General features: G+C 62.4%; 37 protein-coding genes and 1 tRNA gene (1 of these 38 only partly in view). 16 read left to right on the plus strand and 22 right to left on the minus strand.

Annotation, left to right across the window (positions count from 1 at the left end; translation table 11 throughout):
* From RJ40_RS05540 to RJ40_RS05565, 6 genes are all read right to left on the minus strand, one after another.
* A protein-coding gene (locus tag RJ40_RS05540; RefSeq protein ID WP_265582356.1) for a class I adenylate-forming enzyme family protein crosses the window boundary here: on the minus strand, positions 1-1328 show its 5' portion. Its footprint begins 220 nt before the window's first position; the window shows 1328 of its 1548 coding nt (coding positions 1-1328); the start codon lies at positions 1326-1328; its stop codon lies off the left edge, out of view.
* The gene (locus RJ40_RS05545; protein ID WP_265582357.1) at positions 1325-1576 is read right to left on the minus strand and encodes an acyl carrier protein; all 252 of its coding nucleotides are present in this window, start codon (positions 1574-1576) and stop codon (positions 1325-1327) included. The genes RJ40_RS05540 and RJ40_RS05545 overlap by 4 nt, the downstream gene beginning before the upstream one ends.
* Complete coding sequence (gene acpS, locus RJ40_RS05550; RefSeq protein WP_265582358.1) at positions 1549-1941, minus strand: holo-ACP synthase; 393 nt, start codon at positions 1939-1941, stop codon at positions 1549-1551. The genes RJ40_RS05545 and acpS overlap by 28 nt, the downstream gene beginning before the upstream one ends.
* Before the next feature lie 205 nt (positions 1942-2146).
* Positions 2147-8425, minus strand: coding sequence for a NosD domain-containing protein (locus RJ40_RS05555; protein WP_265582359.1), 6279 nt, complete (start codon positions 8423-8425; stop codon positions 2147-2149).
* 288 nt (positions 8426-8713) lie between these two features.
* A complete protein-coding gene (locus RJ40_RS05560; protein WP_265582360.1) occupies positions 8714-12487 on the minus strand; it encodes a NosD domain-containing protein in 3774 nt (1257 codons plus the stop codon).
* Positions 12488-12774: 287 nt separating this feature from the next.
* Positions 12775-21198: a NosD domain-containing protein gene (locus RJ40_RS05565; RefSeq protein ID WP_265582361.1), complete on the minus strand. Its 8424-nt coding sequence runs from the start codon at positions 21196-21198 to the stop codon at positions 12775-12777.
* Positions 21199-21896: 698 nt separating this feature from the next.
* Here RJ40_RS05565 and ileS point away from each other — a divergent pair.
* A complete protein-coding gene (gene ileS, locus RJ40_RS05570) occupies positions 21897-25070 on the plus strand; it encodes an isoleucine--tRNA ligase (RefSeq protein WP_265582362.1) in 3174 nt (1057 codons plus the stop codon).
* Here ileS and RJ40_RS05575 read toward each other — a convergent pair.
* The gene (locus tag RJ40_RS05575; RefSeq protein WP_265582363.1) at positions 25053-25775 is read right to left on the minus strand and encodes a tRNA(His) guanylyltransferase Thg1 family protein; all 723 of its coding nucleotides are present in this window, start codon (positions 25773-25775) and stop codon (positions 25053-25055) included. The two genes, ileS and RJ40_RS05575, sit on opposite strands and share 18 nt — an antisense overlap.
* Before the next feature lie 23 nt (positions 25776-25798).
* Positions 25799-26068 carry a PRC-barrel domain-containing protein gene (locus tag RJ40_RS05580; RefSeq protein ID WP_265582364.1) on the minus strand — a complete coding sequence of 90 codons (270 nt, stop codon included), beginning with the start codon at positions 26066-26068 and terminating at the stop codon, positions 25799-25801.
* Between the two features lie 52 nt (positions 26069-26120).
* On the opposite strand from RJ40_RS05580, the gene RJ40_RS05585 reads away from it, so the two are divergent.
* The 3 genes from RJ40_RS05585 (at position 26121) to RJ40_RS05595 (ending at position 29795) form a co-directional block, all read left to right on the plus strand.
* Positions 26121-27266 carry a CBS domain-containing protein gene (locus RJ40_RS05585; RefSeq protein ID WP_265582365.1) on the plus strand — a complete coding sequence of 382 codons (1146 nt, stop codon included), beginning with the start codon at positions 26121-26123 and terminating at the stop codon, positions 27264-27266.
* Between the two features lie 1255 nt (positions 27267-28521).
* The gene (locus tag RJ40_RS05590; protein ID WP_265582366.1) at positions 28522-29205 is read left to right on the plus strand and encodes a hypothetical protein; all 684 of its coding nucleotides are present in this window, start codon (positions 28522-28524) and stop codon (positions 29203-29205) included.
* A gap of 77 nt (positions 29206-29282) precedes the next feature.
* The gene (locus RJ40_RS05595) at positions 29283-29795 is read left to right on the plus strand and encodes a YIP1 family protein (RefSeq protein WP_265582615.1); all 513 of its coding nucleotides are present in this window, start codon (positions 29283-29285) and stop codon (positions 29793-29795) included.
* A 711-nt stretch (positions 29796-30506) separates the two neighbouring features.
* Here RJ40_RS05595 and RJ40_RS05600 read toward each other — a convergent pair.
* Positions 30507-30923, minus strand: coding sequence for a hypothetical protein (locus RJ40_RS05600; RefSeq protein ID WP_265582367.1), 417 nt, complete (start codon positions 30921-30923; stop codon positions 30507-30509).
* A gap of 13 nt (positions 30924-30936) precedes the next feature.
* Positions 30937-31455 (minus strand): helix-turn-helix domain-containing protein, encoded by a 519-nt coding sequence (locus RJ40_RS05605; RefSeq protein WP_265582368.1) that lies wholly within the window; start codon positions 31453-31455, stop codon positions 30937-30939.
* A 720-nt stretch (positions 31456-32175) separates the two neighbouring features.
* On the opposite strand from RJ40_RS05605, the gene RJ40_RS05610 reads away from it, so the two are divergent.
* Genes RJ40_RS05610 through RJ40_RS05620 form a run of 3 tightly spaced genes read left to right on the plus strand, consistent with a single transcriptional unit; the run spans position 32176 to position 35650 of the window.
* Entirely contained in the window at positions 32176-32496 is a 321-nt protein-coding gene (locus tag RJ40_RS05610; protein WP_265582369.1) for a hypothetical protein, read from the plus strand.
* Positions 32493-32828, plus strand: a complete 336-nt coding sequence (locus tag RJ40_RS05615) for a hypothetical protein (protein ID WP_265582370.1) — start codon at positions 32493-32495, stop codon at positions 32826-32828. Before RJ40_RS05610 ends, RJ40_RS05615 begins: the two co-directional genes overlap by 4 nt.
* Positions 32825-35650 carry a hypothetical protein gene (locus tag RJ40_RS05620; protein ID WP_265582371.1) on the plus strand — a complete coding sequence of 942 codons (2826 nt, stop codon included), beginning with the start codon at positions 32825-32827 and terminating at the stop codon, positions 35648-35650. Before RJ40_RS05615 ends, RJ40_RS05620 begins: the two co-directional genes overlap by 4 nt.
* 114 nt (positions 35651-35764) lie before the next feature.
* On the opposite strand, the gene RJ40_RS05625 is transcribed toward RJ40_RS05620, so the two are convergent.
* Positions 35765-36049 carry an EVE domain-containing protein gene (locus tag RJ40_RS05625; protein ID WP_265582372.1) on the minus strand — a complete coding sequence of 95 codons (285 nt, stop codon included), beginning with the start codon at positions 36047-36049 and terminating at the stop codon, positions 35765-35767.
* A gap of 125 nt (positions 36050-36174) precedes the next feature.
* Between RJ40_RS05625 and RJ40_RS05630 the strand changes: the two genes are divergently transcribed.
* Together RJ40_RS05630 and RJ40_RS05635 are read left to right on the plus strand one after the other, a co-directional pair.
* On the plus strand, positions 36175-39480 hold the full coding sequence (locus RJ40_RS05630; RefSeq protein ID WP_265582373.1) for a hypothetical protein: 3306 nt from the start codon (positions 36175-36177) through the stop codon (positions 39478-39480).
* Between the two features lie 5 nt (positions 39481-39485).
* The gene (locus RJ40_RS05635) at positions 39486-40580 is read left to right on the plus strand and encodes a hypothetical protein (RefSeq protein ID WP_265582374.1); all 1095 of its coding nucleotides are present in this window, start codon (positions 39486-39488) and stop codon (positions 40578-40580) included.
* Positions 40581-40595: 15 nt separating this feature from the next.
* Here RJ40_RS05635 and RJ40_RS05640 read toward each other — a convergent pair whose 3' ends face one another.
* The 4 genes from RJ40_RS05640 to RJ40_RS05655 form a co-directional block, all read right to left on the minus strand.
* On the minus strand, positions 40596-40724 hold the full coding sequence (locus RJ40_RS05640; protein WP_265582375.1) for a hypothetical protein: 129 nt from the start codon (positions 40722-40724) through the stop codon (positions 40596-40598).
* Positions 40714-41910 (minus strand): ORC1-type DNA replication protein, encoded by a 1197-nt coding sequence (locus tag RJ40_RS05645; protein WP_265582376.1) that lies wholly within the window; start codon positions 41908-41910, stop codon positions 40714-40716. The genes RJ40_RS05640 and RJ40_RS05645 overlap by 11 nt, the downstream gene beginning before the upstream one ends.
* Positions 41911-41981: 71 nt before the next feature.
* Positions 41982-42128 carry a hypothetical protein gene (locus tag RJ40_RS05650; RefSeq protein ID WP_265582377.1) on the minus strand — a complete coding sequence of 49 codons (147 nt, stop codon included), beginning with the start codon at positions 42126-42128 and terminating at the stop codon, positions 41982-41984.
* Between the two features lie 207 nt (positions 42129-42335).
* Positions 42336-42581 (minus strand): hypothetical protein, encoded by a 246-nt coding sequence (locus tag RJ40_RS05655; RefSeq protein WP_265582378.1) that lies wholly within the window; start codon positions 42579-42581, stop codon positions 42336-42338.
* Between the two features lie 107 nt (positions 42582-42688).
* On the opposite strand from RJ40_RS05655, the gene RJ40_RS05660 reads away from it, so the two are divergent.
* The gene (locus RJ40_RS05660; protein WP_265582379.1) at positions 42689-43192 is read left to right on the plus strand and encodes a hypothetical protein; all 504 of its coding nucleotides are present in this window, start codon (positions 42689-42691) and stop codon (positions 43190-43192) included.
* A gap of 51 nt (positions 43193-43243) precedes the next feature.
* Here RJ40_RS05660 and RJ40_RS05665 read toward each other — a convergent pair whose 3' ends face one another.
* The 5 genes from RJ40_RS05665 to RJ40_RS05685 all read right to left on the minus strand — a co-directional run bounded on the left by RJ40_RS05665 (position 43244) and on the right by RJ40_RS05685 (position 48832).
* On the minus strand, positions 43244-43801 hold the full coding sequence (locus tag RJ40_RS05665; RefSeq protein WP_265582380.1) for a YIP1 family protein: 558 nt from the start codon (positions 43799-43801) through the stop codon (positions 43244-43246).
* Between the two features lie 581 nt (positions 43802-44382).
* Complete coding sequence (locus RJ40_RS05670) at positions 44383-44958, minus strand: YIP1 family protein (RefSeq protein WP_265582381.1); 576 nt, start codon at positions 44956-44958, stop codon at positions 44383-44385.
* A 158-nt stretch (positions 44959-45116) separates the two neighbouring features.
* A complete protein-coding gene (locus tag RJ40_RS05675; RefSeq protein WP_265582382.1) occupies positions 45117-46766 on the minus strand; it encodes a radical SAM protein in 1650 nt (549 codons plus the stop codon).
* Positions 46756-47376 (minus strand): 6-hydroxymethylpterin diphosphokinase MptE-like protein, encoded by a 621-nt coding sequence (locus RJ40_RS05680; protein WP_265582383.1) that lies wholly within the window; start codon positions 47374-47376, stop codon positions 46756-46758. Before RJ40_RS05680 ends, RJ40_RS05675 begins: the two co-directional genes overlap by 11 nt.
* Positions 47366-48832 carry a DHH family phosphoesterase gene (locus RJ40_RS05685; RefSeq protein ID WP_265582384.1) on the minus strand — a complete coding sequence of 489 codons (1467 nt, stop codon included), beginning with the start codon at positions 48830-48832 and terminating at the stop codon, positions 47366-47368. Before RJ40_RS05685 ends, RJ40_RS05680 begins: the two co-directional genes overlap by 11 nt.
* Before the next feature lie 88 nt (positions 48833-48920).
* Here RJ40_RS05685 and RJ40_RS05690 point away from each other — a divergent pair.
* Positions 48921-48994, plus strand: a tRNA-Lys gene (locus RJ40_RS05690).
* A 54-nt stretch (positions 48995-49048) separates the two neighbouring features.
* Here RJ40_RS05690 and RJ40_RS05695 read toward each other — a convergent pair.
* A complete protein-coding gene (locus tag RJ40_RS05695; protein ID WP_265582385.1) occupies positions 49049-49540 on the minus strand; it encodes a hypothetical protein in 492 nt (163 codons plus the stop codon).
* 59 nt (positions 49541-49599) lie between these two features.
* Between RJ40_RS05695 and RJ40_RS05700 the strand changes: the two genes are divergently transcribed.
* The gene (locus RJ40_RS05700) at positions 49600-50727 is read left to right on the plus strand and encodes an acyltransferase (protein WP_265582386.1); all 1128 of its coding nucleotides are present in this window, start codon (positions 49600-49602) and stop codon (positions 50725-50727) included.
* A gap of 71 nt (positions 50728-50798) precedes the next feature.
* Here the strand turns inward: RJ40_RS05700 and RJ40_RS05705 are convergent, their stop codons facing one another.
* Positions 50799-51686, minus strand: a complete 888-nt coding sequence (locus tag RJ40_RS05705; protein ID WP_265582387.1) for an ABC transporter ATP-binding protein — start codon at positions 51684-51686, stop codon at positions 50799-50801.
* A 137-nt stretch (positions 51687-51823) separates the two neighbouring features.
* Between RJ40_RS05705 and RJ40_RS05710 the strand changes: the two genes are divergently transcribed.
* The 4 genes from RJ40_RS05710 (at position 51824) to RJ40_RS05725 (ending at position 57614) form a co-directional block, all read left to right on the plus strand.
* The gene (locus RJ40_RS05710; protein ID WP_265582388.1) at positions 51824-53569 is read left to right on the plus strand and encodes an ABC transporter permease; all 1746 of its coding nucleotides are present in this window, start codon (positions 51824-51826) and stop codon (positions 53567-53569) included.
* Complete coding sequence (locus tag RJ40_RS05715; protein ID WP_265582389.1) at positions 53566-54639, plus strand: ABC transporter permease; 1074 nt, start codon at positions 53566-53568, stop codon at positions 54637-54639. Before RJ40_RS05710 ends, RJ40_RS05715 begins: the two co-directional genes overlap by 4 nt.
* A 131-nt stretch (positions 54640-54770) precedes the next feature.
* Positions 54771-56084, plus strand: coding sequence for a PEGA domain-containing protein (locus RJ40_RS05720; RefSeq protein WP_265582390.1), 1314 nt, complete (start codon positions 54771-54773; stop codon positions 56082-56084).
* Positions 56085-56441: 357 nt separating this feature from the next.
* Positions 56442-57614 carry a YIP1 family protein gene (locus tag RJ40_RS05725; protein ID WP_265582391.1) on the plus strand — a complete coding sequence of 391 codons (1173 nt, stop codon included), beginning with the start codon at positions 56442-56444 and terminating at the stop codon, positions 57612-57614.
* Positions 57615-57671: the final 57 nt, after the last annotated feature.

The following is a 57671-nucleotide window of genomic DNA, read 5'->3' on the forward strand; positions in this document are numbered from 1 at the left end:
TCGCGAAGCACGCCTGAAGGTTCTCCGACCGCCTGGACGACGGCGATCGCCGCCTCGCCCATCAGTTCGTCGGGCACCGCAATGACCGCGGTCTCGCTCACCGTCTCCAGAGTGTTGATGAGGTCTTCCACCTCCCTCGGGGTGATCCGGTGCCCCGCCGACTTGATGACCGTGTTGCCGCGGCCCTTGAAATAGACATACCCGTCCTCGTCGACGGTGGCGAGGTCGCCGGTGTACAGTCGGCCGTCTTTCAGTTTTGCCGCGGTCCCCACCGGATCCCTGAAGTAGCCCTGCATGGGAGTCCTGCTCAGCACCGTGATCTCGCCGATCTCGCCGGGGTCCACCGGCCTGCCGTCCGGGCGCAGGACTTCCAGGGTGACGCCGGGCATCCCCTTGCCCAGCGACCCGATCTTCTCGTGGATCAGGCGCGGGTCGAGGACCGAGATCCTGGCCGTCGCCTCGGTGGCGCCATAGTAGATGTAGAGATCTTTCTCAGGGAAGGCGCCGGTGATCGTTCTGACGTACTTCTCCTCCAGGTGCCCCCCGCCGCAGGTCATGTAGCGGAGGCTCGGGAGCGCGGCCTTGAGGAAGGGAGTGCGGTGGATGAGGATCTGGTAGGTGCTCGGCACGCCGTAGATCCCGGTGCACCCGTAATCATCGATCTCTAAGATGACGGTCCCGAGGAAGATCGCGGTGTGCAGGACCACGCTCCCGCCGACCCTGAGATGGGTGTGCATGACCGAGACGCCGTAGCAGTAGGTGAAGGGGAGGACCGCACACGCCCGGTCATCCTCGGTGAGGTGCATCACTTCGAGGATCGCCTCGCTGTTGGTCACCAGGTTCCAGTGGGAGATCATCACCCCCTTCTTCTCCCCGGTGCTCCCCGAGGTGAAGAGGATCTGGGCCGTCTCGTCGTCCGCAGTCTCGACCACCCATTCCTCGTCGGTCGCCGGGAGGGCGGCAAGGTCGGCCTCGGAGAAGAGCGGCCACCCGTCGCGGATCTTGGAGCGGTACTTCTCCTGGACACAGCAGCACCTGAATTTGCAGAGGTCGCCGATCTTTTCGAGCTGGTCTTTTGCGACCCTCGTCTCGACGAGCACCGCGATGTTCCCGCTCTTCATTGCGGCAAGGTAGCAGAGGGTGAAAAAAAGACTGTTCTCCGCGAGGACCAGGATCCGTTTCCCCCTCCCGTAAGTCCGCCCGAAGTGCCGGGCCAGGGCGTTCACCTTCCGGAAGAGTTCGCGGTGGGTGATCGTCTCTCTGGGCCCGGCGATAAAGAGGGTGTCGCGTTCCCGGCTGTTTTCCAGGAGATAGTCGACAAAGTTCATTCCTCTCCCTCCTCGAGATGGGAGAAGACGACCCCTTTCACCCTGCCGAAGTCCTCCATCTCGACGATCTCCTCCATCTCCAGGGTGATCCCGAAGGCCTCCTCCAGGGCCGCCACCAGTTCGAGATGCTTGAGCGAGTCCCAGAGTTCGTACGAGTTGTAACTGATATCGTCAGAGAGGTCTGATTCTCGAACACCGATCACGTCGCAGAAGATTTTTTCTATTCTCTGTTGAGGCCCCTTTTCCATCCGTCCCCCTCCGTCGCAAGCGCACAGGCGACCGCAATGTCCCCATCGTGCGAAAGACTGACGAGGACAGTGACCATACCGGCATCCCGACATATTAAAGTAACGGAGGGCACCCCTGACGGCCCGTTTGTGATCTCGATTTCGTTCATTGCAATGCCGTCATACCCGATGGAGGAGAGGGCTTTGGTCACCGCTTCTTTGCCGGCGAACCTGGCCGCGAGGTGGGGGGCCGGATGCTCCCTGGAGAAGCAGTAGGCGATCTCCTTCGCGGTGAAGACGCGTTCGAGGAAGTGGCGGTCGTGTTCGAGGGACTTCTCTTTGAAACGTGGGATCGAGACAACATCGGTGCCGATGCCGGGTATCATCAGGCCGGAAATATCACGCACGGGCATATAGATGTTGTGGACAGCGGGATGGTGGGGGAGCGGGACGGCAAACGGTCGGAGAGGCGCGAGAGGGAAGGTAGGCGAACAGAGAGTCATGACAACTGGATGAGCGTTTCATCAGAGTCAAATCTTTAGAAATAGCGTTTCAGTTCTCCTGTCACTACCAAAAAAAGGTGGTGAGTCTCTACCTCATCCTCCGGACCACCACCGCGACGAGGAGGAGGGCGAGCGCCCCGCCGACGACGAGCAGCATGGAGGGGAAGGGCGTCGGGGTATTGGGTGGGGTCGGGCCTGCCGCCGCCGGTGGCGTCGTCAGCGTCTCGACCGTATCCGCCGGTGCGGCAGGGGTCATCACCGGGGTCTCAACCGCTGAGGGTTCGCCGCCGATCGCGAAGAGCGAGAAGCCCGGACTCCTGGCCGAGAAGTGCCAGGAAGTCTCGTCCTCCCTGACGACCTCGGTGGAGAGGGGCTGCCACTCGCCGTCGTGGTAGCGGTACAGCACCACGTCGGCCGGATCGAGGCCGTGCTCATCGAGCCACGTCTTCGGGACGCTGAAGGAGAAGACGGCGCCCTCGATCGCATCGTCGGTCGTGCGGTAAAGCGTCACCTCGGCGTACTCGTAGACCGACCCGGCCGGGGCATCGACGTCGCCGGGCCGACTGGTCTTTCCGACGGTGATCATGACCTCCGGGATCTCTTCTCCGGCCGTCACCCTGACTTCGTAGATGGCCGAGTTCGGGAGCGTCAGCGAGGCGGTCCCGCCGGCCGGGATCTTCCCTGCCGACCCGGACGAGGCGGTCGAGCGCCCGCCGGCAGAGGTGGTCGAACGGCCTTCGTTGGATCGGGGAGTAGAGACAATAACAGTCTGTTCTGCAGTCGATGCACCGTAGGCGTTGGAGACCGTCAACCGCACCGTGTAGGTGCCTGCCTGCTCGTAACGGTGGGCGGGATTTAGATCGGTCGAGGTGGCGCCGTCGCCGAAGTCCCATGACCGGGCGCTGATATCGCCGGTCGACCTGTCGGTGAAGGCGACGTCCAGCGGGGCGTTGCCTTTGACCGGCGAGACGTTAAAGTCGGCGGCCGGGGGTGCGAGGACGGTGACGGTCCTGGTGGTGGCGTTGGTGGCCTCGCCGGTGCTCACCGTGAGGGTGAGCAGGTAGGTGCCGGGGGTATCGTAGGTGACGCTCCGGTTGATCTCGGCCGGTGTGGTGCCATTGATCGCCCGGCCGTCGCCGAGGTCGAGGCGCCACCTTTCAGGCGTACCGGCACTGCCGACGTTGACGCCGACGGTGAAGGGAGCGTTGCCTTCGGTGGCCGAGAGGTAGAGGACGGGTTCGGGACCGGGGCCTGGGCCAGGATCGGGCATGCCGACGACGATCTCAACCGTGCGGACGAGGCGGACGAGGTCGCTCCCTTCTCCCCATCCCGCGGTCAGGGTGGCGATGTACGTCCCGGCCTTCTCGTAGGTGTGAAACGGCCAGTAGCACGGGCTCGATTCGTTGCCCTCGCCGAAGGTCCAGACGATGCGGTCGGGTGCGGGGCCGGTGAACCCGGTGTCGAAGGAGACATTGAGGGGAGCGGAACCCTGCCTTGGCGCGGCATAGCCCCGGACATCGACCTCACCGACCTCGACGGTCACCCTTTCGGTCGTGCCGGCGGAGATCTCGACCACTGCCCGTCCGTAGGTCGTCGCCCCGACCACCTCGACGGTGTGGGTGCCGGCCGGGAGGAAGAAGGCGCCCGAGGGCGGGGTGTGGGCGGCGACGGCCGTCGCACGGGTGGCGAAGAAGTCGGCGGTCCGGGTGGTGTTCACCCCGTCGACATAGACGAATCCACCGAGAGCGGAGGCGCGGATCAGCGCCGTCCCGCGGTCCCCGTCGTACATCAGCGGGAGGTGGTCGGTGCCGAGGCCGTCGATAGTCAGGTTCTGGTCGCAGATGCCGTCGAAGTCGGCGTCTGTTCCCCATTCTGAGATATTCTGGTTGGGGTCACGCAGCCAGAGGTTGCCGCCCAGATACGGACCGCCCGCGATGTTCGTGCCAGGAGTGCGGGTGGTGTTGAGGACGGCGGTGGAACCATATGCATGAATGTTGGTGGGGTTGTCAAAGCGACAGTTGGCAATTACCCCATTTTCGCACAGCCCAATGTATGCGCCGCCGCCCCCAACAAGTCTTGCGGTATTGTTGGTGAAGGTAGTGGTGGTGATGGTGGCGTTATGGCAACTATGTACGTATGCGCCGCCGCCCCCAAGTCTTGCGGTGTTGTTGGTGAAGGTGGTGGTGGTAAGCGTGGCAGCATCGCACAACGAGAAGCATGCCCCACCGCCGTACCACATCGCCGTGTTGTTGGTGAAGGAGGTGGTGGTGACCGTGGCGTTATGGCAACTATGTACGTATGCGCCGCCGCTGTTCGCCAGTGCGCTGTTGCCGGTGAACACCGTCCCCTCCACCTGGAGGTCGTCGACATACTCGGCGTAGAGCGCACCGCCGGATGCATAGGACGGAGAGGATCCATGGATCCAGCTCACCTCGTTGCCGGCAAAGGTGCAGTCGGTGATGGTGAGGCGCACCAGGGGGTTTTCAGCGGTCGCACCTGCGGCATGGATCCCGGCCCCGTTGCCGCTCTCCAGCCGGTTCCCGGAGATGTTGAGGCCGCAAAACGTTGCGTTGTCCGCAGTGACGGTGAAGGCCGGGGCAGTGCGCGATGTGTTGGTGATGAGCGGCCGGACAGGCGAGCCCTCCCAGCGTCGAATGGTCACGTTCGGTTTGTCGATGATAAACCCGCCGTTGTAGGTGTGACCCTCCACGCCCCAGATATGGACGGTGTCGCCTTCACCGAGATCGGTGATCTCCAGGAGACTGGTGAAGTTCCCGCCGCCTACGAACCTGGAGACATACCAGTTCATCGGGTGGATAATCTCAGCGAGGTCGAAAGTGAGGGGATCGTTCTCGCCGGGGATGATGGTGACCGACTTCACGCTGGGGACGCAGCCCTCCTTCTGCACCGAAATAAGGTGGTCCCCGACCGGGAGGTAGAAGGTATTGTTCGCGGTGCGGCTGGTGTTCGTGCCGTCGACGAAGACGAAGGCGCCGTCGGCAGAGGGCGTGGCGTTGATCGGGACCGTCCCGCCGTACACCAGCGGCAGATGGTCGGTGCCGAGGCCCTGGATGGTCAGTGCCTGGTCGCAGATGCCGTCGAAGTCGGCGTCTGTTCCCCATTCTGAGATATTCTGGTTGGGGTCACGCAGCCAGAGGTTGCCGCCGAGGTACGGACCGCCCCCGATGTTCGTGCCAGGAGTGCGGGTGGTGTTGAGGACAGCGGTGGAACCATATGCATAGATGTTGGTGGGGTTGTCGAAGCGGCAGTTGGCGAGCATGACGCCCGTACATCCTCCAAAGCCCGCACCGCCGCCGCGCCATGCGATGTTATTGAGGAAGGTGTTGTTGGTGATAGTAGCGGCATCGCACGAAGAGAATCGTGCCCCGCCGCCGTCCGCCCATGCAGTGTTGCCGGAGAATTTGGTGTCGGTGAGCGTGGCGGCATCGCAGTTCTCGAAATATGCCCCGGCACCCTGGCCTGCGTGATTGGTGGTGAGCGTGGCGTTGATACACACCGCGTTCCTCGAATCACTGAAGTATATCCCGCCGCCCTCCTCCATTGCGGTGTTGTCGGTGAAGGCGGTGGAAGTGAGCGTGGCGTTCTCGCACATGTTGATGTATGCCCCGCCGCCGGGCCCTCTTGCACTGTTGCCGGTGAACGTCGTCCCCTTCACCAGGAGGTCGTCGACATATTCGGCAGAGACCGCACCGCCGCATGTCGTGTCCCCTTCAACCGCGTTCCCGGCAAAGGTGCAGTCAATGATGGTGAGGCCCGTCAGAGGGGTTCCCGGATCTCCGATGGCATTGATCCCGGCCCCGTTGCCGCTCTCCAGCCGGTTCCCGGAGATGTTGAGGTCGCGGAAGGTGGCGTTGTCCGCAGTGACGGTGAAGGTCGGGGCGGTGTGTGAGGTGTTGGTGATGAGCGGCTGGACGGGCGATCCCTCCCAGCGTTGTACGGTGACGTTCGGTGCGTCGATGACGATTCCGCCCTCATAGGCATAGTTCTCCACCCCCCAGAGGTGAATGATGTCGCCTGTGCCGATCCCGGGGATCGCGGAGATGTTCGTGTAGTTCCCTATGCCACCTGGCGGGGAGATGTACCAGTTCATCGGGTGCGTGATCTCGGTGAGGTCGAAGGTGAGGGGATCGTTCTCGCCAGGGACAATGGTGACCGACTTCTCGCCGGGGAGATAGCCATTCTTATGTACCGAAATAAGGTGGTCCCCGACCGGCAGGTAGAAGGTATTGTTCGCGGTGCGGGCGGTGTTCGTGCCGTCGACGAAGACGAAGGCGCCGTCGGCAGAGGGAGTGGCGTTGATCGGGATCGTCCCGCCGTACACCAGCGGGAGATGGTCGATACCGAAGATTCTGTTGCCGTCGGCTTCGCTGCCAAAGTGGCTGTTGTTGATGGTCAGTGCCTGGTCGCAGATGCCGTCGAAGTCGGCGTCCGCACACCACTCAGAGATGTTCTGTTCTGGATCCTGGAGCCAGAGGTTGCCGCCGAGGTACGGACCACCCTCGATGTTCGTGCCGGGAGTGCGGGTGGTGTTGAGGACGGCGGTGGATTTAGATGCATAGATGTTGGTGGGGTTGTCGAGGTGGCAGTTGGTGAGCATGACGGCCGTACACTCCTCAAAGCCTGCCCCGCCGCCCTGGCCTGCGGTGTTGTTGGCAAATATGGTGGTGGTGAGCATGACATCTGTACACTCCGAGAAGCATGCCCCGCCGCCTTCCTGGCTGGCGGTGTTGTTGGTGAAGAGGGAAGAGACGATGGCCGCGGCATCGCACCCCCCGAAGTATGCGCCGCCACCGAAGAGTGCGCTGTTGTCGGTGAAGGCGGTGGAGGTGATGGTGGCATTCTCGCACCCGCCGATGTTTGCGCCGCCTCCGTGTCGTGCGCTGTTGTCGGTGAAAGAGGCGCTGGTGATGGTGAGATTATCACATCCCCCAAAGATTGCACCGCCGCCGGACCACTTTGTTGCTGTGTTGCCGGTGAAGGTGGTGTTGGTGAGGATGGCATTCGCGCACCCACTGAAGCGTGCCCCACCGCCGTCCGACCACGCCTTGTTGTTGAGGAATGAGGTGTTGGTGAGAGTGAGGGCGTCGCAGTGCTCGAAGTCTGCCCCACCGTAACTCGCCAGTACCTCGTTGTCGATGAAGACGGTGTCGGTGAAGGTGGCGGCGTCGCAGTGCTCGAAGCGTGCCCCGCCGGCGGATCCCCATACGTAGTTATCGAAGAATGTGACGTTGGTAAACGCCGCGTTCCTCGACTCATTGAAGTATGCCCCGCCACCATAGGGGGCCATTGCGCGGTTGGAGATGAAGCCGGTGTCGGTGAACGTGGCGTTCTCACATCTCCATACATATGCCCCGCCGCCAGGCCCCCCTGCTACAAAGTTGCCGCGGAATGCCGTCCCCTCTACCTGGAGGTCGTCGACATACTCGGTGTAGAACGCACCGCCGCGTGTAGTGTTCCTTTCAACCGCGTTCCCGGCAAAGGTGCAGTCGGTGATAGTGAGGCACTTCAGAGGGGTTCCTGGATCTCCGGCGGCATGGATCCCGGCGCCGCGGCTATTATCATACTTCAACCGGTTCCCCGAGATGTCGAGGTCGAGGAAGGTGGCGTTGTCCGCGGTGACGGTGAAGGTCGGGGCGGTGTGCGAGGTGTTGGTGATGAGCGGCTGGACGGGCGATCCCTCCCAGCGTTGTACGGTGACATTCAGTGCGTCGATGGTGATCCCTCCCTCGTAGGTGTGGTTCTCCGCGCCCCAGACGTGGACGGTGTCGCCCTCGCCGAGATCGGTGATCGCCAGGAGACCGGTGATGTTCTCATACGAGTGGGGGTTGCCGGTGCCGGGTACCGGGGAGACGTACCAGTCTCTCGGGTGCGTGCCCGGAGGGGGGTCGGCGAGGGCAACCACCGGAGCGGCCGCCGGGGCGGGTGCGGCGGTGACGTTGATATCGACCGCGGTGGTGTTTGTGACAGACGCGCTCTCGTTGACGGCGGTGAGGCCGACGACGTGGGTACCGGGCTCAAGGAACGTGTGGGTGAAGTCCGACTCGTTCCCGGCCGCCGCGACGCCGTCGACCGTCCAGGTCCAGAGGTCGACCGCAAGACCCGCGGCCGCACCCGAGAACCTGACCGTGAGCGGTACCGGACCGGTGGGCGGGTCGGCGGCGAGCGCGAGGTTCAACGCCGGGGTGGTGGCGTTCGTGATGTTCGCAGGCGGTTCGGGTGGCGCAAGTGTTTCAAACAGCCCTGCACCCTCCTCGCCACCGGTGACCGGCAGGACGAGACAGACCAGGACCGCGAGCAGTACTCCGAAAAATACTATATTTCTTCGAATAGGGGGGACTTTTTCCATTTCAGACCTCCTCGGGAACCGAACGCCGACCTCATGGGATAGGGGGTGAGGCCGTTTCCGTCGGTGCAGGATTATTCGCTGCCTTTAATATCAAGTATTATATATATTTTTGTTTTTAACTCCGCGGGCCGCGAAAGAACGAATAAGGCATAGATCTGGAAGAACAGACGTGCGAGAGATTCGGGGATCACAGAGGCCGGCGAAATGAGCGCAGCATGGAGGGGGCCGCCGTCGATCTTCGGAAGAGAGGGGAAGACGGAGAGATGGCCCTAAAAAAAGTGGAGGGTTCTATCTCGTCCTCCATACCGCGACGGCGACGAGGAGGAGGACGATCGCCCCGCCGACGACGAGCAGCATCGTGGGGAAGGGGGTTTGTGTCCCGGCGGGCGTCGGGCCTGCGGGCAGCGACGTCACGAATGTCTCGACGGTCTCCACCGGTGCGGCGGGCGTCATCGCCGGCGTCGATACCGGCGAAGGGTCGCCGCCGATCGCAAAGAGGGAGAAGCCCGGACTCCTGGCCGAGAAGTGCCAGGCGGTCCCGTCCTCACCGGTGACCCCGGTGGGGAGGGCGACCCACTCACCGTCATGGTAGCGGTACAACACCACGTCGGCCGGATCGAGCCCGTGCTCATCGAACCACGTCTTCGGGACGCTGAAGGAGAAGACGACGCCCTCGATCGCATTGTCGGTCGTGTGATAGATGGTCACCTCGGCGTACTCGTAGACCGACCCGGCCGGGGCATCGACGCCGGAGGGACGACCGGTCGTCCCGATGGTGACCAGAATCTTCTGGATCTCTTCTCCGGCGGTCACCCTGACTTCATAGATGCCGGAGTTCGGGAGCATGAGCGAGGCGGTGCCGCCGGCCGGAATCTTCCCTGCCGACCCGGCCGAGTCGGTCGAGCGGCCGCCATGGGAACCGGGAGACGAAGGAGTCGAGGGTTCGAGGACGGTGATGTTCACGGTGCGGACGAGGGTGACGAGGTCGCTCTTCTCTCCCCACGCGGCGGTGAGCGTGGCGGTGTAGGTTCCGGCCTTCTCGTAGGTGTGGTGAGGCCAGTAGCACGGGCTCGATTCGTTGCCGTCGCCGAAGGTCCAGGTGTGGCGGTCGGACTCGGGATCGGGGAACCAGGTGTCGAAGGAGACGTCGAGGGGTGCGAAGCCCTGCCCCGGTATCGCGTAGCCCCGGATCTCGACCTCGCTCACCTCGACGGTCACCCGTTCGGTCGCACCGGCGGAGAGGTCGACCGAAGCCCGCCCGTAGGTCGTCGCCCCGACCACCTCGACCGTGTGGTTCCCGACCGTGAGATAGAAGGCGTCGTTCGCGGTGCGGGTGGTGTTCATACCGTCGACGAAGACGAAAGCGCCGTCGGCGGACGTGGCGTTGATCACCACCGTGCCGCCGCCGTGCATCAGCGGGAGGAAGTCGGTGCCGAAGAGGAATGCGGGGTCTCTGTTGGCGATGTTCTGCGCTTCGTCGCAGATGCCGTCGAAGTCTGCGTCCGTGCCCCACTCCGAGATGTTCTGTTTGGGATCCTGGAGCCAGAGGTTGCCGCCGAGGTACGGGCCGCCGGCGATGTTCGCGCCCGGAGTGCGGGCGTCGTTGAAGACGGCGCCGAAGGACATGTGTGCAAAGATGTTGGTGGGGTTGTCGAAGCGGCAGTCGGTGACCCTGGCAGCACGGGAATCCTCGAAGTATGCCCCGCCGCCATATTCCGCGGCGGTGTTGCGGTCGAAGGCGGTGCCGGTGAGCGTGGCGGCAGGGGAAGAGAGGAAATATGCCCCGCCGCCATGTTCCGCAGCGGTGTTGCCGGTGACATTGGTGTCGGCGAGCGTGGCGCGACGGCTAAAATAGAAGTATGCGCCGCCGCCGTCGGTTGCGGTGTTGTTGGTGAAGGTGGTGGCGGTGAGCGCGGCGTCGGATGAAAGGGTGAAGTCTGCCCCGCCGCCTCCGAATCGTGCGCTGTTGCCGATGAAGGAGGTGCCGGTGAGCGTGACGACATCGCATCCCGTGAAGTCCGCCCCACCGCCCCAGTCTGCGCTGTTGCCGGAGAACGCCGTCCCCTCCATCAGGATGTCGTCGACGTATCGGGCGGAGAGCGCACCGCCGCATGCGGATGTCCCGTTCGCCTCGTTCCCGACGAAGGTGCAGTCGGCGACGGTGAGGCGCTTCAGGTGGTTTCCTGAATCCCCGGTGACATTGATCCCGGCGCCGCGGCTGTTGTCATCGTTCAACCGGTTGCCCGAGATGTTGAGGCCGCGGAAGGTGGCGTTGTCGGCGGTGACGGTGAAGGCGGGGGCGGTGTGCGAGGTGTTGGTGATGAGCGGTCGGACGGGCGATCCCTCCCACCGCTGAATGGTCACGTCGGGTTTGTCGATGACGACCCCGCCCTCGTAGATGTGGCCCTCGACACCCCGGAGGTGGACGGTGTCGCCCGCGTCGAGATCGGGGATCGCGGAGATGTTCGTGAAATTGCCGTCGCCCGGCACCGGGGAGACATACCAGTCCATCGGGTGGATGATCTCGGTGAGGTCGAAGGCGAGGGGATCGTTCGCGCCGGCGGTGACAGTGATCCGCTTCTCGCCGGGGAGATACCCGTCCTTCTTCACAAAGATCGTGTGCTCCCCGACCGGGAGGTAGAAGGCGTCGTTCGCGGTGCGGGTGGTGTTCGCGCCGTCGACGAAGACGAAGGCGTCGTCGGCGGGCGTGGCGTTGATCTCCACCGTGCCGCCGTGCACCAGCGGGAGGGCGTCGGTGCCGAAGACTCTGCCGGCGTTCCTATTGATGGTCAGCGCTCCGTCGCAGATGCCGTCGAAGTCGGCGTCCGCACACCACTCCGAAATGTTCTGCGCGGGGTCCTGGAGCCAGAGGTTGCCGCCGAGGTACGGCCCGCCCGCGATGTTCGTGCCGGGAGTGCGGACGGTGTTGAGGGTGGTGGCGTCGGAGTTTTCTGCAAAGATGTTGGTGGGGTTGTCGAAGCGGCAGTTGGTGAGCGTGGCTTCACCGCAGTCCACGAAGTATGCCCCGCCGCCGCCCTGTCCGGCGGTGTTGTTGGTGAAGGTGGTGGCGGTGAGCGTGGCGGCATTGAAATTCTGGAAATACGCCCCGCCGCCGCCGGATGCGCTGTTGCCAGTGAAGGTGGTGCCGGTGAGCGTGGCGGCATAGCAGGTTATGAAGTAGGCCCCGCCGCCGTAGTATTGTGCGGTGTTGTTGGTGAAGGTGGTGCCGGTGAGCCTGGCGGCATTGCACGAGGAGAAGTAGGCCCCGCCGCCGTAGTATTGTGCGGTGTTGTTGGTGAAGGTGGTGCCGGTGAGCCTGGCGGCATGGCACAAGGAGAAGTAGGCCCCGCCGCCGCACCAATTCGCGGTGTTGTTGGTGAACGTCGTCCCCTCCACCAGGAGGGCGTCGACGTACAGGGCAGAGAGCGCACCGCCGTCTGTATCCGTCCCCGTCACCTTGTTCCCGGCAAAGGTGCAGTTCGTTATGGTGAGACGCTGGAGGTGGGTGTTGAAATCTGTACTGGTGGCGTTGATCCCGGCACCGCGGACATCTGCACCATCCAGGTGGTTGCCGGAGATGTTGAGGTTGCGGAAGGTGGCGTTGTCCGCGATGACGGTGAAGGCCGCCGCGGTGTGGTTGGTGCTGGTGATGAGCGGTCGGACGGGCGATCCCTCCCACCGCTGAATGGTCACGTCGGGTTTGTCGATGACGATCCCGCCCTCGTACGTATGCCCGGCCGCGCCCCAGATGTGGACGGTGTCGCCCTCGCCGAGGTCGGTGAGGTTGAGAAGGCCGGTGATGTTCGCATACGAGTGGGGGTTGCCGTCGCCCGGCACCGGGGAGACGTACCAGTCCCGCGGGTGAGTGCCCGCGGGGGCGGCCATCAGAGCAGGTGCGGCGGCGAGCGAGAGGTCGAGCGCCGGGGCGGTGGCGTTCGTGAGGTTCAGAGGCGGCCCTGCGTCGTCTTCGCCGCCGGCGACCGGGAGGACGAGACAGACCAGGACCGCGAGCAGGACTACATAAAAGAGTCTATTTCTCCGAATAGGGGGGATTTTTTCCATTTCAAACCTCCTCGGGGACCGAACGCCGACATCATGAGATATGAGGTGGTTTCGTTTCCGTCGGCGAACAAAGATTCGCTTAGTTGAATTTTTGGCATTATATATGTTTTTGTTTTGAACTTCGACGACTACAAAAGAACGAATGGCGCATCGATCAGGAGAAAGGACGTGCGTGAGATCCGGGGATCACGGAGGCCGGCAAAAGGACCGGAGCAAGGAGGGGGCCGCCGTCGATCTTCGGAAGAGAGGGGAAGACGGAGAGATGGCCCTAAAAAAAGTGGAGGGTTCTATCTCGTCCTCCATACCGCGACGGCGACGAGGAGGAGGAGGATCGCCCCGCCGACGACGAGCAGCATCGTGGGGAAGGGCGTCGGGGTATCGGCCGGCGTCGGGCCTGCGGGCGGCGACGTCACGAATGTCTCGACGGTCTCCGCCGCTGCGGCGGGCGTCATCACCGGGGTCGAGACCGCGGAGGGTTCGCCGCCGATCGCAAAGAGGAAGAAGCCCGGACTCCTGGCCGAAAAGTGCCGGGAGGTCTCGTCCTCCCCGTCGACGCTGGTCGGGAGAGGCTGCCACCCGTCGTCGTCGTAGCGGTACAGCGCCACGTCGGCGGGTTCGAGGCCGTGCTCCTCGAGCCATGTCTTCGGGACGCCGAAGGAGACGACGATCTCCTCGATCGCGTCCTCGGTCGTGTGGTAGAGCGTCACCTCGTCGTACTCGTAGACCGTGCCCGCGGGTGCGTCGACGCCTGAGGGCCGACCGGTCTTCTTGATGGTGATCATGACCTTCGGGATATCTTCTCCGGCGGTCACCCTGACCTCGTAGATGCCCGTGCCCTTCATCTTCATGGAGGCGCTCTCTCCGGCCGGGATCGACCCGGTCGACCCTGCCGAGATGGGTGAATGGCCGCTGTTGGATTCAGAGGACGGAGTGGTCGGGGGTGCGTGGACGGTAACGGTCCCGGTGGTGATGGTGGTAAACGCGCCGGTGCTGACGGTGAGGACGAGCGGGTAGGTGCCGGCGTTCTCGTAGGTGACGCTCCGGTTGATCTCGGCCGGACTTGCGCCCTCGACCGTCCGGCCGTCGCCGAGGTCGAGGTGCCATCTCTCAGGCATCCCATCGCCGCTGACATTGATGCCGAGGGTGAAGGGGGCGTTGCCTTCGACGGCCGAGAGGTGGAGGGAGGGTGCGGGCATGCCGACGGTGAGGTTCACGGTGCGGACGAGGGTGACGAGGTCGCTCCCCTCGCCCCACGCCGCCGTCAGGGTGGCGGTGTACCGCCCGGCCTTCTCGTAGGTGTGAGACGGCCAGTAGCACGGGCTCGATTCGTTGTCGTCGCCGAAGGTCCAGGTGAGGCGGTCGGGTGCGGGGTCGGTGAACCCGGTGTCGAAGGTGACGTTGAGGGGTGCGAGGCCCTGCCGGGGTATCGCGTAGCCCTGGATCTCGACCTCGCCGACCTCGACGATCACCCGTTCGGTCGCACCGGCCGGGATGTTGACCGTTGCCCGTCCGTAGGTCGTCGCCCCGACGATCTCGACGGTGTGGTTGCCGGTCGGGAGGAAGAAGGCATCCGAAGGCGGGGTGGGTGCGGCGGCGGCCCTCGCCATCGCACGGGGTGCGGGGGCGGGGAAGTGGTCGGCGGTGCGGGTGGTGTTTGTGCCGTCGATATGCACGAACCCGCCGTGAGCGGAGGCGCGGACGAGCACGGTGCCGCGGTCCCCGCCGGTCGCGAGCGGGAGGGCGTCGGTGCCGAGGCCGGGGATGGTCGACGGCTGGTCGCAGATGCCGTCGCAGTCGATGTCAGGCCCCCATTCGGAGATGTTCTGGGCGGGATCGGTGAGCCAGAGGTTGCCGCCGAGGAACGGCCCGCCCGCGATGTTCGTGCCGCGGGTGCGGGTGGCGTTGAGGGCGCCGGTGGAGTTTTCTGCAAAGATGTTGGCGGGGTTCTCGAAGCGGCAGTCGGCGACGAAGGTGTCGTTGCACCAGGAGAGATGGGTTCCGCCGCCGACGGGTGCGTCGTTCCCGGCGAACACCGTCCTCTCCACCGAGAGGTTGTCGACCGCCCTGGCAGAGAGCGCACCGCCGCATCCGTCTGCCGCGTTCCCGGTGAAGGTGCAGTCGGCGATGGCGAAGTGCTGTAAGGGAACTTTGCTGGATCCGCAATGCCCGGTGACGTTGATCGCACCGCCCGCATGGGCGGCGCGGTTGCCGGTGAAGGCGGAGGCGTTGAGCGTGGCGTCATCGCACTGATAGAAGTATGCACCGCCGCCGTCGTCCGCACTGTTCCCGTCAAAGGAGAGGTCGGTGAGCATGGCGGCATCGCAGTCCACCAAGTATGCTCCGCCGCCGAACTTCTCCGCGGTGTTGTTGACGAAGGTGGCGCCGGCGAGCACGGCCGCGGGGAGGGCGGCGCGATAAGATCCCGCAAAGTATGCGCCGCCGCCGAATCCTGCGGAGTTGTCGGTGAAGGCGGTGCCGGTGAGCGTGGCGCAGGAGCCTTCGGCAATGTAAAAGCGTGCGCCGCCGCCCTGGTTGGCGGCGGTGTTGTCGGTGAAGGCGGTGCCGGCGAGCGTGACGGGTCCATGTGAATATAAGAAGTCCGCCCCGCCGCCGCAACTGGAGGCGCGGTTGCCGGTGACGGTGGTGTCGGTGAGCACGGAGTCGTTGCAGAAGAGGAACTGTACCCCCCCGCCGAATCGTGCGGCGTTGTCGGTGAAGGCGGTGTCGGCGAGCACGGTGTCGTTGCAGGAGAGGAACCGTGCCCCGCCGCCGTACCTGGTGGCGTTGTTCCCGGTGAACGCCGTCCTCTCGACCAGGAGGTCGTCGACGTACCCGGCGGAGAGCGCACCGCCGCCTGCCCCTGTCCCGTTCACCGTGTTCCCGGCGAAGGTGCAGTCGGCGATGGTGAGGCGCTTCAGATGGTCTGTTTCACTGCCGGTGGCGTTGATCCCGGCGCCCAGGCCTTCGTCGTCGTCCAGGCAGTTGCCCGAGATGTCGAGGCCGCGGAAGGTGGCGTTGTTTGCGGTGACGGTGAAGGCCGGTGCGGTGTGGTTGGTGCTGGTGATGAGCGGTTTGACGGGCGAGCCTTCCCACTGTCGGATGGTTACGTCGGAGGCGTTGATGACGATCCCGCCCTCGTACGCGTGGCCGGCCACGCCCCAGATGTGGACGGTGTCGCCCTCGCCGATCTCGGGGATCTCCTGGAGACTGCTGAAGTTCCCGCTGATCGTCGAGACGTACCAGTCTATCGGGTGTGTGCTCTCCATGAGGTCGAACGTGAGGGGGTCGTTCTCGCCGGCGGTGACGTTGATGTTCTGCTCACAGGTGAAGAAACCCTCCTTGTGCACGGAAACCGTGTGCTCCCCGACGGGGAGGTAGAAGGCGCCGCCCGCGGTGCGGGTGGTGTTCGCGCCGTCGACGGAGACGAAGGCATCGGCGGGCGTGGCGTTGATCACCACGGTGCCGCGGTCGAGGTCGTAGATCAACGGGAGTTCGTCGGTGCCGAGGTCCGTGCTCAGCGTTCCGTCGCAGATGCCGTCGAAGTCGGCGTCCTTACCGCACTCCGAGATGTTCTGCGCGGGGTCGTTCAGCCAGAGGTTGCCGCCGAGGTACGGCCCGCCGGCGATGTTGGTGCCGGAGGCGTAGGTGCTGTTGAGGACGGCGGTGGAACCGCGTGCATGGATGTTGGTGGGGTTGTCGAGGCGGCAGTTGGTGATGGTGGCACCCGTGCAGCCTCCGAAGCCTGCCCCGCCGCCGGAGGCTGCAGTGTTGTCGGTGAAGGTGGTGCCGGTGAGTGTGGCGCCGGTGCAGAACTCGAAGTCTGCTCCGCCGCCGTAGTCGCCTGCGGTGTTTGCGGTGAAGGTGGTGCCGGTGAGCGTGGCGGCAGTGCAGAACTCGAAGATTGCACCGCCGCCGTCGGAGGATGCGGTGTTGCCGGTGAAGGCCGTTCCCTCGACCAGGAGGGCGTCGACGTATTCGGCAGAGAGCGCACCGCCGTCTGTGTTCGTCCCGTTCACGGCGTTGTCGGCGAAGGTGCAGTTCGTTATGGTGAGGCGCTGTAAGGGGTTTCCTGAAGTCCCGACGGCGTTGATCGCGGCGCCGTTTGTATCGTTCAACGTGTTCCGTGAGATGTCGAGGTCGAGGAAGGTGGCGTTGTCGGCGGTGACGGTGAAGGCCGACGCGCCGGAGGTGCTGGTGATGAGCGGTTGCACCGGCGAACCCTCCCACCGCTTGACCGTCACGTCCGGTTTGTCGATGACGACCCCGCTGTCGTACGCGTGGCCTTCGACGCCCCAGACATGGACGGTGTCGCCCGTGCCGATCTCGGGGATCGCGGAGATGGTGGTGTAGTTGCCGCTGATCGTCGAGACGTACCAGTTCATCGGGTGGTCGATCTTCGTGAGGGTGAGGTCGAGGGGGTCGTTCTCGCCGGGGACGACGGTGATTGTCTGCTCACCGGGGAAGTAGCCCGCCTTGTGCACCGAAATCGTGTGGTTCCCGACCGGGAGGTAGAAGGGGTTGTCCGCGGTGCGGGTGGTGTTGGTGCCGTTGATGAAGACGAAGGCGTCGGCGGGCGTGGCGTTGATCACCACCGTGCCGCCGCCGTGCATCAGCGGGAGGTGATCGGTGCCGAAGACTCCGCCACCTCTACAATTGATCTTCAGCGGTTGGTCGCAGATGCCGTCGAAGTCGGCGTCAGCAGCCCACTCTGAGATGTTCTGCGCGGGGTCCTGGAGCCAGAGGTTGCCGCCGAGGTACGGCCCGCCCGCGATGTTCGTGCCAGACGTGCGGGTGGTGTTGAGGGTGGCGCAGAAGGAGTCCATTGCATAGATGTTGGTCGGGTTGTCGAAGCGGCAGTTGGTGAGCGTGGCGTCATCGGAGTAGTAGAAGTATGCCCCGCCGCCGTATCGTGCGTTGTTGCCGCTGAAGGTGGTGCCGGTGAGCGTGGCGGCATGGCACTCCATGAAGTATGCCCCGCCGCCGTATCGTGCGTTGTTGCCGCTGAAGGTGGTGCCGGTGAGCGTGGCGTCATCGCATCCCTGGAACCATGCCCCGCCGCCGCTGTCCCTTGCGGTGTTGCCGGTGAAGGTGGTGCCGGTGAGCGTGGCGGCATCGCAACCGGAGAACCATGCCCCGCCACCGCCCCAGACCGCGCTGTTGCCGGTGAACGCCGTCCCCTCCACCAGGAGGGCGTCGACGTATTCGGCAGAGAGCGCACCGCCCCATGTCTCCCTCCCGGTCATCTTGTTCCCGGCAAAGGTGCAGTTCGTTATGGTGAGGCGCTTCAGGTGGTTTCCTTTTCCTGAAGACCCGGTGGCGTTGATCCCGGCGCCGCGGCTTTGATAATAGTTCAGGTGGTTGTCGGAGATGTTGAGGTCGAGGAAGGTGGCGTTGTCGGCGGTGACGGTGAAGGCCGACGTGGTGTTGTCGGCACTGGTGATGAGCGGTTGCACCGGCGAACCCTCCCACCGTTTCACGGTCACGTTCGGTTTGTCGATGACGAACCCGCCGTCGTACGTATGCCCGGCCACGCCCCAGATATGGATGGTGTCGCCCGCGCCGAGGTCGGGGATCTTGGAGATGTTCGTGTAGTTGCCGCTGATCGTCGAGACGTACCAGTCCATCGGGTGGATGATCTCTCTGAGGTTGAGGTCGAGGGTTTTGTTCTCGCCGGCGGTGACGGTGATCGTCTCTTCACCGGGGAGGTAGCCCGCCTTGTGCACCGAAATCATGTGCTCCCCGACCGGGAGGTAGAAGGCATTGCCCGCGGTGCGGGAGGTGTTGGTGCCGTCGACGGAGACGAAGGCGTCGGCGGGGGTGGCGTTGATCTGCACGGTGCCTCGGTCGAGGTCGTAGATCAATGGGAGGTGGTCGGTGCCGAAGTTCGTGAGAGTCAGGTTCTCGTCGCAGATGCCGTCATAGTCGGCGTCCGCACCGCACTCAGAGATGTTCTGTTCTGGATCAGTCAGCCAGAGGTTGCCGCCGAGGTACGGCCCGCCGGCGATGTTGGTGCCGCGCTGGTAGGTACCGTTGAGGACGGCGCCGGGGGAGGAATCTGCATGGATGTTGGTGGGGTTGTCGAGGCGGCAGTCGGTGACGGTAGCGTTCTGAGAGTTCCTGAAACTTGCGCCGCCGCCGTCAGTTGCGGTGTTGCCGGTGAAGGCGGTGGCGGTGACGGTGGCGTTCGGCGACTCATAGAAGAATGCGCCGCCGCCGTACTGGCGTGCACGGTTGTCGGTGAAGGTGGCGTTGGCGACCGAGGGGTCTGGCGAAATCCAGAAGCAGAGGCCGCCGCTGTCGGTCCCTGCGGTGTTGCCGGTGAAGGTGGTGCCGGCGACCGCGGGGCCGGGTGATCGATAGAAGAATGCGCCGCCGCCGTACACCGTGGCGTTGTTGCCGGTGAAGGTGGTGGCGGCGAGCGTGGCGTCATTGCATTCCTCGAACCGTGCGCCCCCGCCGCCCCAGACCGCGGTGTTGTTGGTGAACCCGGTTCCCTCGACCAGGAGGTGGTCGACGTACCGGGCATGGAGGGCGCCGCCGCATGCGGAGGTCCCGTTCGCGGCGTTGTCGGCGAAGGTGCAGTTCGTTATGGTGAGGCGCTCCAGGTGGTTTCCTGAATCCCCGGTGGCGTTGATCGCGGCGCCGTTGCCGTCCACCCGGTTCCGCGAGATGTTGAGGTCACGGAAGGTGGCGTTGTCCGCGGTGACGGTGAAGGCCGGTGCGGTCTGCGAGATGTTGGTGATGAGCGGGCGGGCGGGCGAACCTTCCCACCGTTTGACCATCACGTTCGATGCGTTGATGACGACCCCGCTATCGTACGCGTGGCCTTCGACGCCCCAGATATGGATGGTGTCGCCGGTGCCGATCTCAGGGATGGCGGAGATGGTGGTGACGTTCAGGTCGCCGCCGAACTTTGAAACATACCAGTCCATCGGGTGGATGATCTTCGTGAGGGTGAGGTCGAGGGGGTCGTTCTCGTCGGGGGCGACGGTGATCCGCTTCTCGCCGGTGAAGAACCCCTCCTTGTGCACCGTGACCGTGTGGTTCCCGACCGGGAGGTAGAAGGGGTTGTCCGCGGTGCGGGTGGTGTTGGTGCCGTCGACGTAGACGAAGGCGCCGTCGGCGGCGGGGGTGGCGTTGATCTGCACCGTGCCGCCGTATATGAGCGGGAGGTGGTCGGTGCCGAAGGCGCCGAGGGACAGCGGTTGGTCGCAGATGCCGTCGAAGTCGGCGTCCGCAGCCCACTCTGAGATGTTCTGCGCGGGATCCTGGAGCCAGAGGTTGCCGCCGAGGAAGGGCCCGCCGGCGATGTTGGTGCCGGGGGTGCGGGTGGTGTTGAGGGCGGCGGCGGAGGACATCATTGTTGCATGGATGTTGGTGGGGTTGTCGAAGCGGCAGTTGGTGATGTTGACGTTCATGGAATAGTAGTAGAAGAATGCGCCGCCGCCTTCGTAAGTTGCGGTGTTGCCGGTGAAGGTGTTGCCGGTGAGCGTGGCGCGCTTGCACTCCCCGAAGTATGCCCCGCCGCCGCCTTCGTCTGCGGTGTTGCCGGTGAAGGTGGTGTTGGTGAGCGTGGCGTGATGGCAAACATTAAAGTATGCCCCGCCGCCTTCGTTTGCGGTGTTGGCGGTGAAGGTGGTGCCGGTGAGCGTGGCGGCATAGCAGCCGTGGAATAATGCCCCGCCGCCGCCGTATGTTGCGGTGTTGCCGGTGAAGGTGGTGCCGGTGAGCGTGGCGCCAGTGCAAACACTGAAGTATGCCCCGCCGCCGTAGTCTGCGCTGTTGCCGGTGAACGCCGTCCCCTCGATCAGGATGTTGTCGACGTCCTGGGCAGAGAGCGCACCGCCGCTTGCTCCCTTCCCGGTCACCGTGTTCCCGGCAAAGGTGCAGTTCGTTATGGTGAGGCGCTGTAAGTAGCGTCTTGGAGTCCCGGTGGCGTTGATCCCGGCGCCGCCCTTACCGTTCAACTGGTTGTCGGAGATGTTGAGGTCGAGGAAGGTGGCGTTGTCGGCGGTGACGGTGAAGGCCGACGCGCCGGAGGTGCTGGTGATGAGCGGTTGCACCGGCGAACCCTCCCACCGTTTCACCGTCACGTTCGGTTTGTCGATGACGAACCCCCCCTCGTACGTATGCCCCTCCACGCCCCGGATGTGGATGGTGTCGCCCGCGTCGAGATCGGTGATATCCAGGAGACTGGAGACGTTCCCGGTGCCGGTCTTGGAGACGTACCAGTCCCTGGGGTGACCGGAACCGTCGCCGTCCGCCAGGACGACCGCCGCCGGCGCGGGTGCGGCGGCGACGTTGATATCGACCGAAGAAGTGTTCGCGACCGACGCGCTCTCGTTGACGGCGGTGAGGCCGACGACGTGGGTGCCGGGTTCGAAGAACGTGTGATTGAAGGTCGATTCGTTCCCGACCGCCGCGACACCGTCGACCGTCCAGTTCCAGAGATCGACCGCGAGGCCCTGCACCGCAGCGGTGAACCTGACCGTCAGCGGCACCGTGCCGGCGGGCGGATCGGCGGCGAGCGAGAGGTTGAGCGCCGGAACGGTGGCGTTCGTGATGTTCGAAGGCGGTTCGAGTGGCGCCGTGGTTTCAGACGGGCCCGCGCCATCCTCGCCGCCGGCGACCGGCAGGACGAGACAGAACAGGACCGCCAGTAAAACGATGAAAAGAGCTGCATTTTTTCGGAAGGGGGGCATTTTGTTCATTTCAAGGCCTCCTCGGGAATCGAACGCCAGCATCATCTCTCAGGAGACAAAGGCGTTCCCGTCGGGGGGTTCGGATTCTCGCGATTGAATTTTAGATATTATATATGTTTTTGTTTTGAACTCGATTGGCCGCGGCGGACCGAAAAAAAGATCGATTCTTTGAGGATCGGGTAAAATTGATCCCGGTATCCGGGGGCGTCCGGATTGAGAATGCACTGGACCGAACAGAGGAAGACCTACCGGTGTCCGATAGCACACCGTCACACAGATTCGGGGGGAAGAAGAAAAAAATAGGCTGTGTGGAATTTTTCATGAGGGGAAAGCACGCCTCAAGCATACGGAATGAAAATATCATCTCAGAGAATGAGGAGCGAATCGAAGTCGAGCATCATGCCGCCCCCCGGTGCGAGACGACGGAAAAGATTCTGCAATTGAGGGCGGCACATCCGATCATCACGCCATTCTCACACCACACGCGCCGGCGACTCCGCCCGCCGACCCTGCCCCGAAAGATCCGCCCCGCAAGCAGAGGGACGACCATGAAAACTATCGAGTCGGCCCCCGCGACCTTTTGATCTCGGCCCGCCGGAAAAATTTCGACGCCCCCGACCACCCCATTGAAAAACTACTTTGGCTCTCAACACGCACCTGACTCCTCATGAACACCCGCCCCTCACCGGGCGGCGAGAGGGATAGAGGTGAAAGAGGTAACCAGCAGTTATGATGCACAGGCAGTCGAGGCCTCTGCCCGGAAATTCTGGCAGGAACACGACACCTACCACACCGTCAAGGAACTCAGGCAGAACAGCAAACCGTTCTTCTTCGTGGACGGCCCGCCCTACACCACCGGGCACATCCACCTCGGCACCGCGTGGAACAAGATCATCAAAGACGCCATCCTCAGACAGAAGCGGATGAGCGGATTGAACGTCATCGAGCGTGCCGGCTACGACATGCACGGCCTCCCCATCGAAGTGCAGGTCGAGCACGAACTCGGGTTCACCTCGAAGAAAGACATCGAAGCCTACGGCATCGACAAGTTCATCGAACACTGCCGGGAGTACGCCCTCGTCAAGATGGAGGAGATGTCGGACCAGTTCAGGGAACTCGGCATCTGGCTCGACTTCGACCACCCCTACCAGACCCTCAAGAAAGAATACATCGAAGCCGCCTGGTGGACGCTCAAAGAGGCCGAGAAGAACGGGAAACTCGAACGCGGCTCCCGCGTCGTGAACTGGTGCCCCCGGTGCGAGACGGCGATCGCCGACTCCGAAGTCGAATACGACGACGCCGTCGACCCCTCGATCTTCGTCAAGTTCCCGGTCAAAGGCGCCGAGAACGAATACCTCGTCATCTGGACCACCACGCCCTGGACCCTGCCGGCGAACGTCGCCATCGCCGTCCACCCCGAGATCACCTACGCCCTCGTCGCCGCCCGCAAAGACGGCCGCGAGGATAAACTCTGGATCGCAAAAGACCTCGTCGAGAACGTACTCAAGAAAGGCAAATACCAGGAGTTCGACCTCCTCAAGACCATGCCCGGCACCGACCTCGTCGGCACCGAATACGAATCCCCGCTCGTCGGGCAGGTACCCCTCCAGGCCGAGATCCCGCACCGCGTCGTCCTCGCCGACTACGTCGCCCTCGAAAACACCGGGCTCGTCCACACCGCACCCGGCCACGGGTGGGACGACTTCCTCACCGGCATGCGCGAAGGCCTCCCCATCTTCTGCCCCGTCGACGGCAGCGGCCGGTACACCAAGAAGGCCGGCACCTTCGAAGGCCTCTACGTCAAAGACCCGGAGACCAACCAGCAGGTGCTCGACGCCCTCGGCGACCACCTCCTCCACAAAGGGAAGATCACCCACCGCTACGGCCACTGCTGGCGGTGCAAGACCCCGATCATCTACCGCGCCACCGAACAGTGGTTCATCAAAGTCTCGGAAATACGCGACGAACTCCTCGCCGAGACCGAGAAGGTCGACTGGTACCCCGACTGGGCGGGCAGCGCCAGGTTCCACGACTGGGTCGAAGGGGCCCGCGACTGGTGCGTCTCCCGCCAGCGGTACTGGGGCATCCCGATCCCGGTCTGGCAGTGCGACACCTGCGACCGGCGCGAGGTCTACGGCACCGTCGAAGAACTCGAAACCGCAAGCGGCCGGTCGGTCAAAGACCCGCACCGCCCGTACGTCGACGAGGTCACCGTCCCGTGTTCCTGCGGCGGCACCATGCACCGCGTCTCCGACATCTTCGACGTCTGGTTCGACTCCGGGGTCGCCTCCTGGGCCACCCTCGGCTTCCCGGCACAGCGCGAGGAGTTCGACAAATACTGGCCGGCCGACTTCATCACCGAAGGCCAGGACCAGACCCGCGGCTGGTTCTACTCGCAACTCGGCGCCTCGATGGTCGCCTTCGGCCGCTCGCCGTATAAGTCGGTGCTCATGCACGGCTTCGCCCTCGACGCCGAAGGACGCAAGATGTCCAAGAGCCAGGGCAACGTCGTCGTCCCGTCCGAAGTGATCGAGAAGGCCGGCGTCGACGTCCTCCGTCTCTACGTCCTCTGGGCCAACGCACCCTGGGACGACATGAAGTTCAACTGGGACGGGGTCAAGACCGTCAACCGGGCGCTCAACATCCTCTGGAACGTCTACCGCTTCCCGCTGCCGTACATGACCCTCGACCGCTTCGCCCCCGCCGTCGCCGCCGACGGCGCCTGGGACGAGACGAGCGTGAAGACGCTCCTCGACGGCATGCCCGACGAAGACCGCTGGATCCTCTCGCGCATCAACACCCTCTGCACAGAGATCGGCGAGGACTTCGAGGAGTACAACCTCCACAAGATCACGAGGGCGCTCGTCACCTTCGTGCTCGAAGACCTCTCCCGCTGGTACCTCCAGATCGTGCGCCCGCGGATGTGGCTCGAAGAGGACGCACCCGAAAAACGGTGCGCCTACGAGACGGTCTACTACGTGCTCCGCAGACTCGCGCAACTCCTCGCGCCCTTCACCCCGCACCTCACCGAAGCGATCTATCAGAACCTGCGGTGCGAGGGCGACCCCGAGAGCGTGCACATGCTCGACTGGCCCGAGGCCGACGCCGACCTCGTCGACGAAGACCTCGAAAACGCGATGGCCGTCGTGCAGCACTTCGACGACGCCACCGCCACCGCGAGACAGGACGGCAAACGCAAACTCCGCTGGCCGGTCGCCGAGGTGACCGTCGCCACGAGTGCCGAAGAGGTCAAGGCGGCCGTCATCAGGCTCAACGACCTCTGCACCTCGCGGGCGAACGCGAAGAAAGTCGCGGTCGTCGGCGAACACTGGGAGAAGATCGGGTGGCAGGCCGAACCGGTGATGCGTGCCATCGGCCCGAAGTTCGGACGCGACGGTCCGAAGGTGAAGGCGGCGATCGAGGCGGCCGACGGGAACGCCCTGAAGGCCGCCCTCGCCGAGGCGGGCACCGCCGCGCTCGGCGAGATCGAGGTGACCCCCGAGATGGTCACGTTCACCGAGGCCATGCCCGAAGGAATTTTTTCCGCCGCAATGGACGGCGCCACCGTCTACGTCGACGTCAACCTCACGCCCGAGATCGAGGCCGAAGGGTTTGCCCGCGAAGTGATCCGGCGTCTCCAGGACATGCGCAAACAGCACGATCTCAAAGTGGACGACCACATCGCCGCCGAGATCGCCATCGCCGACGCGCGGATCGCCGACCTCGTCGGCACCTGGGCGGACGGGATCGCCGGCGAAGTGCGGGCCGCCGCACTGGAGATCCGTGACGGCGCCGCGCTCACGGGCGAATGGGCGTTCACCGCCGAGTGGGAGGTCGAAGGCGTCGCGATGACGATGGGCCTCTCACTCGCCGACGAGTGAACTGAGATACCGGCGCCCTTCGGGTGCCGAAAAAAGCGGCAGGTCTTCGTCGGCGACGACACATCGGCGTTCGACGACGACCCGCTCCCCGGTTACCGGGTTCATCCCCTCTTTTGTATAGTGCCCGTGCTTCACCAGCGTGCCCCGCCGCTGCCACGCGGGCGTCTCCGCGAGGTTCACGCCGCGCGCGAACATCAGGTCGTGCATCCCGGCGGCGTTCAACCCCTTCAGCCGTGCGGCGACCTCGCGGGGCCCGAGTCCTTCGCCGAGGAGCGCGGCCTGGCAGTAGGCGTTGATATGGTTGCGCCACGCCTCGGCCTGGCGCATACGAAGGTACTCCAGGGCGTACGCCGGCGTCGCCGGGATCACGCGGCTGTCGAAGGCGACCGGGTCATCGAGGCCCGCCTCAAGGGTGAAGGCGCTCGCCGCATACGAGGCCGCGACCGAGTCGAGTTTCTCGACCCGACCGCCGAAGGGGAGGGCGGCGAAGTAGAGACTGATCTCGTCTGAGAACGTGTAGGCAAAGAGCGGGTTCAACCCGCCGTCCGCGAGGAGACGCCGGCACGTCCCGACCATCGCCGCGTGAAACCGCGCATCGAAGGGTTTCTCGCAGGTGCGGGTCAGGGCATGGAAAGCCCGGCCGTCGAGACGGAGGAGGACCGGAGGATAGATGGCAAGATTTGAAAAAATCTCGTGGGTGTCCATGTTCTCGCGCCGGACACCGTCGTTTAGAGCTTCTTCTCTCCGCCGGCCTTCCTGAACGCGCTGGAAATGTGGCGGATGATGATGATGTCGCCGATGGTCTTGATGACCCGGTACGGGATCAGGTAGCCGCGGTGGCCCTTGGGATCCGCGATATCGGTGTTGAGGTTGCCGACGGCGAGGGATTCGATCTTCTTGCCGTCGATATCGAGGAGGACATCGTCGACGTCTCCCACGTAGACCGCCTTCTCGGTGTAGACATTCATCCCGAAGAGCTGTGTGACCTGTGTCTTCATCGCTATCGGTTCAAGGTATAGACTATAAACATTAAAAATACTATCATTCGCCATGAACGGATCCCTCAAGATCGGGCATCTATTCGGGATTCCCATCTATCTTCACTGGACATTCCTGCTGGTCATCCCCCTCTTCGCATGGATCATCGGCAGCCAGATCGTGCTCACGACCGAGTTGCTGGCCGACCTCTTCGGGCTCGAGATCACGATGACCCTCTACCTCCAGGGGTGGATGCCCTACATCCTGGGGACGCTGGTGGTGCTCGGGCTTTTTGCGGGGGTGCTGGTCCACGAACTGGCGCATTCGCTGGTGGCGAAGTCGAAGGGGCTCAAGATCCATTCGATCACGCTCCTCATCTTCGGCGGGGTGGCCTCGATGGAGGAGGAGATGCCCGACCCGAAGGTCGAACTCCCGATGGCCCTGGTCGGGCCGCTGACGAGCGGGGCGATCGGCGGGATCTTTCTGGCGATCACCTATGCGGTGGCGGCGGCCGCGGGAGTGGGCGGCCTGGATCCGGCGGTGGCCGGGGTGCTCGTCTTCTTCTTCGGATACCTGGCGCTCCTCAACATCATTCTCTTCCTCTTCAACCTGCTCCCCGCGTTCCCGATGGACGGGGGCCGGGTGCTGCGGGCGTGGCTGGCGAAGAAGATGCCCCTGCACCAGGCGACGAAGATCGCCGCGGATGTGGGCCGGGGTTTCGCGGTCTTCTTCGGGATCTTCGGGTTCCTGGTGCTCAGCCCGATCCTGGTCATCATCGCCTTTTTCATTTATATCGGGGCGAACCAGGAGGCGACGATGGTCCGCTACAACTTCCTGCTCAGGGATGTGCTGGTCAAAGACGTGATGACCGCCCCGGTGACGACGGTGAGCCCGGACCGGCCGGTGATGGAGGTGGTGCAGATGATGTACGAGACCAAGCACCTGGGGTTCCCGGTGATGGACCGGGGGGTGGTGATCGGGATGGTGACGCTCGGCGACGTGCATGCGGCGCCGCCGATCGACCGCGAGGCGATGCAGGTGCGCGACCTGATGTCGAGGGAGGTGGTGATGCTCAAGCCGTCGTCGCCGCTGACCGAGGCGATGCGGATCATGTCGCGGACCGGGATCGGGCGCATACCGGTGATGGAGGAGGGGGAGTTGGTCGGGATCGTGACCAGGACCGATGTGCTCACGACGCTGGAGATCAAGGAGGCGTAGAGGGGAGAACTTTGTTGAAATCCTCAATTCCTCTCCTCATGACAGGGAGGGTGATGGAAACAAGCACCTCGCTGCCCCTCGACTATCTTCGCCGTGGGGGGGACGACCGGAGGGAGTCGAGAAGATCTCTGATCTTCGAGTCCGGGGGGTCTCCCCCCGGCGCGAGACGGCCGCATACTTCTCATGAGGATTGAAGCAGACGGCGAGCACGCGATCCAAATTAGATGACCCTCACCTGATCCGAATTCAGCGATCCCCGGCCTATCGGCATTCGCCGGGGGTCCGGGGGCGGTATCCCCCGGCGCGGGGACGGCGATACACTTTCCATGAAGATATTTTTCAACAGCACGCACCGACGAGATGATCAAATCTTTTCCCTTCACTCGTCACCCCTCGACGGGGCTCATGGGGCCTGTCGGCCCCTGAGTCCCTTCTCATGAAGAGGATCATAGACGGCGGGCATGTGATCAATCAGATTTGGTCTAATTTGGGCTCTGTAGAAATCCTCTTGATAGTTCTCTTCGACGGGGGGTTGCACCCCCCGGACCCCCCGCCGCACGATAGGCGGAGGACGGCAGCACTCACTTTATGATCATCTATTATGCCTTCCCGCTCCTATCTTCCTCCCGGGGGTCCGGGGGCAGAGCCCCGGCGGGAGGCTATGGGAAGGCGGATGACACGCATTCTTCCTACGATAAGTGAGGTTTTCTACAAAGCCCTAATTTGGTCTATAATGATCTCCTGCACATCGTCGTCGCGATGATCTGTGGGCATAATTCTCCCGCCCCTGGTGCTTCAGACACAGGTCTTGCGGCGATTATTTCCCGTCGCCCTCCCCCTAAGGCAGTGCGTGTTCAGGAAAAGTACACATACTGGCGCAAATCACTCGCGATAGAGAATCAACACTCCATGAAATCTTAATCTACACAAATGCGCCAGGCGCATGGGCCGCCGCCACGATGGAGAGGTTTGGCATCTGTATCATTTGGGCGGGGATTATTGTTCTTAATCTTTGTGATCATAGCGTCTAATTGCCCCTAAATGAATGAATAAGACTGTAGACAGGCATATATATAGCAAAATTATATTCCAGATTGAGGATACCAACAGTGGTATTCTAAAAGGGTTGGAAACCTCAAATCAAATGTTAAATCCAACCTTTGTATCGCCCGGAGGCTATAGTGCTTCTGGTTATCATTGTAAATAACTATACTGCCTTGTGGCTTCCACGTGATCGTAATGCTGAGGAAAAAACATGAAAAAGGCAATTGGTCTTGGAGTTGCTTTTGCTGTGCTTATGATAATGGCACTTGCACCGGCAACGACAGCGTATAAGTTTTCTGCGAACGAAACCCAACTTCAAATTATAAATGATCTTCAGGGTCAAGACATAACTAAAGGAGAACTCTACGAAATACTTCAGCCGGAACTTGTGGAAGGTCTGTCTGAGGAAAGACAAAAGCTTCTTTATGAGACAAAAGTAAATTGGCCAGACTATTCAAAAGTATACGCATCTTCTCAGGGGGATTCAGAAAGTACGAACGTAAAGGAGACAATCATAATTAATACAAATGATGTTGATTCTGACCCTACTCCAGCCATTTTAATGCGTCACCTTTCTGATATCACAGCGTCTGGAAGAGAATTAGAGGGTCGTTCTGAATCTTGGGTGGTATTTCCACCATATCTCAAGATGCCAACAGGTGAGATCACATCAGCAGTCTGTAAATTAGATGAGGGTGGAGAGACTGGTACAGTGCTTGCATATGAAACAGAAGGTGCTGAAGACACTTACAATTTAAAAGCAGAAGTTAGCGTAACTGTGTCTGAACCAGGGGAATATTTCTGTCATGGTGAACACTATTTTACCGCTCCAGTAGGTTTTACTCCACCTGTAGTACAAGGACCAACAGCTTCAGATCTAGTTACTGTTAGATGACAAAATTTACAAAATTTCTTTCTTGAGTGAGGAAAAAAATGAACCCGACTACGCCTGGTGCATCCTATCTTCATCTGATGATACGAACACTCACCCATCCTGCCGGGGCTTTTCAGGAGGTGAGAGCGATGAGTGCAGGGGCGGTCCTTGTATACGGCCTCGGGATCGTCCTCTTCAACCTGCTCATGACCGTCCTTCTCGCGATGACGAGCGGGTTCACCCCCGAACTTCTCCTGCCGGTGGCGGTCTCGTCGATTCTGGTCGTCTGTCTCGGGGGGTTCTGGCTCCATCTCTTTGTCTATGGGCTGGGCGGGCGGAGCGGGGTCGGCACCACCTTCAAGGTGGTCATCCTTGGGCTGACCCCGACGGCGCTCCTCGGATGGATCCCGGGCGTCGCCCTCGTCGGGTTCCTCTGGTCTTTTGTCATTCTCTATTTCGGGCTCCAGGAACTCCAGGAGTTCTCGAAAGGGGAGGCGGCCCTGGCGCTTGTCCTGGTCTTTGGCATCCCTCTCCTTGTCCTCGCCGTCCTTGCCGTAACCCCAGGCTTCTCGGTCTTCTGGCTTGCGCCAGGAAGAATCACCTGGGTGTAGGGAGGTTTGAGGGAGACCAGGTGGCGGTCGGAAACCCCCTGATAAATCGCCTCTGCGATGGGGACCGCGGGCCTTGCGGCCCCTGGTCCCCCTCATCATGAAGATTGGTCGTGGGCGGCACACACCCCGATCAAAACTGACGGTCCCTACCTGATCCACTGCTCTGCCATCCACGTCTATCGCCATTCGCCGGGGGTCCGGGGGCGGCACGTCCCCCGGCGTGAGACGGCGACACACTTCTCATGAAGACCCGTACGAGAGAGCACGCACTCAATCAAAACTGACGGCCCCCCTCTGATCCACCAACAAGAGATCCCCCCTATCGCCCTCACGGGGGTCTGGTCCGTACCCTGCGGTATGACGTATGAAGAACACAGGAAAGCACTTCCCCACCCTTTGCAGTCTCAGGAGAGGCGAGGATAAGGTCGGCCCCCTCCATTCTCACCTGAGAAGAGAATTCCAACAGAATCGAATTAAAGGGCTCTGTAGAAAACCTCACCTATTGTGGGGGGGATGTGTGTCGCCCGCCTTCCCCCCTCTTCGGCCGGGGGCGCTGCCCCCGGACCCCCGGGATGAAGATAGTGCCAGGAAGGCACAATCAATCGCCATGAAGATCGTAATGCCGTCCACCGCTTATCTTCCGCGGGGGGACCGGGGGGCGGCCAAGCCCCCCGCCAAAGATAAATGTCCAGAAGATTTCTACAGAGCCAATTAAAGATTTAATTGCCCCTTCTCACGCAGATAATTTCCAGGTCCGGTCGTTGCATACATTGCCGTCAGGATCTGTTCCAGGGGAGCGAGAATTGAAGTTTCCGATTCAAATGCATCGGCAAGCATCCTCAGACCATCCTGGATACGTTCGAAATGAACCGGTTCGAGTTCGACCGTTGCATCTCCCGAACGAAGGCGTTTGAACCGTTCCATCAACCCGTTATAACTGGTGTTGAGAACAAAGTCGGCCAGAAGATAGTCCTCCGCAAAAGAATATCTGAGCGTCCGGCCGGTGATCCCGTATGCTGCGGAAAAATAGTAGATCTTCTTCTCAATCGTTTCCGCCCTCTTCATCATCAGTTCAATGCGCCGCAGTTCTGCGACCAGTTCTTTTCTGAAGAAATCATCTTTTGCCATGGGCATCTATCTCCTACCTGATATATCCGGGAAATCCTCTGTCATAATCGTCTGCTGTCGCGTACGGAGGGGCAGGGGAGAGTGAGTCGGGTTCACCGACGCACCACCCGTCCCCGGCACCCCATCCGTTTCCTGCCGCGGGCCTGACAGGGAAGTTCTTCCACTCCTCTTCAGTCGAGGTTTCAATATCTGAGATGTCGGCTGCGGACGCATCCTCTCGGAGATAGTCATGAATTTCCCGAACGTTCTCGTCGCCAAGCATCCGTCCGATCAACGAATTGTTCAGGATATCAAGTGACCGGACGATCGGCGACGCCGGGTTCAGTGAGTATCTGGGAATCTGGTCGGTGCCGGCGGTGAGGATACCCCACTCGACAAACTTCCTGACCACCTTCCCGACCGTGTTCCTGCTCACGCCTGCTTCTTCCGAGAGTTCGGTGATGTTGAACTCCATGCCTTCAAGTGGTAAAAGGAATTCGAGAAGCCGTAATTCACAGGTGTTCCCGAACACCCCTTCAAACGGACGAATCATATCTATCACAATTTTTTTGATGGGAATGATCTTCACATTCGGTCCTGGTGGAAACCATGCATACTGATGCATCAATGGAGTGATCACTAATATTGTCGCGGGTGATAAAAATTTTGTGCATTGTTCCGGAGGCCGATATTACAGCCCCTTTGAAGCGGAATATCCATGGTTTTCCAGTGCTGAGACCGCCTTACTGATGTTGGAAATGTAATATTTGTCTTCTTTTTTCGCGATTTTTGTAATATATCCTTCGTTCAGCAAGATTTTCAGGGCTTTTTTGAATGAGAGATGATCGCGGCCGGGAAATTTTTTTAGGTATAATTTTTTCAACATTTCTGAGTGATACCCCCTATCTGATCGTACGCTTCTCCTTTTGTAAAGTAGATTCAGAATAAAGAGGGTTTCTTCAGTGAGTTCGCTCGACATGGGGGCCTATGACGATCTGGAATTTCATATTATATATTGAGTATCCATAGAAATTCCGAAATCTTTCTCTCCCCGGCGCGAGAGGGCAGTGAAATTTCTGCGATCGGGTGGCGGCACACCTGATCATTTTTGTCGGGAGAGTCGTCGCGAATGTCGCACCTCCCCCCGCCGACATTCCGACTTTCGGTCCATTTACCTCTTCTTTTTATCCCCCCACTCCCTCCCTCTCCTCAGTGCGCCGCCGCCGCTCGTCAGGACGAAACGGCGGCGGACCGCACCGGAGGAAGAAAAACCATGCAAAAACTATCTCACGCGGTCCCCGGCAGGGGGACGAGGAACAGCACGAAGAGCAGGGCTATGGTGGAAACTCAGGAGGTACGAGACGGCAGCCCCCGCGACCACCTGTGCGCCAACACCGGACCATCGATGACTGCCACGTTCTCCTCTACCTGTGAGGATATACCCGCGATCGATCCGGTGCCGCTCTACCTGGTGCCCCAGATGGTGACGGCGGCGGTCCACCGCTGCGGCGAGGCGCTCGCCGAACTGCATGTGCGGCGGGGCGGGATGCATTTCTATACGATCACCGTGGTGACGCGGGGGGAGGAGGCATGAACGGCACGCTCCGTCCGGGCGCCGACGAGACGCTCCACATTTTTGTCGGCCGCGGACATTTCCGGATCGCCGCCGACGATCTGCGGGCCTTGCTCTCGCGGGGGAAGACGGTGCCGGTGACGACCGAGGAGGTGGAGACGAACGAAGACGGGACGGTGACCGGCCGGACGGCGATCGTCGGGCACGCGGCGGTGAACCCCGCGGGCCGGGCGGTGAAGGTCTTCACGACGGTCGGGCACTTCATCGTGCCGCTGGTGAGCGTGCGGCGGGTGGTGCGGGGCGAGGCCGCCTCGGCGCCGCTCTTTCCGCTGATCCCGGAGGGGTGCCCGTGATCAAAGCGGCACTCGCCGCCCTCTTCTCCGGGGGCGGTGTCGTGGAACTCCGCGCCCTCGCCGACCGGTTCACGCACTCGGGCTACTTCGACGACTCTGCAAAACTCGCGGCCGCCGCCGAAGCGCTCGACGCCGACCCGGAGACGAAGGGGACGTACGTCACGCTCAACGTCGTCGACCCGGCCCTCCTCGCGAGGCGGGCGAACCGCGTGAAGATGCGGTTGACCAGGAGCGACCCGACCACAAGCGACGCCGACATCCTCAGACGCCGGTGGTTGCCCATCGACCTCGACCCGGTGCGGCCGAGCGGGGTGTCGTCGACGGACGCGGAACACGACGCGGCGATCGAGCGGGCCGACGCGATCGCTCGCTGGCTCGCGGAGCAGGGCTTCCCCGCACCGATCGCGGCCGACTCGGGCAACGGCGCCCACCTGCTCTATGCGATCGATCTGCCCAACGACGAGGCGGCGACGGCCCTCGTGAAGGGCGTGCTCGTCACCCTCGACGCCTTGTTCTCCGACGAGGTCGTCGTCGTCGACACCGCGAACTTCAACGCCGCCCGCATCTGGAAACTCTACGGCACCTGCTCGCGCAAAGGCGACCACACCCCCGAGCGCCCGCACCGGCGGGCACGACTCCTCGCGGTGCCGGACCACCCGGAGACCGCCGACGCCGACCTGCTCAAAAAGATCGCCGACCGCTTCCCCACCGGAGCCCCGGCACCGCCCCGGAAAGGGAAGGCTGGCATCGACCTCGGCGCATGGCTCCTCGAGCACGGGATCTCGGTGCGGAGCGCCAAACCCTGGCAGGGGGGCACCCTTTTTGTCCTGGAGGACTGCCCCTTCTCCGGGGCGCACCACGACGGGGCGTTTGCGGTCCAGTTCCCCTCGGGCGCGATCTATGCCGGGTGCCACCACGCCTCCTGCGGCGGCGGAACACAGCGGTGGCCGGAACTCCGCGGGATGTACGAGAAGAAGCGGAAGGCAACGGCGCCGCCACCTCCACCCATCCCTCCGGCACCCGAACCGGTCCATCGGGAAAAGGCGCTGGAGATCCTCACCCGCGGCGACCCCCTCGCCTTCCTCCTCGACACCTTCGGCCGCGAGCACGTCGGCGACCGCATCGTCGCCGAGTGCCTGGTGATGTCCCTCGCCTCGCAGTCGGTGAAGAACACCAGCGGGCTGCACGTTGCCATCTCCGGCATCTCCGGCAAAGGCAAGACCCACGCGTGCAACACCATGCTCAAGCAGGTGCCGGCCGCGTACCGCCTCGCCAGCACGGTCTCGGACAAGGCGCTCTACTACAACGACCGACTCAGGCCGGGCACCGTCTTCCTCTTCGACGACGTCTCCTTCTCCGACGACCTCCAGCAGGTGCTCAAGGCCGCCACCGCAAACTTCAGGGAAGGCATCGAGCACCAGACCCTCACCAACGACCGCAAACTCCAGATATGCCGCATACCCGAACGCTGCGTCTGGTGGCTCGCGAAAGTCGAGGACGTCGGCGACGACCAGGTGATGAACCGGATGCTCACCACCTGGATCGACGACACGATTCGGCAGGACGACCGGGTGCTCAGGTACCGGAAACATGCGGAGACGCGGGAGGTGAAGGAGGACGAAGACGAGGACGAAGAAGATCCCGACCTCCCGGTCTGCCGGGCGATCTGGGAGGTGCTCAAGGAAGAGCGCCTCCACGTCTCGGTGCCGTACGCCGAGGCGGTGCAGTTCTCTTCCTCGGCCAACCGCAGGAACCCGGTCATCCTCTTCGACCTCATCAAGGCCTCGGCGCTGCTGCACCGGTTCGGGCGCGAGGACTACGGCGGCGGCATCCGCGCGAACCGCGAGGATTTCGCCGCCGCGGCCCGGATCTACGCGGCGATCAACGGCGACGCCGGGGGGCAGGAGACAAAGTTGACGAAGAACGAGGCGGCGGCCCTGGAGACGGTGGCGACGATGGGGTGGGAGCAGTTCACGGTCCGAATGCTGCAGGAGGCGCTCGGGCTCTCGTACCAGCAGACCCGCCGGATTCTTCTGGGGTACGAGAGCCGCGGCACGACGTACTCGGGACTGCTGGAGAAGTGCCCGGCGATCAGTTACCTGGATACCATGGTCACCGAGGACCAGGACGGGCGTGCGGTGCGGCGGCGGGAGCATCTCTTTCTCTTCGACCTGGAGGTGTACCGACGGTGGGCATGCGGGTCGGCGGTCTGGATCGTCGGTGGTGATGAGGACGACGAGGACGGTGGGCATGACCCCGGTCCCGGTCCGGGGGGTGACGACGATTTCAGCATTTCAGCAGATTTTCAGCAGAATTTCAGCAGTTGCTGTCATGATCAAAACGCCAGGAAAGGCGCTGAATCTCACGGTACTGGTACAGAGAGAGAGATAGATCTCTCTCTCAAGAGTAAAGTACAGCAGAACACACCCCCACACAGCACCACCGGTGCCCCGGTGTCCGGGTGTGGGTGTGCGTGCGATCCCCGGAATGCTGAAACTGATCCCGAGATCTCACCGTGTGGCGGAGATAATCGCGATCAAACTACACCACGCCGCCTGTTGAATGACAGCACCTGCCGAAACCTGCTGAAGATCGCTGAAAAACAGGGGGGTCTGCTGAAAGAATGTTCGGGAACGATCCCTCTCCCCGGCGTGCTCGACCGCCGGGAGTTCACGCGGGTGACGACCGATCTCGGCCGCTGCGATGTGTGCGACGCGGGGCGGGCGGCGTACCGCTCGGAGGACGGGCGGGCGGTGTTGTGCGAGAGATGTTATGCGAGGGTGGTGAGGGAGTGGAACGGGGGGCGGGGGGTGAGGGGGTGATCCCCTTCGATCCTCCGATACCGGCGGCCCAACTCCTTACCATCAATCGCGGTTGAACGCGGGGTCCACCTCCGCGGCGTCTCCGCCGTCTTCATGATGTACGCATAGTCCTCCTCAGCGATCACCCTCATCGCCTGCCTCCTGTCGTGATGAAGGTGAGATCAGGGGTTTGAACTCCATCGGTGGGTCGAAGGCGGGGGTGTCCCTGTCGATCCCCTGCTGCCCGACATAGACGATGAGGGTGTCGCCGGGTCGGGTTCTGTTGATGATGGCGAGATATCGTTTCGGGACGCCCCAGAGATGATGTGTCGGGTGCTCCGCGACCCTCGCCGCCCACATATGAATAAGAATAATATCGAAAAATTTATTGTAGACGGTACATGATAGCCTTCCAAGCACAGGAGGACATATCCCCCCGTTTCGGAATCTTCAAACATTCAATATTCTTAAAAAAACCCGCAGATTTGCTCTGTGACGATTCAGCCCCTCCGGCATGTGCACAAAAAAAACATGAGGACTGGACCATGGTTTCAGAGCGAACAGCATATATGATGCTCTTCATCCTCGGACTCTGCCTGCTCGCAGGGCCGGGGGCGGCACGGAACATCTCGGCCGGCGACACCTTCTTTGCGTACGAGGACTCGAAAAACCTCGACTTCTCCGCGCTCAACGAGACGGTGTTTGCGGAGACCGGGGAAGATCTCGAGTACCTCACCAGGTACACGAACGACAACCCGAATTATGATATAGAAAACCAGTTTACATTTCAGAAGGACGGGACGGCATACAGGATTCAGGAAGATCTAGCCTCCTATGCCTACAGAGATGAAGACTTCGGCACCTACTTCGCCCATTTTAAGAATGGCAGTGTCTCGGACGTCGAGGTCTACCTCTGCAAGCCCAAACTCACCCTCGACATCGTCCTTGCAGATAGCCACACTGTCTCGGTCGCCGACCAGACCGTGGCCCCGAGCACCAGGATCGCCTTCAAGATCAACTCCGGCAAGGTCGGACTCTCCTACCGCGACGGCGACGCATATGCTCAGGCCAAGATCGAACTGAGGATCCCGAACGGCACGGTCGTCTCCGGGATCGGCGACGTGGACCTGAAAAAACTGAACCTCACCGCCCAGACAGTCTATGCCGGGAACGACGCCTCCCTCAAAGACCTCGAACCCGGCCCCTACAGCGTCCAGGCAGTCTGGGACAGCCCCGAAAGTTTTGACGACTATGCCACGGGCTCCAACAAGATCTGTTTCACCATCTCCGAGACCGGCCTGTCCATCAAAACCGACAGGGAATCAATTAACAGGAACTACGACTTTCCCGTGACGATCTGCGGGGACGCCAAAAAGGCCTACTACCTCTACATCACAGACGCCGGGATCCCCGCCAACCGGTACCCGCAGCTCAAACACGGACAGCCGGGCGTGACCCCGATGGATGGGGCACTCTTTTCCGGTGCGTCCGATACCGGTGCCGACACCCTTGCCAACGATGAACGTGCAAAGGACGCCGACGGTGCGACCGTCAACCGCACGGCGGCCATCGTCACCACCACCACTTCCGGCACCAGAACCCTCGGGTTCTACACCTCCACCGCCACCGCGGCGCAGGCCTACACCATCAAGGTCGTCGACCCCGACGATGTCTCAGAGCACGCCGAGGTGACGGTGCGGATCGAAGAAGGCGAACTCACCATCGCCGCCGATGGCCCGGGCCCCTACTTCTTCGGCGATGAGATCAGACTCTCAGGCACCAGCACCGACAGCAACGACGTCTACCTCTTCATGACCGGCCCAGGCCTCCACGCCGACGGCGTCTCGCTCGTTACCCCTGCGAAACCCACATCCGATGGCGCCTTTGTCAGGCGCAGCGTCGAGTGCGACGACACCTGGGAGTACTGCTGGGACACCTCGGTCCTTGCCGACACCGGCGAGCTGGGCACCTACACCGTCTACGCCGCCAGTGCCGACACGAACGAGAACGGTTATGTAGGCGCAAAGAATCTGGAGGGCGTGAACTACCAGAGCATATCTCTTGAATTCCCTCGACCCTCTGTATCGGCCTCGATGAGCAGGACCATTATCCGGCAGGGCGACTCTCTCCGGATCGATGTGAGGCCGACCGGGAACCCTCCCGGCATCAGGATCTGGATCTTCGGAGAGAACGGTCCGGTCATGGAGACCATCACAGAACAATACTATAACAGGTGGCAGTATTCCCTGAGTCCGGAGGAGACCGTCAACCTTTCAGGCGACTACTATGTCATCGTCCAGCACCCCATGGAAGACGAGGTGTTTGATGTGCGCCCCCTCCACCCGGAAAACGCGTCCGACTTGAGAATCATCGATACCCACGGCACGGTCACTGACCTCGGCACGCTTTCGCCGCAGGACGCGGCACAGACCGTCGCCGATACCGTCTCATCCTGTGACGATACCGCGGTTCAACTCTCCTTCGAGGTGGAGGAGTGCAGGTACCTCTTTTTCGACGTATCGTTCTATTCAAACGAGGGCCGGATCGCCGACGGGAAGATCCGGCTCGATGGATGGTCCAACTTCCCGGCCGGGACGCTGCTCGACTGGACGCTGACCCCGTACAACGAGACGACGGTCCTTGCATCGGGGGAGACCGAAGTCAGGTCGATTTCATCGGATGCGTGGGATGTCGAGGTGGATCTCTCGGCCCTTGACGGAGGAAATTACACGGTCACGGTCTCCGGCCCGGACGGGACAGTGAAGGACTCTCTGAACTTCACCCTCTACGGGGGCTCGGAGATGATGTATCCTGAGTCCGGAGACTATGGTATCAAATACGCCTTCGTGCATCCTTCCCTTGCGGAACCCTTCGGGGGTAGATATTATGAAGAGGAATTCAACACCCTCATCACCCTTATCCCGAAAAACAGCGAGGGTTCGCCGTTCCCGTCTGATAACGACCTGAAGATCGAATCGAGGAGAGACGGATGGTCGGCGATCCGGTACATCATCGAGGTCGACGGCAACAAGATCACTTCCGGAAACGAATACGGGGTCACGACGATCAAAGGGTGGAGCCTCGCATATCCCGCGGAGAGGGATGTGCAGGTGCATCTCAGGGCCGTGTGCGAGGTCTGGGATCCGGATTACTTCTCCTGGTACTCCGGAGAGGAGAGGGGGAAGGATTTCAACCTCCTCACGATCGTCCAGACGGGCCCGGACGGCACGGCCGTTCCCGGCAGTGCGTTCATGATCAACAAGAGCGTCAGGCCCGGACCGTCTCAAGCCCAGAACGTGACCGCTCTCTCGCCGGGATGGAACTTTGTCTCGGTCCCGAAGGCCCTCGCCGCGGGGAACAACACCGCGGCGATCTTTGCTGCGGTGGACACGGCGGGGCACTCGATCTTTGGTTATGACACGGCGGGCAGGCAGTGGGTGGCCCTCAAGGCGGCCGACGAGATCGCTCCGCTGGAAGGGTTCTGGATCTATGCGAACGGATCGACGACGGTGCCTCTCACGTTCTCGACCGTACTCCCGTCTCAACCGGCGGAACGCAATCTCTCGACAGGATGGAACGCCGTCGGGGTCGCGGGGGCGGTGGCCGGCCGTGGCGGCGGCGGCAGACTTTCACCTGATCTCGGGTGGGCCACTTCGGCGCGGGACGCGCTCTTCTCGGTCAACGGGAAGTGGACGACCCTGATCGGGTTCGACCCGGAGCGGCAGGCCTTCGAGACGGCGATCGTCAGCGGAGGGAGCGATGTGCATGCCGACAGCAGGCAGGTGTACCCGAACCAGGGGTACTGGCTGTATATGACCGAACCGGGAACGCTCTCCGGCCTTGCGGGGTGATCGCGATGGGACGGTTCTTTCGGGGGCTTGTCCCCCTCCTCATCCTCGCCCTTGTCGGGTGTGCGCTGGCCTTTCCCCTGCTCCCGATGGAGTTCTCGGGCACGGTCACGATCGACGGAAAATCGGCGCCCGCCGGTACGGTCGTCACCGCCATGATCAACGGCCACGCCTGCGGGTCGGCCGCCCTCGGAGAGGCAGGCATCTATGGCGGCGACGCCGTCTTTGACTCTCGATTGAATGTCAGCGGCGAGGAGGGCGAGGCGGGTAAGACGATCACCTTCTCGGTCGGCGGGACAAAGGCGCAGGAGACGGCGGTCTATGTGCCGGGCACCGCTGCCGCTCTCGACCTGACAGTGACGAGCGGAGGTTCTTCAAAGCCTTCCGGTCCGGGGGGTTCGGGCGGCGGCGGGCCGTCGGGCAGTCATCGCTCCGCGCCACCGGTTCAGTCTTCCGCACCGGTGATGGAGTACACCGGGAACGCTCCTCTCGATCTCGACAGCGAGGGGGCGGCCCGGTTCCGGACCGTCGTCTCGACCTCTGAGAATGACGCAAACCTTGTCATCGACGAGGGGGTGAAGGCCCTCAACCGTTTCGGCCGGCCGCTCGATTCGGTGACGGTGAAGAGCGTCCCTCCCGACGAACTCCCTTCCTCCGATGACGAGGCGGTCCCGTTCGGCCGGGCCCTGAAGGGTGAGCCTGCGGGGGCGACCTTCGACCCGGCGATCGAGGTCAGTATCACGCTCACGCCTGAGGAGTGGGAGCGCCTTGCGGCGGGAGAACAGTTCGTGGTCAGGTGGTACGACAGTGCGACCGGCACATGGGAAGCGCTCGAAACGACGGTTCATCCTTCGACCCGCACAGTCACGGCGAAGGTCTCGCATTTCACGATCTTCGCCGTCTTTGCCAGGGCTGCGCCGGCGCCGATCGTGACCTCGGCGGGACAGGCGTCGGCCGCCATCGGGGCGGACACTCTGCCTCCGGCGCCGGACGCCGCGGCGCCTGCCCCTGAGACGGGGTGGTCGTCGCTGTGGTTGGTCGGCCTCGGTGCCCTCGCGGTTGCGGGAGGAGGAGTTTTTCTTCTCCATATGAAGAAGAAGTGAAATCCATAACTCTCCTCATCCCCGGGAGAGGAGCGAAAGATTCTCTCCCTCATTTTTTCGGTACGTATTCAACTCCGACTTCGACGCCCCGAACTCTTCTGCGAGGTCGACGGCGATCACCTCCCCATCCCCGTCAAGTTTCATACCGACGTTTTTCATCCTCGGCAACGCCGGTACGCCGGTGCACCGACGCCCCCGATGAATCCGCCGAAAGCACCGCCTCCACCCCCTCCGGGATCCAGATCTCCCGCGTCCTTCCCTGCCCCTTCTTCCACCGCCGCGTCCCCACCAAACACTGCGCCTCCAGTTCTGTCACCCGCTCGTAGAACATCGTGTAACTCATCGGCTCGACCGCCGCCACCGCCTCGTACACCCGGCCCGAGGTCGTCTCCTCCTCTCGCCTCGCCATCCCGACGAGCACGGTGAGCACGGTCCGCTCCGGGGGAGCGAGCGTCTGCACCGCGGCGGCGAGGCGGGCGTGCCGGGCGACTGCGAACACCGCCTCCACGTCCCCGGCCTCCACCGCCGTCCGTCCCGCTCGTTCGGCATGGATCACCGCCTCCTTGAGGAGGCACAGACCTACCCGGAGGTCGCCGCAGCCAACCGTCCGCTCCGCGACATCGTCGAGGACGGACGCCGGCACCACCCCCGGATAGATCCCGACCCGCACGCGGTCGGCGAGGATGCTCCGCACCTCGTCGGCGGTGTAGGGTGGAAAAAAGATCGTGCCTGCCTGGAGGCTCGAACGGGTGGAGGGGTCGAGGACGGAGGAGAGGACGAGGGCCATCGACGAGTCGGTCATCACCACCCCGGTCCTCGCACCCGGACAGGTCTCGTGGAGGCGGAGGATGCGGATGAGCACGCCGTTGAGCACTCCCCTCGGGACGAGGTGGTTGGCGTCGTCGAGGCAGACGACGAGCACCGCCCCCCGTTCGGCAAGGGTGCGGCCGATTTCGAAGAGCATCCGGGAATTCGAGGCCCCATGGGTGGGCGGGGAGTGGCCGAAGAGGGCGAGGTAGATCTCGCGGAGCACGGCGGAGGTTGTTTTCCTGGCCTGGCAGGAGACGAGCACCGGCACCACCCGCTTCGTCGTCTCCTCCACCTCGGCGAAGATCCGGCGGACCGCGGTGGTCTTGCCGGTGCCGGGCGGGCCCTGGATCAGGGTGTTCAGCGGACTGCCGCCGCGAAGGGTGGGGCGGAGGGCGAAGGCGAGGTCTTCGACTTGGGCGTCGCGGTGGTTGAAGACCTCGGGGAGGTGGTCGGCCTCGAAGAGGGCGGGGTCGCGAAAGAGCGTCTGGTCGGCCATGAGGGAGTGGGGGTATGGTGTCATGGGGGAGGGGTGGGAGGCGGAGGATATAGGAGTAGGCCATGCGGGGTGAATGTGAACGGGGCGTCACCTCTTCACCTGCCCATGAAAAAATCGCCGGTGTCTTTTATCGCGCCGGACTCGTGGAGCGTTACGGGTCGGGGATCGAACGGATCATCCGGGCCTTCCGCGATGCCCGCACCCGAGATCGTCAGCACGCCCCTCGGCTTCACGATCACCATGCGCACGAGTTCCTTCACCGATGGCAAAGCATGTTCTTGAACGACGGGGCACGTCGCGGCGGGACATGCACGATGTCCAGTTCAGGGAGACGGGAGATCACCGTGATGATGCGTGATGAGTACGTGATGATGCGTGATGATGCGTGATGGGGCCACATACCTGATCGCGAGGAATCTCTCACTGACATGGTCGGGGCGTAAACGAGGTTATCCCCACCCCATCACCCGCACCACCACCGCCGCGATCCCCCCGACGACTCCCCCGGCGCCGGCGGCGATCCCCCGCTCCCTCCTTTCCTCACCGACTTTCTCGCTCTGCCAGTTCTCAAGCGCCCGCAGTCGCGTCTCCATCTCGGCGTCGCGTTCTTCCATCCGCTCCAGCGTCCGGCAGATCCATTTCACGTCCCGGTTCGTCTCGACGATCATCTCCCGCAGGTCCCGCTCGGCGGCCATCGTCCTCTCCTCGATCTCAAAATAGCGGTTAAGACAGATTAATATTACTTATGGTAATAGAGAGGTGTGCCGGCGACATCCCGGGAGTCCTGGCAGGAGAGAGAGAGATGGCAGATTTTGTCCTGTCCACCACGAACAAGACGTCGGTGCGCAAACTCACCGCACCGATCGCCGATGCCGCCGCGTTCAACGGCGTCATCGAGAATGTCCTGACGAACAACCCGTGGGGGTGCACCCCGTGGGAGGGGGCCGGCGAGTCCCACGCCGCGGTCGAGAAGGCCGCCGAGACCTATACCGCCCGGATCGTCTACGAGGACGAGTTCGGCGGGGTCATCGGAAACGCCTCGGCCCGTGCGCCGACGCTCGCCGGGTTCAACGCCGCGAAGACCGAACTCCTCGGCAACACCGACCTCGAAACCGCGGTCGGCGGTTCCGCGGTCGCCGACCCGGACCGCGAGTCGTACGCCTGCCGCCTGCGGTGCCACGCCGCAAACGGCGAGGTCTACTTCGTCGTCTTCACCCGCACCTCGGTGCGGATCTCAAGTTACGAGGACGACGCGATCCGGGACGCGATCGAGACCTGGGCCGACGGCGTCGCCGCCCTGGCCTGAGGGGAGAAATAAAGGGAGAGGGTTACTTCCCCCTCCCTCAGAACAGGGGTCTCAGACCACCTCAAAGGAGGGGCTGATCGTAAAGTAGGCGAGGAACGCCACGAAAAGCACGAAGAGGATGATCACCGGCATGAAGACAGCGACCGCGGCCTTCCCGGTCGTGGTGTCGTGGATCTCCCTGATCCCGATGACCGCGAGGGCCACGGTCCAGAGGTACGCGAGGAAACCGAGGATCGGGATCCACCCGAGGAGCATGCCGGGGGTGGCGGCGTACGCCAGGGCCTTGATGGTCTCGCCGAGACCGTTCCCGCCGATGATAAGGGCGACGAAGATATGGATGATCAGGCCGACGACGAAGAGGCCGATGATCCCGCCGATGATCCCGCCGATGATCGCACTGATACCGGCGACGATCCCGCCCCCGGCCCCCATGCCGGGGAGGGCGCCGAACCCGGCCATCGTCATGAGGCCGATTAGGACGGCGTTGACGGCGAGGATGGCGACGAAGTATTTGAGCGCCTCGCCGAGGTCGTCACCGTGTGCGGTTCTGAAGGTCTCTACGGGGTTCAGGAGGAACCCTTTCACTCGTTCAACAATGTCTGGAGACATGATAGGAATATAAAACAGTTTTATTTATTTTTATCTACATGAGCGACGAATATTCCAGGATTTTAATCATCTTTAACGATTTTATGTGTGTGATATAGAGTTTTCAACTATTCATCTTGACTCAAAATTCCCTTCCCGGCAAAAAATGAAAAAATACCGGCTCTGTAACAATCTTCCAGAGCCCCCCAGGCCTTCGCGTCAGGATAGGACCGGGGACGGCAACCCTCTCTTCATGGTCATTGATTTTGCCTTCCCGTCCCTATCACAATCCCGGTGGTCCGGGGGCGGCGCCCCCGGCGAGAGCATGGAGGAAGGCGGGCAATCAGACAGGCCGCCGAACTCTCCAGGATGTACCACAGCCATCCTTCGATCAAAAACAACAGCGTTATCGTAGCCTGGCAGCGTATCGCTCCCCCACACCGCACACAAAAATCCGGCACTCATCTCCGCGGTGCGTTCTCCCCGGTGGATCGCCACGGCTGTCCCCATCTCCATTTCTAAGAAGACTCGAAGAACCGCTCACCGGCCCGGACCAAAAAAAACAGAGGGGATCTATTCCCCCATCGCTTCCATCTTCCCCCTCACGCCATCGCACCGGCGGCGACCGCCACTGCGGCGACCATCACGATGAGGACGATGAAGAGCCCGAAGAGGACGACCACCGGCAGGAGCACGGCGACCGCCGCCTTCCCGGTCGTGGTGTCGTGGAACTCCCTGATCCCGACGACCGCGAGGGCCACGGTCCAGAGCAGCGCAAGGAAACCGATGACCGGGATCCACCCGAGGAGCATGCTGGGGGTGGCGGCGTACGCCAGGGCCCTGATGGTCACTTCGAGGCCGTTCCCGCCGACGAGGAGGGCGACGAGGATGTGGACGATGAGGCCGACGACGACGAGGCCGATGATCTCGCCGATGAATGTCCCGACGATCGCACTGATACCCGCGACGATGCCGGTCGCGCTTTCCATGCCGGTGATCTCGGAATATGACGAACCGAACCCGGCCATCGTCATGAGGCCGGTGAGGACGGCGTAGACCGCGAGGATGGCGGCGAAGTACGTGAGCACCTCGCCGAGGTCGTCACCTTTTGCATTCCTGAATGTCTCTACCGGGTCCGTGATGAACCCTTTCGCTTTTTCGATGATGTCAGGCGACATGATAATGATAGAAATGCAGAGTGTTTGGATTTAATTATTCCGGGCCACATTGCATTTCTTTTCAGGAATAAAAATCGCAGAGTGAGATTTCACCTCAGCCGTCACCCACCTGATACGGTCCTGTACGGTGCCGCCTTCTTGATGATCGCCCCGCCGCCTCACTCGAACGAGAGAAACTCTTCCACCCTGGTCTCGCCTGCAACCTTCCGGAAGCCCGCCAGGTCATGGAACGGCCGCTTCACGATCACCTTCGCCACCGTCTTCTTCCCGATACCGGGGATCCAGCGCAGTGCAGTGTGCGGGAGGGTGTTCACCGGTATCGGCGCCGGGAGCGCGGTGACGGAACGGTGTCCCCACCCGACGACGACGGCGTCGAGGAGCGTGCCGGCGGGCACCTGGAGCGGGAGGCCGACGAGGATCGGGTACGACCCCATCTGCCGCCCGAAACTCGTCGCGCCCGGCACCTCGACCCCCACGTCCCTGAGCAGCGTGCCGGTCGGGAAGACCCGCTGGAGCATCGGGAGGTCGAAATGTTTGTGCACCCACTCCTTGAACGCCCGGAACTCGCGGGCATGTTTGCCCAGGGTGTTCTCCTCGTAGGCCCTGGTCCCGGCAAAGGGCATCAACTGCCTGATGTTCACCCGGCGGACCATCAGCCCGGCGTCGAGCACCTGCTGGAGGAAGGCCCGGTTCTGCTCGTAGGTCGCCGGGGTCTCGCCGGCCAGACCGCAGACAAAGTTGATCCCCGGCAGGAGGTCGGGCACCCCGTCCCGGCGTGCGCCGCCGACCTCGTTGACGATCTCGATCGCCCGCAGCACCGCGTCGGGGAGGGCTTTGAGGTTGTTCGCCTCGATCACCGCCGGGTCGGCGGTCTCCATGCCGAAGGCGGCGACGTCGCCGGGGGTGTGGCCGGCAACCACCGCTTCGAGGGCGGCGCGGCTCTCCTCCTCGTGGCGGGCGATGGTGCCGGGGTTGACATTGTCGATATGGAGCGTCAGTAGGTCGGGCGCCGCCGCACGGACCCGCGTGAAAAGATCTTCGATGAGGTCTGGCCGCGGCCGCGGGAACTCGGCCTCGCCGCTCGTCCCGTAGGCGAGGAGGTCGGGCTGTCGGCCGAGCCTGAAGTGGCGGGCGCCCGCCTCGTGGAGGGCCGCCACCTCGGCGGCCAGGCCCGAGACCGAGCGGTAACGCGGGAGGCCGTAGAAGGGTTCGGTGCAGAACGAACACCCGCCGCCGGCCGCACGGGCACACCCCTGCGCCGTCTCGAGTTCGAGCATCACCCGCGGGAACATCGGGTGCTGGGCCACCACGCCCGCACCGAGCACGCTCCAGCGATCGATATCGGCATAGTTCGCCGTCCCCTCGGGTTCGCCGCCGGAGAGGAGGGCGTCGAGGGCGGCCGACGGCGACCCCCTGAGCAGGTGGTCGAACCCGGCCACCGCCGTCTCGACCGCCTTCGCCCCGCCCTGCGGCGCATACCCAAACCCGATCGGCCCGCCGATCACCGTCGTCGGCCCGCGGAGGAGCGTGCCGATCTGCGAGAGTTCGGTGAGGGTCGCCGGCGTGCCGGCGAGATATTTTCCCGGCACCGTGATCCCGGCGATGACCAGGAGGAGTGCGGCGTCGCCGGCGGCCCTGAGGAGGGCCGGATCCTCGCGCACGGCGTCGATGGTGGTGTAGCGCACCGCATACCCGCGGTCCTTGAGCACCCCGGCGCAGTACCTTATGTACGGAGAAATATAGGGCGGGACGCCGAGGCATGCGGGTTCGTCCACATACCCGTCCAGAATAAAGGCTTCAGAGGTCATGACCGAGGAGGGCGAGGAGACGGCGCGCCCAGGCCAGTTTGCCGCGCTTGACCGGGTCGACGTCGGGGTCGTCGAGGTCGAAGCCGACGAGGTGCACGACGGTTGCTCCGAGGTCGTGGGCGGCGAAGGCCGCACGGTCGCCGTCGGAGAACCCGCCGAAGTTGTGGATCCGCCCGAAGGGTGCGGCCTGCGTCGTCCCGACCACCGGCCCGGCAAACCGCGGCGTCCAGTGACGGACGAGCGGGATGTTGTCGCCGTGGGCGTGGACGACGACGACCGTCCCGGCCTCGTTCATGTCGAGGAGCACGTCGGTCGCCCCGTCGAGGTCGGTGAAGACGGCGTCGGGTCTGACCCCGCGGCCAAAGAGCACCTCGGCCGCGGCGTCGGCCGCCAGCACCGTCCCCTCGATCGTTTCGATCTCGTCGGGGAGACAGGGTGCGTTCCCGCAGACCGTGACCGTCTTCCCCTCGATGAGGGCGCGAAGCGCCGGGAGATCGTCGCGGGGGAGGAGGTCGGCAAGGATCCTGGCCGCCTCCTCGTCGCCCTCGCGTTCAAACGCGAAGTACGCGAGAATTTCCTCGTAGAGCGGTTCCCACTCCTCAAACTTCATGCTTCGCCTCGTCTTCCAGCCCCACGATCCGCCGGATCTTCTTGAGGATGGGGTCGATGACCAGTTCGAGGAGGTCTTCTTTCTCCTTGACCAGCGAGAAATAGTTGAGCGGGATGACCGCCGCCGCCATGTTCGCATGGCCGCCGCCCTCCCCGATCTCGGCGAGGGCCTCTTCGAGCACCTTGCCGATATGGATCCTGATGTCCCGGTTCCGTGCCGAGAAGATGATGTTCGAGTCGGTGATCCCGTAGACGATGGCGGTGTTGACGCCTTCGAGGTTGATGAGGATGTCGGCGGCCTGCGGGACGGCGTCGCGGTTGCGCAGGTAGCCCACGTTCGTGAAGAGGTATCCGGAGAAGACTTCCCGCCCTTTGATCGCGTTGCCGAGCACGTCGAGGGTCTCCTGCGAGACTGCCGGAGACATGATCTTGTCCAGGATCTCCCGGTCGGTGAGCGGGAGGAGGAAGGCCGCGTAGTTGAGGTCTTGCGGCGTGATGTTGCGCCTGAAGTCACGGGTGTCGGCCCTGATCCCGTACAGCAGGGCGGTCGCCACTTTCTTGCCCACCGGGATGTCGAGTTCCTGGAGGTACTGGGTCATGATGCTCGCCGTCGCCCCCATGCCGGGCCTGATGTCGACGAAGTCGACCGCACTGGTGTCGTGAGTCCCGTTCTTGTGGTGGTCGATGATGATGTTGACCCGCGCCTCTTTGTCGAGGGCGTTGTTCACCCCCGGCGCCGAGGAGTCGACCAGCGCGAGGTGATCGCATTCGGCCAGGTTCTCGGGGGTGATCGTCTCCATCGTGATGTCCAGGAGGTTGACGAAGGCGCGGTTCTCCTGGTGGCCCACGTTCCCGTCGTAGAGGATCCTGGTCACCAGCGCTCCTCCGGTGGCCTCGCGCGCGATCGTTGCGAGGGCCATCGCGCTCGAGACCGAGTCGGGGTCGGGGTTGGTGTGGGCGACAATTCCGAGGGTGCCCTCCCATGAGCCGAGGAGAGTATAGAGTTTGCGTGCTATTCTGGATGCTGAAAGTCTCCTGATGTGGTGGACGGCGCTCTTGGCGACGACCTCCTGGGGGTAGAGAACGACGTCCGCCCCGGCCGTCGTGAGCATGTCCTTGCTCACCGGGTCGGTGGCGCGGGCGATGAGGTGTGCGAGGGGAAATTTGATCTCGGCGGTCCTGACCACGGCGAGGTTGGCGTCTTTGTCGTTGGTGAGGACGAACACCACCTCGGGAACCGGGAGGTCGTCGAGCACCTCGGGATCGGTGAGTTCTCGTACAATTGCTTCATATTTCTGGTCGCGGAGATCTTCGACGCGTTTTTCGTCCCGATCGAGGATCAGTATCGAGTCGGTCTCCTTGAGGAGTTCCTCCACGATATTGTATCCCATGCTTCCGCAGCCGCAGATGAGGTATTTGATCTTCCCGGCCGACCCGGGCTGAGCTGCATCGGCCATTAGAGACTGATGGGACTTGACCGAATAACTATCCATCGCCACAAGGTATATATACGAGTTCAACCAACATATTAGAGTCAAAGTACAGGGGCCTGTAGCTTAGTCAGGCATAGCGACGGACTCTTAATCCGTAGACCAGGGGTTCAAATCCCTTCAGGCCCGTTCCTTTTTGCTCCGATGGTTTTGTGAATGTTCAACCCTCAAGAGTGCGTGCGCTCAGCAGGGCGCCGATATTGCAGAGGGAATATTTTCGAAGAGCAATGAGACAGTCACACCCTCCCCACCGGAGGAAGTCGCCGCAGAACTCGCCTGCTGGAAATTAGAACGGGAATAGAGGACGGGCAGATCCGTGAGAGGGTTGGACTGCCTCTTCGACAGATTGCCGCCCCACACCACCCACCTCAATGAGAACCTCAGGAAGTCTACCGGGATGACAGAACCCTCCGCACGATCTCTCCTCCGCCTTCCCTCCACAATCGCAATCCCAGGGGTCTCGGGGGCAGCGCCCTCGGCGAGAGGATGAAAGAAGGCGTAGAATCGGATAAGCGCCACGAGAGAAGTCCTAGAAGTTCGTTTGATCTCTGTTTCAATATACGCTGCACTCCTTTCTTCTACCAGAGGGTTTGACCACCCCCCAAACTCCTGTGCGATCGATTCGAGCAGGAAGGCAGAGAAAAAGATCCTGAAAAATGTGGTGATTCCACACAACTGATAAAATAACATCCATTTCAAAAATATAACAAATGGATATTTTGAAAAAAAAGATAATGGCAAACAGGGTGCGATACTTTGATGAGATTAATATTTTAAGGGCTTTTGCAATCCTGGCCGTGATCAGCATCCATGTTTCAACATATTTCACACAGATGAGCACCATCAATCTGCTGGCGACGGTAGATATGGCAATTGATGCCTTCTCTCACTTTGCCGTTCCGCTCTTCATAGCCATCTCAGGCTTTGTTTTGTACAATAAATATTCCGGCACAATAGATCTCAAAAAATTTTATGAAAAAAGACTGAAGTCCACCCTCCCACCCTATCTCATCTTCTCTACCTTTTACCTGGCAATGACCTATATCGGTTCGATTGTGCTTGCAAAATCGGTCAACCTTGACATCCCGCATATTATCTATCGATACGCGACAGGGGGATGTTTTTACCATCTCTGGTTTTTTGTCCTGATCATCCAGCTCTATCTCCTTTACCCCGCCATACTCTGGATATACCGCTCTTTTGAATCACGAGGCAGAGTTTTCGAACTCCTCCTTGCATCCTTCCTCATAGGAGTGATCTACCGATTATGTCCTCTTCCCGATGTATTCATTCTCGGAGTTGCCACACCCATACTGGGGGTTGCCACCAAATTCATGGGATATCTCTTCTATTTCATATTAGGGATGGTTGTACGGAGCAGATATGATGAATTGCTGCTGAAATCTGGGTCTAATACATCACTGTGTTGCATGTCAGTTCCTCTGCTCTGCTGCACAATCCTTGGCGTCTTCGAATACGCCCGGGAGTACTTTAAAATTGATATAACCTCAATCATGCCTTTTGCAGGACAATACTGGCACGGGCTTACTGTTGCGATAACTCCCCTGTATTATGTGGTTATCTTTGCCCTCTGCTTCAGCATCTCCCTGCACCTTCTCTCCAGTAAAACCGTGATATTCAAGTTGCTCGAAAAAATCGGTCATTATTCATTCGGGATCTATCTGGTTCACGCATTCATCTTGTATATGCTTGTGCTGGTATTCCCGAAGTTTGGGTTCGACTGGAACAATTGGTTCTTCTACCCGCTGACATTTTGTTTGACCCTTATTCTGAGTTATATCTCTGTGGAGATTCTCCAGAAAATCCCCTATAGCACATATATCATCGGGAGCACCAGATAGAGGCCACAAATAATATTTTTTTGACCGTGGGGTAGTCCTGACACCGACTGTCAGGGAGGAGAGGGTCGACTCTACCGCCCCACCGCGACGAGCATCTCCTCCAGCGACGGGTACCTCGACTCGACCCGCTCCACCCGCCCGCCCGCGGCGGTGACCGCCGCGGTGACCGCGTTCATCCCCTCGACATCCGCGGCCTCGGCCAGGTACACCCCCTCGGCCCGCGAGAACGAGAGATCGGAGTCGAGGAGACCGGGGTCGGGCACCGTGAAAAAGACTGCATAGGTGAGCGAGCCGAACCGCTCCCGAAGTTCGGCCATCGTCCCGAAGGCCTCGATCCGGCCGCGTCTGAGGATCATCACCCGGTCGCAGACCGCCTCGACCTGGAAAAGATTGTGGGCCGAGAGGACGATCGTCTTGCCCTCCTCGCCCAGACCCTTGAGAAACTCGCCGATGAACCGCCCGGTCATCGGGTCGAGACCTGAAGTCGGTTCGTCATAGACCAGGAAGGAGGGATCATGGATGAGCGAACGGGCGATCGCGACCTTGCGGCGCATACCCTTCGAGAGTTCGCCGATCTTCTTCTCGCCGGGATCGAGGGAGAGCGAGGCGAGGAGACGACCTCCCCGCGCCCGGATCGTCGCCCGGTCAAGACCGTAGATCTCGCCGAAGAAGGCGAGGTAATCATAGACCTTCATCGTCTCGTAGAGCCGCGACTCCTCGGGCAGATAGCCAAGAGTCCGCTTGAGCGCCGAGGGGTCGGCGAGGACGTCGGCCCCGCCCACTTCCAGTCCGCCGGCCGTCGGGAGGGAAAGGCCGGAGAGGATCTTGAGGAGCGTCGTCTTGCCCGCACCATTGTGCCCGACGATCCCGAGCACCTCCCCGTCCTCCAGGTCAAAACTCACGCCGTCGAGGGCGCGGAAGGTGCCGTATTCCTTCACCAGATCATGTGCCGAGATCATTCTGAGGAATCTTCTGGCCGGAAACCGGATAAATCATATCCCATTCAGACCAAACCACTGAGCAGGAGTCGATCGAGATCAGCATTCGCACCGCCCTCACCATCGCACGCTGGGAGACCAGACGCTCTCTCACCTCGATGAGCAAAGAAGTCCTCCCCGTCACCGCCGTCCTCCTCCTCGCCCTCCTCCTGGCCACCGGCCTCACGGCCCAGAGCGGGGTCCACCTCCACGACGGGATCTACACCGCCGCCACCGACGACGACGCAGCCGCCGCCATCCTTGCCGGCGACCCCAGGTTCTCGACCACCCATACCGACCTCGCCGCGATCCTGAAAGACGCCGACAGATACGACCTGATCGTCACCGGCGGACAGGTCTGGGTGGCGAGGTCCGCGAAAGGCGAGGCCGCGCTCGCCGCCTTCGAGACCACCTACCGCCACTACCAGAATACCATATACGGCACCGCCGACGACCTCTTCGCCGCCTACCCCCTCTGGATCGACACCACCGAGGTCAGAAGCGAACTCGACTTCACCGCCACCGAGGCAGGGACGAGCGCCGGCATGCAGCGGCCATCACATTCCGCACCAAAACCCTCGGGCACCGTCGAGGCCGTCCCGACCCCCGCGGCCGACCTCGGCATCGACGAAGACGCCCTCAGAGAAACCGCCGCCAGAGTCCCGGCAGGCACCGACCAGGTGGACCGCGTCCTCGGCGGCGACCAACAGGACGAACCCGAACTCGGACGGTTCAAGACCCCGTCCCAACTCTCCCCGCCCCTCCCCTTCGACTCACTCATCTACGTCTTCGTCTTCATCTTCCCGCTCTACTTCACCTCCCAGTTCTTCATGATGGCCATCGCCAACGAACGCAGCGGGAGACGGGGCGAGGTGCTCCTCTCCACCCCCGCCGGGCCGGGGACGATCATCGCCGGCAAAGCCCTCCCCTACTTCCTCCTCATGCTCGCGGTCTCGGCGGCGATCCTCCTCGTCACCGGCGGCCCGCTCGCCGTCCTCCTCCCCCTGATCCCCGTGATCCTCTTCTTCCTCGCCGCCGCCCTCCTCATCGGCATGACCGCCCGGAGTTTCAGGGAACTCTCCTTCCTCTCCATCTTTTTTTCAACGGTGATGACCGCCTACCTCTTCTTCCCCACGGTCTTCGCCAACGTCCACGCGGTCAGCCTCGTCTCCCCGCTCACCCTCGTCGTCCTCCTCTTCGAGGGGAGCGGGTTTGGGGCGGCCGACTATGTCTACGCCACCGCCCTCTTCTACCTCGGGACCGCCGCGATCCTCTTCCTCTGTATCAAAAACTTCAACGAAGAACGACTCTTCTCGCAGGAACGACTCACCGCCAAGATCACCGCCTTCGTCGCCGGGGCCATGGCGAGAGGCCACCCCTTCGCCTCGCTCGTCGCCCTCAACATCCTCTCCATCCCGCTCGTCTTCATGGTCCAGATGATGTACCTGGTCCTCCTCTTCAACCTCCCTCTCCCCTTCTCGATCGTCTGTCTCATCCTCCTCGCCGCCCTCACCGAGGAAGTCTTCAAGTCGGTCGGGATCGCCGCCCTCTTCAGGCGGGCGGGAGGGGCGCCGGGATGGAAGACGCTCGGGATCGCCGCCGCGGCGACCGGGTTGGGGTTCCTCCTCGGCGAGAAACTCCTCCTCTTCGTGATGCTCTCCCAGGTCACCGGTTCGGTCTTCGGCGACGTCCTCTTCTCCGGCGTCGGCCTCCTCTGGATGCCCTTCCTCCTCCACACCGTCGGCGCCGCGATCGTCGCCGCCTACCTCAAGATCGGCGGGACGCGGGCCTACCCCTTCGGGGTGCTCACCGCCGGGTGCGTCCACGCCCTCTATAACTTCGTCCTCATCGGAGGCGCCCTATGAACGCACGTCATGTCTGGACCATTGCAAAAAAAGATCTCCGCGGCGTGAAGAGCGAGCGGACGATCGTGCTCGCGATCCTCCTCCAGGTCTTCATCGCCATGTTCTCCTCGTTCCTGGTCGTCGGGCTCACCTCGCTCTACGACCCGGCGGCCCTCGGCGAACAGGGCGGGGGACTCGCGATCGGGTACGCCGGCGCGGACTCGCCGCTCGCCGGACTCCTCGAAGAACCCGGAGGGTTCACCGTCTATCCCATGAACCTCTCCGAGGCGGTCGCCGCCCTCAAGGAACGTCAGCTCTCGGCCGTGGTCTATGTCCCCGACACCCCGCCCGACGCCGAGGGGCCGGTGAAGGTCACGCTCTACACGATCAAGAACGACATCCAGGGCGCCGTCGCGTCGGCGGGACTCAAGGACGCCTTCGAGGCCTATGAAGAAGAACTCAGGGACGTGCGGAGCGGGAGGCTCGCCGCGGTCCCGGTCGACCTCGCGGTGCCGGAGTCTGAGGGCGGGCAGACCTTCTTCCTCTTCGTCTACGGTCTCCTCATCCCGCTCCTCCTCTTCCTGCCCGCGATCATCTCGGCAAGCCTGGTCATCGACTTCGTCACCGAGGAGTACGGCGCCCAGACCCTCGAGACCCTCCTCTCCACCCCGGTCACCTTTGTCGAGTGTTTCTGGGGCAAGGTGCTCGCCGCATGGATCCTGGTCCCGCTCCAGGCCGGGGCGTGGCTTCTCCTCCTGGCCGTCAACGGGATCTTCATCGAGAACGCCTTCGCCGTCCTCGCCCTCGTCTCGGCGGCGTCCCTGGCCCTCATCCTCCTCGGCGGGGTCACGGCCCTCCATTACCGCGAGCGGACGGCCGCCCAGTTCGTCTACTCGACGGCCCTCGTCGCGGTGATCCTCGCCGCCCTCGCGGTTCCCGGCAACCCCGGCCACCTCCTTGTCCTCCTCTCGGCCGGCGCCGCCGGGCCGTGGGAGTATATGATGGTCGCGGCCTCGGTGCTCGGTGCCGTCGTCCTCGCCCTCCTTGCCGGGCGGTACGCACGGGCGATGGGAAACCGCGCCCGCGGGTGAACGGCCCGAACCTCTCCATATTCCAGAAATATCACTGAGGATCATCACAGTTATCCAAAAGATCCAGCGAATGTTCGAGAAGAAAGAGGAAGAAGTAAATAGAAAAACTCGAAATTGAAGCTGGATCTACTATGGACACATACAGGCCCATTCTGGCCGGAGCAATACTGATGCTCCTCCTCCTTGCCGCACCTGTCGCCGCGGCCACGCTCGGCGGCGACCAGGCGTGGATCGAGGTCCGCTGCAACGTCGACGGCGCAGCGGTATATTTTGACAATGATTACAAGGGCACGATCGAGAAGGGCGAGCTGAACGTGGCCGTCCTCACGACGGCCGCCCCGTACCACACGGTAAAGGTCGAGAAGGACGGTTACTACACCGCGTCGGCACCCATCGGCGGGTACCCCGCGATCGGTGAGACCAGCACCGTCTACCTCACCCTCAACCCGATCCCGACCCCGCCCCCGCCGACCACCGGCACCCTCTCGGTGAGTTCCTCGCCGAGCGGGGCGAAGGTCTATGTCGACGGTTCGTACTACGGCCGGACTCCCCAGCAGGTCCACGGGCTTGCCGCCGGCACCCACAACCTCGAAGTGCGGCTTGACGGCTACGACACCTGGAGCAGCTCCCAGCGCGTCAGGGCCGGCGAGACCACCAGCGTCCGCGCCGACCTGAACCCGCACGTCAGCTACGGCTCGCTCTATATCACCTCCAGTCCGTCGGGTGCGAAGGTCTACCTGGACGGGAAGTACGAGGGCAAGACCCCGCGGACCATCACCGGGGTCAACGAGGGCCGTCACTATGTCGAACTCGAAGAGGCGGGTTACCAGGAGTGGACCGGTCCGGTGACGGTCGTCGCGGGGCAGCAGACCTATGTCTCGGCCACCCTCAACTCGAACCCGAAGCCGGTCTCCGGCACCATCGATGTCTTCTCCAACCCTGTCGGAGCCTACATCTATCTCGACGGCGAGTACCAGGGCCGGACATACCCCGAGGGCTACGTGATCATCGGCGTCACGCCGGGCACCCACACGGTCACCCTCAAACTCACCGGGTACACGGATGTTTCCTCGTCGGTGAACGTGAACTCAGGCCAGGAGTCGTCGGTCAGGATGACCCTGAACCCGGCGGTCCCGTCAGGCGACACCGGTTCGATGGAGATCACCTCAGAGCCGGCAGGGGCCGAGGTCTACCTGAACAACGAGTACAGGGGTGTGTCCCCGGTGACTCTCCAGGCGCTGACGCCGGGGAGTTACACCGTCACCCTCAAACTCGCCGGCCACCCTGACTGGACGACGACCGCCCAGGTGAACGCGGGTGCGAAGACTCCGGTCGCCGCACAGTTCGCCGAGCCCGCACCGACGACGCAGTCCCCGGCGCCGGTCCTCCCGGTCCTCGGTGCGCTTGCCCTCTTCGGGTGCATCGCCGCCCGGATGCGGCACTAATATTTTTTCTTTTTTTTTGAGTGCTGTTGAATCCTCGATTCCTCTCCCCATGACAGTGAGGGTGACGGGAACCAAGCACTTCGCCGCCCCCCGGCTATCTTCGTCGCGGGGAAGGAGCGTGAGCGAGTTCGAGAAAATCTGTGATTCTCGAGGTCCGGGGGTCTCCCCAGGCGCGAGACGGCAGGGTGTGATCATTCAGAGCGTGATTCTGTCCTCCGCCTCTCAGTCGTGCGAGGGCAAGGGCGCTACGCCAGACCCGTTCCGCTTGCGGCCCCACAAAACCAAACGAATATATCTTTCCCTCTCTGCACTCTCAGTATGGGGCAGAAGATCGTCAAAAGAGCACAGGGGTTCCTCATGGACCCCTTCGAGACATTTCGAGACGCACGAACCGACGATCTCGGCGCCGCCCTCGCGTACTTCGGCGCCCTCCTCGCCGTCAACGTCGTCCTCCTCTGCCTTCTCGTCATCGGCGGGCTCGTGACGATGTCAGGGGCGGGAGCCGGGGCATTTGTATTTGGCGCGACCATCTCCGTCATCACCGGATTGATCGGCACGGTCATCCTTTTCATCCTCGCCGCTCTCCTCCTCCACCTCTTCGTCGTCCTTCTCATCGGCGGGAACGGCATCAAGGAAACGGTCAAAGCCCTCGCATACGCCGCCACCCCCGCTCTCCTTCTCGGATGGATCCCGCTCGTCGGCGTCCTTGCATGGGTCTGGAGCCTGGGCCTCGCAGCCATCGGGGTCAGAGAACTTCACGAGACCTCGACCGGGCGGGCCGCGGTCGCAACCCTCTCGTTACCGGTGTTCGCCCTCGTCCTCTTCTTCATTGCCCTCTTCGTGCTGTTCAGCAATATCCCGGAGGGGCCCTCATATCTGAGCACCCGCTACACCTACGACCTCTCCATCCAGACCAGGACACCCATCGAGAACGTGACGTTCCTCCTCCCGGCCCCGACATGCGGCGACCGTCCGGCCATCGGCCCTGAACCGATCACCGATGCATTCTATTCTGATCGTCTCCCTGAGAACGTCACGTCCGCCCTTGTTCAGGTCGACGGCCGGCATTATCTCAGGTTGACCGCACCATCCATGGACGCCGGGGAAGAGATCTCTGTGAGTTATCATAACTACACGTCACTCAGCCGGAAGTTCGGCCCAGAGGTCGTGCCGCAGTTGATCGACACCCTCCACCCCTTCGACAACGAGTCGCTCTTCGCCCCCACGCAGGGCCCCCCTGGAGAGGTGAAGACACGCGGCAACAACCCGGGTTTCTCCTACTCCTATACCATCCCCGTCTATGCGCACTACGAGAACGGGACGCGGGTCGAGATAGCCTCCGAGATCAAGGGAGTGAATAGTTGGTCGGAGTTTTTCGATGCCTGGATGAACAATCAATATTCAGATCGCTATCACCTCGTTATCTCCGGCGAACCCGAGGGCTGGATGTATGCCGGCGGGACGATGACGGCAGGGTCGGGGATCTACCGGGAGTGGCAGGTGGGATCTCTCCCGGCCGAGGATGTTTGAGAGGAGAGTCGGGGCGGTGGACCCCCCCCCACGCCACCGAACATTCCCCGACGCCCT

This window comes from Methanofollis aquaemaris (assembly GCF_017357525.1).
In the GTDB taxonomy this organism is placed as follows: Archaea; Halobacteriota; Methanomicrobia; order Methanomicrobiales; family Methanofollaceae; genus Methanofollis; species Methanofollis aquaemaris.

Coding starts and splice junctions, on each gene's coding strand:
- RJ40_RS05675 (WP_265582382.1), bottom strand. CDS start 46,766: ATGACCTCTGAAGCCTTTATTCTGGACGGGTATGTGGACGAACCCGCA.
- RJ40_RS05630 (WP_265582373.1), top strand. CDS start 36,175: ATGGTTTCAGAGCGAACAGCATATATGATGCTCTTCATCCTCGGACTC.
- RJ40_RS05565 (WP_265582361.1), bottom strand. CDS start 21,198: ATGAACAAAATGCCCCCCTTCCGAAAAAATGCAGCTCTTTTCATCGTT.
- RJ40_RS05720 (WP_265582390.1), top strand. CDS start 54,771: ATGGACACATACAGGCCCATTCTGGCCGGAGCAATACTGATGCTCCTC.
- RJ40_RS05640 (WP_265582375.1), bottom strand. CDS start 40,724: ATGAAACTTGACGGGGATGGGGAGGTGATCGCCGTCGACCTCGCAGAA.
- RJ40_RS05665 (WP_265582380.1), bottom strand. CDS start 43,801: ATGTCTCCAGACATTGTTGAACGAGTGAAAGGGTTCCTCCTGAACCCC.
- RJ40_RS05660 (WP_265582379.1), top strand. CDS start 42,689: ATGGCAGATTTTGTCCTGTCCACCACGAACAAGACGTCGGTGCGCAAA.
- RJ40_RS05575 (WP_265582363.1), bottom strand. CDS start 25,775: ATGGACACCCACGAGATTTTTTCAAATCTTGCCATCTATCCTCCGGTC.
- RJ40_RS05545 (WP_265582357.1), bottom strand. CDS start 1,576: ATGGAAAAGGGGCCTCAACAGAGAATAGAAAAAATCTTCTGCGACGTG.
- RJ40_RS05605 (WP_265582368.1), bottom strand. CDS start 31,455: ATGATTCGTCCGTTTGAAGGGGTGTTCGGGAACACCTGTGAATTACGG.
- RJ40_RS05555 (WP_265582359.1), bottom strand. CDS start 8,425: ATGGAAAAAGTCCCCCCTATTCGAAGAAATATAGTATTTTTCGGAGTA.
- RJ40_RS05700 (WP_265582386.1), top strand. CDS start 49,600: ATGGCAAACAGGGTGCGATACTTTGATGAGATTAATATTTTAAGGGCT.
- RJ40_RS05585 (WP_265582365.1), top strand. CDS start 26,121: ATGAACGGATCCCTCAAGATCGGGCATCTATTCGGGATTCCCATCTAT.
- RJ40_RS05615 (WP_265582370.1), top strand. CDS start 32,493: ATGAACGGCACGCTCCGTCCGGGCGCCGACGAGACGCTCCACATTTTT.
- RJ40_RS05610 (WP_265582369.1), top strand. CDS start 32,176: ATGCAAAAACTATCTCACGCGGTCCCCGGCAGGGGGACGAGGAACAGC.
- RJ40_RS05715 (WP_265582389.1), top strand. CDS start 53,566: ATGAACGCACGTCATGTCTGGACCATTGCAAAAAAAGATCTCCGCGGC.
- RJ40_RS05685 (WP_265582384.1), bottom strand. CDS start 48,832: ATGGCCGATGCAGCTCAGCCCGGGTCGGCCGGGAAGATCAAATACCTC.
- RJ40_RS05600 (WP_265582367.1), bottom strand. CDS start 30,923: ATGGCAAAAGATGATTTCTTCAGAAAAGAACTGGTCGCAGAACTGCGG.
- RJ40_RS05595 (WP_265582615.1), top strand. CDS start 29,283: ATGATACGAACACTCACCCATCCTGCCGGGGCTTTTCAGGAGGTGAGA.
- RJ40_RS05710 (WP_265582388.1), top strand. CDS start 51,824: ATGAGCAAAGAAGTCCTCCCCGTCACCGCCGTCCTCCTCCTCGCCCTC.
- RJ40_RS05645 (WP_265582376.1), bottom strand. CDS start 41,910: ATGACACCATACCCCCACTCCCTCATGGCCGACCAGACGCTCTTTCGC.
- RJ40_RS05590 (WP_265582366.1), top strand. CDS start 28,522: ATGAAAAAGGCAATTGGTCTTGGAGTTGCTTTTGCTGTGCTTATGATA.
- RJ40_RS05580 (WP_265582364.1), bottom strand. CDS start 26,068: ATGAAGACACAGGTCACACAGCTCTTCGGGATGAATGTCTACACCGAG.
- RJ40_RS05680 (WP_265582383.1), bottom strand. CDS start 47,376: ATGAAGTTTGAGGAGTGGGAACCGCTCTACGAGGAAATTCTCGCGTAC.
- RJ40_RS05650 (WP_265582377.1), bottom strand. CDS start 42,128: ATGGTGATCGTGAAGCCGAGGGGCGTGCTGACGATCTCGGGTGCGGGC.
- RJ40_RS05655 (WP_265582378.1), bottom strand. CDS start 42,581: ATGGCCGCCGAGCGGGACCTGCGGGAGATGATCGTCGAGACGAACCGG.
- RJ40_RS05670 (WP_265582381.1), bottom strand. CDS start 44,958: ATGTCGCCTGACATCATCGAAAAAGCGAAAGGGTTCATCACGGACCCG.
- RJ40_RS05635 (WP_265582374.1), top strand. CDS start 39,486: ATGGGACGGTTCTTTCGGGGGCTTGTCCCCCTCCTCATCCTCGCCCTT.
- RJ40_RS05705 (WP_265582387.1), bottom strand. CDS start 51,686: ATGATCTCGGCACATGATCTGGTGAAGGAATACGGCACCTTCCGCGCC.
- acpS (WP_265582358.1), bottom strand. CDS start 1,941: ATGATACCCGGCATCGGCACCGATGTTGTCTCGATCCCACGTTTCAAA.
- RJ40_RS05725 (WP_265582391.1), top strand. CDS start 56,442: ATGGACCCCTTCGAGACATTTCGAGACGCACGAACCGACGATCTCGGC.
- RJ40_RS05560 (WP_265582360.1), bottom strand. CDS start 12,487: ATGGAAAAAATCCCCCCTATTCGGAGAAATAGACTCTTTTATGTAGTC.